Here is a 57,671-nt window from a genome sequence, read left to right as displayed (position 1 = left end):
GCCAAAACGCGAGTAGCAGTGTCAGAGGTATCGCAATCGCGAAAACCCGCCCCGCCCACTTGTAAACGAACTCCGCATCCAAATCAGCAGACGTCAAGCTGAAAGCGAACTGCACCAACGCCGCCAACAGCCATGCAGCGGCCGATCCGAGCGTGCCCGCAAGCCAGTCAGCTACAGCACCCATCACCGCCTCAATGGCCTCCGGGATACTCATCCCGATCAGATCACCGACCGTCGCCACAACATTGCCGACATCCTCGGCAAGGTTCTGCACGCCCTCGGCCACCTCAGTGGCCTTATCGCCGACCCACGTGCCAACGTCCCGGGCAGCGTCACCAATCGCGGAACCGACATCCCGAGCCGCGTCGCTAATCGCACCGCCGACCCCACCGACCAGTTCCTCGACCTCCTCACCGCTGTCAGTGGTCTTGTTCTCGAACCGGCCCGACGGCTCTTCGTCCGCCCACTTGCCCTCAAGCGGCACGCGGTCACCGCCGGTCAAGGTCTCATCCTCGCGGGCCCTCTCGACCACACGGCCCGCCTTGCCGACGACGTCACTGACCACCACATCGTCGGCGTGTGCCGGCGCCGCCAGGCCCACACCGACCACCAGCACGAGCGGCACCAGCAGCGGCAATAGCAGCCGCCACCAGCCCCGCCCGCGCGTGGTCAGCGCCACCAGCTTCACAGTCGTCACGAGTCCTCCCCGTCGTCATCCCGCGTCTGGCCGACGATGCCGATTAGCGAGCAGTAGCCGCCGTCCGGGCAGTGCACCAGGATGTGCGTGCCAGTCGTGACCGTCCTCTTCCAGCCGGCCGTGTCGCCGACCGCCTGCATCTCGGTCGTCAGATCACCCCACACGTTGTACTGGTAGATGCCCTCCGACCTGTTCTCCACAACCTTCAGGTAGGCGTTGTCGCCGATATCGGCGTGCAGGTCCTCAGGCGACAGCGTCTCCACTTTGGTCACATCGATCGTGTCGTGCTGCCTCGCAGCCACGCGGTACTCCAACTCATCCGGATCCACGGACCTGGAGACCGCGCCCCGCAGCGCATCGTGCACCTCAGCACCCAGCGGGCCGTCAGTGCCGTCCATACCGGCCAGCATCTCCGTGGTAATCCGGTCCGCCTCAGCCAAAATATCCTCAGGCTGATACTCCGCATAGTCATACCCGGAGGCCGCCCACACCGACGCCGCAAACACAACCGGGTCCTTGGTCTTCGCGTACTGCGACTCGCCCAGCCGGGGCAGGCCGGCCCCATAATCCACACCCGTGCTGGACCGCACGTCCTGACTGTCCCCCGGAGGCGCCGACGGCAGACCCGTCGGCACACCCAGCGTCGGCTCCACCGTCGCATCAGCCGCCGGCCCATCATCCCCGCCGGCAACAGTCCGCTCCGACTCGGCCCGCTGACCAATCACCACACCCACGGCCAGCACCAGCACCACCGCCAACAGCCCCATCACCGCCTTACCCTTCCAAGTAAAGCCGTCAAAGAACCTCCTGATAGCACCCATCGGGCGCCTCCCTCCAAGTAGCTGAACTGGTCCGGCCTCACCCCCTATATGCGACAGCCCCCCGCACACACGCGGGCGGCGCCAGCCGTCAGGGAACCCAGCCGGTCACTATTCGATCACGCGGATATAGCGCGGCGCGCCGTACACGGGTATGCGCACGACGCCCTGGCTATATCCCTGCGCACCCACCAGCTCACCGTTACCTAGGTATATGGCGACGTGCCCAGGCCACCACATAATGTCCCCAGGCAGCGCCTCAGACGCCGACACCTCACGCCCCGCCGTGCGCTGCGCCTCAGACCAATGCTCCAGCTCGACACCGATCTGCCGATACGCCCCCTGCACCAGGCCCGAACAATCCCAAGAGTCACTACCCTCCGCACCCCACACGTACGAATCGCCGATCTGTTGCAAGGCGAAAGTGACCACCTTAGTGCGCTTCTCGTCCAGGCCCGCCGGCACGCCACCCAGGGCAGCCATGCCCTCCCCGCCCGTGCAATGCACCGTCGACAGCACCGACAGCAGCGACCTGGCCACCGGCTCCCACCGCGCATACGCGCTGGGGAGAGCCGACACCTGCACCGCCTGAGCCGCCGCCGCGACACTCATCGACTCCCACCCGGCAACAGAACTCAACCGGTCGTAGAAGGTCGCCGCGGACGTGGCCGGGTCCATGATCTCCTCAACCGACCCCCACCCCGCAGACGGACGCTGCTGAAACAGCCCAATGGAGTCCCAGTCCGACCCCACGCCATCATGAGGCAGCCTCATCGACTCCATCACCACCGACCGGGCCGACTCCCACGCCGACAGCGACATCACCCCACCCGAATAGGCGAAGCTGCCGTCGTTGGCCAGATTCCGCAGCCCCGACTCCGTCAACGCAGTCGCCAGCGCGATCACTTGCGCCTGCTGCCCCATCGACTGGCCTGCCTGCACCACGATCGCCGCGTTACGCACCTGGGTGGCATCCAGGGTCACCTCGGTGCCTGACGCATCCCTCGCGGTCACCGACGCCCCGCCGGTGTCACAAACGATCGATGAGCCACCCGCAGCCACCGACTGCTGCTCACCCAGCAGCGCCAGGCCGAAGAATCCTGCGATCGGAACCAATGGTGCCCCCAGCACTAGACCGAGCACGAGCACCCCCACCAGCAGCCGCCGCCCAGAGGACGAAGACGAGGCCGAGGACGACGCTGACGCAGGAGTACTCACGTCCCCTATATGCGACCGCGCCCCGCACACGCGCAGCCGCGCCGGCACCTGGCACGCAGCCGGGCGCTCCGCTGGCGTCGGCGCTATGCGGCAGCCACGTCCGCGCCGGCGATCGTCGGGGCCCCCAGCAGCACCTCAACCAGCCACGCCTCTTGCGCCGCCAACAGCTCCGCGCCGTCCCGCAGTGCCAGTGTCACCGCCGACGCCGCGCCCAGGCGCCGCGAGCCCGTAACGATGCTCATCCACGCCCCCGCCGCAGCCGGCGAGATCCCGAGCTCTCGCAGCCAGCCGCCCTCGGCGTCCGTCCGCGCCCGCGTATGCCGCCGATCTCGCTCGCCATCCACGGCCAGTTCCAGGATGCGGCACGTGCCCAGCCACGCCGGCTCAGGCCGCACCCCAAGCGCAATCAGCAGAGCCACCACCGACTCCAAGGCCGGCCCGAGATCCCACGGGTGCACCTCACCAGGCCACTCCCGATCCGCCCACGCCCACGGCAGCTCCGCCTCCGCCAACACTGACGACTGATCCAACTCCGGCCACGCCAGATCCTCCCAACCCACAACCGGGCGCAAACCAACATGCTCCACCAGCCGCCACAGATTTGAGTCCCCAGTCAGACCGCCCAGTCGATCCAGCAGCCACTCTCGCTGCAACACGCCCAGAGCGTGCCTCAAGACCCAGGCCCACACATCCGCCCCCGAATGCGCGCCAGCCCAACCGACCAGGTCCTCCGACCGCGTCAGCACCACGAGCCGCACAGCATCAGTCATCTCCTCCAAGCCCCACCGCGGAGAGTGCCAGCGCTGGGCGGTCGCCTCACACAAGCCACAGGCCACACGCCACCCAAGGACCGACTCCCAGCCCGCCGGCGCATCCAGGACAGCCGATACGGCAGCCACCAGCCCCTCCGAGGTCTCAAGCCCACCAACAGCGCCAAGCTCGTCGACGTCGATCATTGCGGCCCCCCGCTCCTGCTCCGTGACCGCTTCGCGGCCCTAGCTACACGCTGTTGTGCCCTGGCGTGCACCCTATCGCGCAGCACCGACACGTCAACACCCGTCTCAAGCAGCTCCCGAGTCGCCTGCGCCTGATCCAGCCGCGACGCATCCGGCAGCTCCGCCACCACCTGCGCCCAAGCCTCCGCCCAACGCGGATCAACGTCGCGCCGCTCCGGCTCGGCGATCGCCTCCGACCGCCGCCGCGTCGCCTCCTGACGCTCAACCTCCGACGGCCGACCGTCACCGTCCGCCCGCGGCGCAAGCGCCGGATCAACGTCGTCCCGCAGCCGCCAGGCCACGAACGAACTCATCCTGCGGATCGGCTCCGACGGCGGCGGAGCATCCATCACCCGCCGGATCTCCCCAGCAGGCCAACCGGCGCGCAGGCGCTCCACCAGCAGCCCCGCCACAAGCGCGGCGCCATCAGCGTCCATCGCCCGCATCCACGACGGCAAGCACGCCGCCAACAGCCGGCTTACATCCGACCGCGCGGAGTCATCCGCGGGGCGATGGTCGGCCTCCGCCGGCGATGCCGCCGAGCCCGCAACGGGCGCCGGCTCGGCCGAGCGAGCTTCAGGCGGTGAGGCGGCCGAGCGGGTCGCCGGCGCCGGCGGGGCCGAGGGCGCAGCCCCGGCCACACCCACTGCGCCGTGGTCGCTCGGGGGAAGATCATCCCGACCGGACCCGACCCGACCCGAATCCGCGTCGGCGTCCGCTGGTGAGATCACCTCGCTGGTCAGGTCAGGTCTGGTCTGGTTAGAAGTTACTTCCGAACGTAGTGAGGAAGTATTGGTATCCCGTAGGGATAGTGCGGCGTCTGACCGTGGCACGGTGGACCGTGCCACGGTCAGACGTGCTTCGGTGGACCGTGCCACGGTAGAGCGCCGCACGGCGGACTCCGACTTATCCCCGGAATTCTGCGGATTCTGCCCCCGTGCGGCAGATGCTGCCGCACGGGCACCTATAGGTCTTTCGTCCTGTGGAAAACCGTCCGGGCTCTCAGCCTGTGGAAAACCCTCAGAACCGCCTCCACCGGACCCCTCGCGCTCATCGATCATGCGTGCGCGATCCTCGGCATCGACATCCGCCATCGCCTCCTCACGCGACACCGGCACGTCCGAGAACACGGTCACCGTCCTCAGACGCCCCGCATAGTCCCGGATACGGAACCTGTGCCGGTATCCCGCAGCCTCAAGCTCCCCAAGAGCCCGCCGCACCGCACGCTCGCCCATGCCCCGCCCGGCAAGCGCCCTGTAACCCAGAGGCGCCCCCGGGCGCGTCGCCAGCGCCCTGGCTAGGATCCCCAGTGCGGCATAACTGATCGAGTCATCCCACACCGTCTCGTTCCGCAACGCCGTAGCGCCCTTACGAACGATGAAGTACTCACTCACAGCCCATCACCCCTGACAGGAGAAAACCCATGTACACCTGGGAGATCGCACCCGGCGCCTACAACCACCTCGTCGACGTCCTCACCGACGCCCTCAACCTCGGTGAAGCCGCCAAAATCGAACGAACCCCCCAAGGTGGCACCTTCGTAACCGCCCCCAACGAAATCGCCTCCGCCTGGGGTAGCACCCACCGCCATGACGGAGTCGAACTCAACTTCATGCAGATCTACACCCCCGGCCACGACAGCCCCGACAAGCTCGGCAACATCATCGAAACCGCACTCAACTGGCGCAGCCACATCGTCATCACCGCCGACACCGACGAAGAAGGCATCACACAGTGGGTCGTCCAACACCCCGAACCCCACCCCGAAGCCTGAACCCAGACCGCCGGCAGAGCTAACCCCACGAACGGAGCAGTACCCATGGCCACTTTCACCATCCACGCCGACGGCCAGGCCTGGCGTGTCGACGAAGAATTCCTCAAAGACACCTACGACGGGCTCGACGAGATCCAACGCCGCGGCTACGGCGTCCTGTGGTTCCCCGACGCCGACGGCAACGAAACCTTCCTCTACCTTGGAAGACACACCCCCGTAGCCATCACCTTCAACAGCCGCCAGATGGCAGCCGCCGCATACGCCGACCTCATACGCAACCAAGAGGAATCCAGCAACGACTGAACCCCGGTCCGACACCGCAGCGCTCACCATGGCAACTTGTCCTGCCCCGGAAGCTCAGGCGACGACGGCGGATCAGGCGCGATCGTCGCCGGCTGCAGCAGCGCTTCAATGTCCGAACGCCGGAAACGGAATCGTCCGTTCGGCAGGATGATCGCCGGAACCTTCCCGCGCCGAGCCCACCGACGCAAGGTTTGTGGCTGGCAGTCAGGTATGAGTGCTGCGGCCTCTGTGCTCGTCAGCAACTCAGGCGCAAGATCGGCCCGATCGGGCATCTTTTGATCGCTCATGTGTGCAAATATTGCACTGACCGTTTGGCGGGTCAAGTGTTCATGCGTGCATGTTCTGAACAGTTGGTGCTACACTGTGACCATGGCAGCCAGTCCAGCAGCACCCGCCCCGGCAGGTGCCATGACCTTCAACGAGGCTCTAGGCTTCACGGTGAATCAGTACCTCTTCGCGCATCGCATTACGCGCGAAGAGCTCGGTAAGTTGCTCGGTGTCAGCCGGACCGTGGCAGGTAAGAAGATCCGCGGTCAGGTCGGATGGACCGCCGAGGATGTTGCCGTTGTCGCCGCGCGTTTTGGAATCAGCGTCGACTCGCTGCTTCCTCGCAGAAGCGAGGGCGTCGCAGCCGGATCGGTGCCAGCAGCGTTCGTGCCCCCCGTGGGGCTCGAACCCACGACCTTCGGATTAAAAGTCCGCAGCTCTGACCAACTGAGCTAGAGGGGCGTGCCCCCGGCCGGGAGTAGAACCCTGACGCGGTCGGCGCCGTCAGCATAGCCGATTCCGCAGCCACCCCCTGCCGGTGGGCCATGCGTGCGCGATCGGTTCCAGGAAGCGCCTGCGGCAGGCATGCGGGCTGCCCGTGCGTGCGTTGTTCACCACGCGCGCCGAGTGCCACTCACGCTTCCGCTCACCCATGCGGGACAATGCCACCAGCAACGCGAACCGGGTCACTCGCCGTCGACGCGCCGCCGAAACGGCCAACCCGGCAAACACCCGCGGATCACAAGGAGTTCCTATGGCTCGCCAGTTCCATCGCCCCGCCCGACTCGACCCCGAAGCGGCCGAGAACATCGAGGGCAGCGACGACCCCGCCGTCGCCTCCGAACTCGCCCACCGCGCCGCCCAGGCCCTGATCGGCGGCTTCCCCGAGGACGCACCCGAGACCGACGCCCCCGTCGAGCTGATCACCCGCGCCGGCGTGGTAGCCGCCGTCGCCGGCCACGGAGTCGACGCCGTAGCCGAGCTGTGGGCGGACTCCCCGGCAACCACCCTCCCGGGCACGCTCTGGCGGCTATTCCTCGTGCGCGAGTGGATCCGCCGCGACCCGGAGCTGGTTGAGCGGCGCTACGCCACCGTCGTGGACCTGACCACCATTACCAGCGAAGCCGCGGCCGCCGCCGCGCGCGTCCGCCTCGACGCGGCCCTGGTCGATGCCCGCCCGGCCCCCGCCCCGGAGGATGTACGTGCTGCCCTGGACGACGTCCTCGCGGGCGGCCTTGCGGGTTCCGTGCCCGCGCTCGTACCCATCCTGACCACCACGTCCGGCTTCCTGCGGGCCCTGGCCACCGGCTCTAGCCCGGTCTGGATCGACGACGACGCCGACGAGCTGGCACACCGCGTCACCCGCCGCGATTCCGCGCTGCTGGCCACCGCGGACGAACTGGCCGAGGCGGCCCGCCGTGCCGACGTCGGTCTGCTGGACTGAGATTGCCCGACATTGTGCGGGCCGGCCCGAGCTTCTCGTGCAGCCGCCTGCCGCAGATCCCGGCACCGGGCGTCGGCGCGTTCCGCACGGGGTTCATCGGCGCGGTTCACGGCCCGCTACCGGCCTAGACGTGGGACGATTTCCCCATGACGACGCCCGACCCCGAAGCGACCCCCTCCACGAACTCCGCGCCGCTGGCCTCCTTCCTGGGCGGCTGGGCGCGTGCGCAGGCCCGGCATGCCGCCGACCCGGGTTCCTCTCCGGTCAGTCCCGAGGAGGCCGATACGCTCGCCGCGGCCTCGGCGCCGTCTGCGGATGCGGGCGACGCCGAGGCATTGCCCCAGGACGACCTGGACATCATTGAGGATCACGTCATTGAGGCGGCCGATCCTCGCGACTTCGTCGACGATGACGCCGGCCCCCAGTACGAGGACGAGGACTTCGACGAGGATGCCCCCGGTAACGCGGGCGCGGACTGCGAAGACCCCAAGAGCACCCCGGTCTCGCCCCCCGACGCCAACGAGCAGACCGGCTTCTTCGACGCCGCGGATCCCACGCCGCGGCCCGAGGCCGAGCCCACCACCGCACACACCGCCGTGGATGCCGCGGTCGGACCGGATGACTCCGGTGACGCCGTCGTCGACGACCCTGAAGCCGACCTGCCGCCGCTGGACTCCTTCACCGACCGCTTCACCGACCGTGAACTCACCTGGCTGGACTTCAACCAGCGGGTCCTGGAGCAGGCTGAGGACCAAGACCTGCAGCTGCTGGAGCGCGCCTGGTTCACCGCGATCTTCTCCTCCAACCTGGACGAGTTCTACATGGTGCGTGTGGCCGGGTTGATGCGCCGCATCAAGGCCGGCATCACACCCGTGCGTGCCTCCGGCCTGGATGCCCACCAGGTCGTTGCCGCCATCACCGAGCGGACCAAGGAGCTCATGGCCAGGCAGGCGGCCCTGTTCCAGGATGACATCCGTCCCAAGCTCGCCGAGCACAACATTGAGATCCTCGACTGGGAACAGCTTGAGCCCGAGCAGGCCGAGAAGATCACTCGCTACTTCCGTCACCAGATCTTCCCCGTGCTCACTCCGCTGGCCGTGGACCCCTCTCACCCCTTCCCCTATATCTCCGGCCTGTCACTGAACCTGGCGGTGTTGCTGCGCAACCCCCGCTCCGGCAAGGAGCACTTCGCCCGCGTCAAGGTGCCGCAGTCGCTGCCGCGCCTGATCACCGTGCCCGGGCGGGAGCTAGACCCCAAGAACAAGCAGGCCGGCACCGCCTTCATCCCGATTGAGATCGTCATCGCCCGGCACCTGGACCACCTGTTCCCGGGGATGGACATCCTCGAGCACCACCTGTTCCGGGTGACCCGCAACGAGAACCTCGAGGTGGAGGAGGACGACGCCGAGAACCTCCTGACCGCCATGGAGAAGGAGCTGGAGCGCCGTCGCTTCGGCGCCAGTGTGCGCCTTGAGGTGGAGGACACCATCAGCCCCTTCGTGCGCCGCTACCTGGTGCGCGCCCTGAACCTGCACGACGACGACGTCTTCGAGCTGCCGGCGCCGCTGGACCTGACCAGCCTCAACCAGCTGCACGACCTGGACCTCCCCGAGCTGAAGTACCCGCGGTTCGTGCCGGTGACCGCCGCCGGCCTGGCCCCCCAGGAGTCCAGCACTCCGGGGGACATCTTCGCGGCCATGCGCGAGCACGACGTGCTGCTGCACCACCCCTATGACTCCTTCTCCACCTCCGTGCAGGAGTTCGTCTCGCAGGCGGCGGCCGACCCCAAGGTGCTGGCCATCAAGCAGACCCTGTACCGCACCAGCGGCGACTCCCCGATCGTCGACGCCCTGATTGAGGCCGCCGAGGCCGGCAAGCAGGTGGTGGCGATCGTGGAGATCAAGGCCCGGTTCGATGAGGAGAACAACATCTCCTGGGCCCGCAAGCTGGAGCGCGCCGGCGTGCACGTCGTCTACGGCATGGTCGGGCTCAAGACCCATTGCAAGCTGCTGCTGGTGGTGCGCCAGGAGTCCGATGGTCTGCGCCGCTACTGCCACGTCGGCACCGGGAACTACCACCCGAAGACCGCCCGCGGATACGAGGACCTGGGCCTGCTCACTTGCGACCGCGACGTCGCCCAGGACCTGACCACCCTGTTCAACCAGCTGTCCGGCTACGCTCCGCGCGCCCGCTTCCGCCGCCTGCTGGTGGCGCCCCGTACCGTGCGCGACGGGCTCATCGAACGTATCGAACGCGAGATCGCCAACAAGCGGGCCGGTAAGCCCGCCTGGATCCGCATCAAGGTCAACTCGATCATCGACGAGGCCTGCATCGACGCCCTGTACCGGGCCAGCCGGGCCGGCGTCGACGTCGACATCGTGGTGCGCGGCATCTGCGGCTTGCGTGCCGGCGTGCCCGGGCTCAGCGACAACATCCGGGTCCGCTCGATCCTGGGCCGCTACCTGGAGCACTCCCGCATTTACGCCTTCTGCAACGACGGCGAGACCGACCTGTTCATCGGCTCGGCGGACCTGATGCACCGCAATCTCGACCGCCGCGTGGAGGCGTTGGTGCGCATCACCGACCCGGTGATGATCGCCCAGCTCGAGTGGCTGGTCACCCACGCCGCCTCCGACGCGGTCTCCTCCTGGTGGCTGGAGCCCGATGGCAGCTGGACCCGGCACACCCACGACGCCGAGGGCAATCGGCTGGAGGATATCCAGACCACGCTCATGACCCGGGCGCGCTCGCGTCTGCGGAGCGGGCACTGACAGCGGGAATCACCGGAAATGGCAGATAAGTCCAAAACAGAAGCGGTGATCCGGGCGGCGGGTGCCCTGGTGTGGCGTGAGACGAACGGACACCTGGAGATTCTTCTGGTGCACCGCCCCCGCTACGACGACTGGTCCTTCCCCAAGGGCAAGGTGGAGTCGGGGGAGTCGGTGCGCACCTGCGCGGTGCGCGAGGTGGCCGAGGAGACCGGTATCCAGATCGCCCTCGGGCAGCCGCTGGACACGGTGCGCTACAAGCTGCCCGACGGCGCCCGCAAGGAGGTCCGCTACTGGGCCGGTCGCGAGCTCCCCGACGACTCTCCGGCCCTGCGCGCCCGCACACCGGTGAGCCCGGCCGATGCGGCGGAGATCGACGACGTCGAGTGGGTGCGCTCGAAGAAGGCCCGCACGTTGCTCACTCACCCGGCTGACCGGGATCTGCTCGGCTCCTTGGTGGACCTGTGGGAGGACGGCAAGCTCGACACCTGGACCTTCGTACTGGTGCGCCACGCACGCGCGGTCAAGCGCTCGGTGTGGAACCGGCCCAAGGAGCGGGACGCGGAGACCGACGAGGCGACCCGTCCGCTGACCAAGGACCAGGGGGAGGTGCGCGCCCGGGCGCTGGTGCCGGTGCTGGCCGCCTACGGCGTCGCCCAGGTGATCACCAGCCCGTGGCGGCGCTGCTTCGACACCGTTGCCCCGTACACGCAGGCGGCCGGCCTGGAGCTGGTGACCGAGCCGGCGCTGACGGAGGCGGCGCACGCCGCCAAGCCGAAGGCCGCCCGCAAGGTGGTTTCCAAGGTGTTGCGTCGGCGCGACGTGCCGGTGGCCGTGTGCACGCACCGCCCGGTGCTGCCGACCGTCATGGAGGCGATCTCGGACTATGCACCCGGCAAGCTGCTGCGCTCGGTTCCGGACCGGGACCCGTGGCTGAAGACCGGGGAGATCATGGTGGTGCACATGGCGCGCCGTCCGCGCGGCAAGATCCGCGCCGTGGCCATTGAGAAGCAGCGCCCGGTGCTTTCCGAGGGCCGCTGACGGCGTCCTGCTCTGCACGGTATCGGTGCCGTCTAAGGGACGTCGGGCCGGAGAGCGCCAGTCGGCGCGATGGCCGCTCGTGGCGGCTTATGTTGGAGCCCGGGGCCCGTCGCGGCCCGACGTCGCGACCAGGGTAGTACACGCGGCTCGGCTCCCGGCGCGTGTCCGCCCGCCGCGGACGTCGAGAAGCCCTCGCCCTTCCGGCGATGGTGGATGGGTCTCGTAGAGCATAGGAATCGGGGACCGCAGTACCTCAGCTGAGTTAGATCAGTAACGATAAAGCCAGTCAGGCAAGGCCGGCTTGGGCTCGTATCCATCCGGTGGGGTGACACTCCACCCAAGGCCACGGAGAACATCTGCGGCGGTATCTTGCGACGATGCAACGATGGACTTGGTTTGTTCCAGTCGCCAGTCAGCGCGAGCCTGCGTCAGGGCTTCCATCGCATTGGGCGTGTGATCCACACCGAGGTCCTGAATCGTCATTATCAGGAAGTCTTCCAGCGTAGGCCGCAGCCGCGGACCGCCAGCGGGAAAGTGGACGTCAGAGACGTGCGGTGTTTTGTCAGCGGCACCGCGGCGGCGGACAGCGCGTCGTTGGCTGCCCTTCCCATCCCGAGTCATCAGGAACGTCCAGGCATCCCTGTGGGCGTGTACGTGAAGGTGGGAACAAGGAAGGTTCCCTGCCGGGTGATGCTCGTAGTCAAGGCGGACAAGCCATTCCCCGCCACCGTGTGGGCGCAAGCCGAACTGTGACCGCTCGATGAGCATGTACGGATGCTTCTGAGACAACGTGCATTGGAAAGAGACCGTGAGGTCAAGCAGGCATCTACCACCTATGGTCAGGTTGATTGCGGCCTCGTCTTCAGGGCGGACGGTGGCGAACCACGGATCATCGCCAGCAACGTTGACCTGAAACTCGGGAGCTTCCACGGTCACCGCCCGTACCGTGTGAGTCAGGCCGTTGGCAAACCGTAAGGTCTGCTCGTCGACGCTATCGGTCATGCTCTAGTAAGAACAACACGTCATGGTAGGCACCGAATAGCCGCAGGTCTTCCGAGGGGTAGTCTCCGGTGTACTCCTGGGCAAGCGCCGCGTCCAGGCTGCCGAAACGGCGCTCTAATTCATTGACGATGTCTCGTTTGCGGGCCTCTAGCTCCGGGCGTGTAAAGTGTTTTACCACGCCGCGAGGCGGCGCAACTGCAGTGCTCACAGTACATCCCTCCTTTGTGCGGGATTCGCGCGGCGCGCCTTCCCCTCAAGTATCCAAGGCGTGTCAACCCCTCGCTCGCTGCTGCGAACGACGAACGGCCGCCGCCCGCCTGGGCAACGACCGTTTGTAGGGGTATTCGGCCTGGCGGCCTTGTTACCCCTTCCTCCTCGGACGCCTCACGAGCAAGCTCGCGGGCGTCCTCGTCGTCGGGGTATTCGGCCTGACGGCCTCTTACTCCCTCCTCTGCGAAGATCTCATGAGCAAGCTCATGGATCTTCTTATCGTCGGGGTGGCGGGATTTGAACCCACGACCTCTTCGTCCCGAACGAAGCGCGCTACCAAACTGCGCCACACCCCGTGTGCGGCACGACTATAGCCGCCGTCGCGCCGGTGGGGGAAATCGTGTCTCTGAGGGGTCGGTCACCTGTCGCGCTACGGGAGGGCAGGATCACAGGTTCCGCGACTGTCCTTTGAAGGCGCCGGGGCCCTAGCCGGCGGGGCGCAGCGTCAGCAGCGTTGCCTCCGGGCGACAGGCCACGCGCACCGGTGTGTATGGGCTGGTGCCCAGGCCGGCGGACACATGCAGAAACATGGCGTCGGCCTCCCGGTCCCCGGGGCGGGCGTCCGGCCAGTGGGACAGGCCCGAGGCGCGGCGGCGGTCCAGGTCGCAGTTGGTCACCAGCGCCCCGTAGCCGGGCAGGCACAACTGCCCGCCGTGGGTGTGTCCGGCGAAGGCCAGTTCCACGCCGTCTGCCACCATGGCGTCCAGAACCCGTCGGTAGGGGGCGTGCGTCAGTCCCAACCGCAGTGGTCTGCCACTGCGGTCGAGGACCGGCTCACCGTCGTCGGCGCCCGGGACCACCAGGGCGGGTGGTGGGAAGGCGTCCCGATCCACATGCGGATCATCCACCCCGACCAGCTCGATGCGGCGGCCGCCGACGTCGAGAGCGCCGCGGGCATTGCTCAGGTCGACCCAGCCGACGCCTGTCTGCAGGTCGCGAACCTCCCGCCAGGGGAGCGGCTCGACGGCGGCCTCCTGCTCAGGGTCATCGCCCGAGCGCGGATCGCGGCGCAGATAGCGAGTGGGCAGCTTGAACACCGTGGTGCGGTAGTCGTGGTCGCCCAAGACGAAGGCGCCCGGCAGGTGCGCGAAGGGCTCCAGGGCCCGGCTGAGCGGCTCCAGGCCGCTGGCGAAGGACAGGTTGTCGCCGGTGTTGACGACGACGTCGGGGCGGGCTTCCGCCAGGCCGCGCACCCAGGCCACACGTGCCTCGGTGTGATCGGTCAGGTGCAAGTCCGACAGGTGCAGGATCGTCAGCGGACGCTGGCCGGCCGCCAGCAGGGGCACGTCCACCCGGCGCAGCACCGGCAGGCGAGCCTCGATCAGGGCATAACCGAGTAAGCCGGCGCCGGCGGCCAGGCCGCCGAGTACGGCGTTACGAGCCGTGGGCATATCAGTCCTCGTCGTCGGAGTCGTCGCCGTCGTCCTGGGCCTCGGCCGAGGACTGCTGCTCCTGGTCGCCGTCGTCCGAGTTGCTGGTCGTCGGTGCCCCCGCGCCCAGGCTCACCTGGTTGAAGGCTTCCACCGGTTCGCCGGCCAGGGCGGCGTCCATGTAGGTCTTGAACATGGGTGCGGGCAGGTCGGCGCCGTACATGGTGGCGTAGTAGCGTCCGCCGATGTACTGCCGGTTCATCGCGTAGTAGCCGTCGGAGTGACCGACCCAGATAGCGGTGGCCAGCTGCGGGGTATAGCCGATGAACCAGGCGTTGTCCATCAAGTCGGTAGTGCCGGTCTTTCCGGCCGCCGGGCGCCCGCTCAGGGCGGCCCCAGGGCCGGTGCCCTTACTGGTCAGCACCGACTGGAGCGTGAGCGTCACCTGGTCCGCCGCGGTGGCGCTCATGACCTGGCTGCAACTGGCCGACGGAGTGCTCATCTCATTGCCGTCGGCGTCGATGATCGAGTCAATGGCGACGGGGGTGCAGTACACGCCGTGGGCGGCGAAGGTCGCATAGGCGTTGGCCATGGACACCGGGGTGGTCTCGGTGCCGCCGAGTACCACGGACGGGTAGGGGTCGACCGGATCCCCGTTGGCCTTGGTCACGCCCATGTCGGCCGCCAACTGGGTCACGGAGCACACGTCCATCTGCGCCAGCATCTCCGCGTAGCCGACGTTGATCGACATGGCGGTGTCCTCAATTACCGTGTGTCGGCCGTTCTCGCTGGCGTCGGCATTCTTGGGTGCCCATGCCTCCGGGTGAAGATCAGGGTCGCAGGAGATGGTCCAGTCGGAGGAGTAGAAGGTGCGCGGGGTGGTGTTCGTGACCGTGTATCCGGAGCGGCCCTCCTGGTACCACTGGGCCAAGGCGAAGGTCTTGAAGGCCGACCCCGGCTGGAAGCCGTTCGACTCCATGCCGCCGTGCAGGTAATCCGCCGAGTAGGAGATCTGGGTGGCGGTGGGGTCGGAGCCGGTGGCGTCGCCGTAGTTGGTGTTCTGCGCCATGGCGAGGATCCGGCCGGTGCCCGGCTCGATCGACACCAGGGCGGATTTGACGTTCGACGGGTCGCCGGTGGGCACGTAGGCCTGGATCGTGTCGTTGGCGTTCTTCTGCTTGGCGGGGTCCAGCGTGGTGGTGATCTCCAGGCCGCCGCGCAGCAGTAGCTGGCGGCGTTCTGCCTCGGTGTCGCCGAAAATGTCCGAGTTCTCGATCTCCCCCACCACGTACTCACAGAAGTAGGCGGCCGAGCCCGCGGCCCCACAGCCTCCCACGGAGTCTGTGACGTCGAGCATGTCGGCGATCTGGGTGTCCAGGCCCGCCTGGTACTCGTCGGCGGTGATGAACTCCTCCTCGTACATCTTCTGCAACACCCAGTCCATGCGGCTCTTGGCCTTGTCCGGGTACTGGACCGGGTCGTACATGCCGGGGGCGTTGGTCAGGCCGGCCAGCAGCGCGGCCTCGGGTACCGAAAGGTCCTTGGCCGAGTGGGAGAAGTAGTGCTGCGCGGAGGCCTCGACCCCGTAGGTGGACGGACCGAAGGAAGCGATGTTGAGGTAGCCCTCGAGGATCTGCTGCTTGGAGTACTTCTGCTCCAGGGTGAGGGCGTACTTGATCTCTCGCAGCTTGCGGGCCGCGGTCGGGGCCTTGGCGGCGGCGATGGCGGCGTCGTCGTCGTTCTGCAGCCCCGCCTCGACCAGGACGTTGCGGACGTACTGCTGGGTGAGTGTGGAGGCGCCCTGTGAGCCGCCGTTGGCGTTCGAGACTACGGCGCGGACAATGCCGGCCGGGTCGACGCCCTTGTGCTGGTAGAAGCGCTGGTCCTCAACCGCCACGATGGCGTTGCGCATATTCGGGGAGATGTCGTCCAGGGAGACGACGATGCGGTTCTCGGCGTAGAACTGGGCGATCTGACTGCCGTCGGAGGCCTTGATCACCGAGACCTGGCTGGGCTCGAGGACGTTGAAGTCGTCGGGCAGCTCGTCGAAGAGCTGGGCGGAGGCGTTGGTGATTGCGGAGGCGACGCCGACGGCGGGCATGGCGAAGCCCGCCGCCAGTACTCCGCCTGCGCCGGACAGCAGCAGGAAGACCAGCAGCATCGCCACGACCTGGGCAGGGGACGACAAGGACCTGCCGTGGGAGGAAGACTTCGACATGGTGCCCACACTACGGCGAAATGGCGTGTTTGTGCACCGGGCCACGGCGAACGGCGGCTGGAAAACGCCTTAGAGGTGCCGGTGCGTAGTGGTGGTGTGGCCGACGCCTGCATGGTGGGGAATGCCGGGGTGCGTGGCCGGTGCGCGAGCCCCCGCGCAGATGCCAATTTGGCAAATGACCATCGGTTGGCATACCGTCTACGTGTGATCCGGCCGACATTGTAGTCGACCGCGGCGGTAGGGGAGTGAGAAATGACGAGCGACCAGACTTGGGCGGCCCGTGCGGCCTGCGCAAGCGTCCAGCCCGACCGGCTGTTCGGCAAGGGGGCGGAGCAGCGCGATGCCCGTTCGCTGTGCTTCACCTGCCCGGTACGCATGGAGTGCCTGGCGGAGGCCCTGGACTCGGAGTTGAGCTTCGGCGTCTGGGGAGGGCTTACCGAGCGCGAGCGTCGAGCGCTGCTGCGGCGGTTCCCGGAGGTCACCGACTGGAGCGAGTGGCTGCGCCGCGAGGACGACGAACTGGTCGCCGAGATTCATGCGCGACGCGCTCCCCGTATCCTCGCGCGCGTGCGGTAACCGGCGTCGGCGGGCCCACATTAGGGCCCACCGACGTGCCCGCCCGTGGTCGTTGCTATGCGGGGCGGATTGCGCGGCAATGCCGCCGCCGGGCTTTCGGCTGGGCTTCTTGACCCATAGGCTTTAGCTCATGACCGACGCAACTAGCAACAGCAATACCCTGGGCGCTACCCGGTGGGAGTACGCAACCGTGCCCCTGCTCGTCCACGCCACCAAGCAGATCCTCGACCAGTGGGGCGCCGACGGCTGGGAGCTCGTGCAGGTGATCCCCGGCCCGACCGGCTCGGACAACCTAGTCGCCTATTTGAAGCGGCCACTGGCCTGAGACGTGGATGCGGTCGGCGGTCCGGGTAACCGCGGTCAGCCGGACCGCCGACCACTCCGAGCGGCCGCGCCAGCAGCAACAAACGCCGAAACCGGCACGAATGACGTGCCGGTTTCGGCGTTTATCCGCGCCGAGCTTGCGGCGAAGAAGATGCGGGCGTCAGCGGGCGCGACGACGCAGGCGATCGACGTCGAGCAGGGTGACGGCGCGCCCCTCCAGACGGATCCAGCCGCGGGAGACGAACTCCGCCAGCGACTTGTTGACCGTCTCGCGGGAGGCGCCGACCAGCTGGGCGAGCTCCTCCTGGGTGAGGTCGTGCGGCACGTGCACGCCGTCCTCCGTGGTGGACCCGAAGCGGTCGGCGAGGTCCAGCAGGGCCTTGGCGACGCGGCCGGGCACATCGGAGAAGACCAGGTCGGCCAGGGCCGTGTTGGTACGGCGCAGCCGCTGGGCCAGGGCGCGCAGCATGTCCTTGGCCAGGGTGGGATGCGTCTCGATGAAGCTCATCAGCTGGGTGTGCTCCAGCGCCAACAGGTCGGTGGGGGCGACCGCGGTGGCCGTGGTGGAGCGCGGGCCCGGATCGAACAGGGTCAGTTCGCCGACGACCTCGCCGGGGCCGAGCACCGCGAGCAGGTTCTCCCGCCCGTCGGCGGAGGCGTGGCCGAGCTTGATCTTGCCGGATAGGAGGATGTACAGGCGGTCGCCCGGGTCACCCTCGTTGAAGAGGATCTCGCCGCGGCGCAGGGTGGTCTGCGTCATCATGTTGCGCAGCTCTTCCCGCTCCTCCGGATTCATCCCCTCAAACAGTGGGATCTTGGAGATGATGCTGTCTTCCACGAGGGTCCTCCTGTGGTGTGTAGTAGGGCGGGCCCGGGAACGAGCGGGGCCTCTTACGTCATATCCTAGCCACGGCTTGTGACCTGTGGCACGCCGACGAGCATTGTAGTCTGACTGTGTGCCAGGTCAAATCATCGAGTCATCGGCCACGTCGACGGGTCCGGGCGGGTCGACCCCCAGTCCGGTCTCGCCGGTTCCCATCTCGGGTGAGCCAGGCGCCCCGAGTGATGCGGACGCCCGGCGGGCCGCCGCCGTCGACGACGTCCTGATCGGCCTGTACCCGGACGCCCGCTGCACCCTGGACCACAACAGCCCCTTCCAGCTGCTGGTGGCGACGGTCCTGTCCGCCCAGACCACCGACGCCCGCGTCAACACCATCACCCCGGAACTGTTCGCCCGCTACCCGGACGCGGCCGCGCTCGCCGGCGCGGACCGGGTCGACCTGGAGGCGCGGCTGCGGCCCTTGGGCATGCACCACACCCGTGCGGCCCGACTGATCGCGCTGGGCGCCGAGCTGGTAGCCGCTCACGGCGGCGCGGTGCCCGCGGACCGGAAGGCCTTGGTGGCCCTGCCCGGAGTGGGGCGCAAAACCGCCAACGTGGTGCTCGGCGACGCCTTCGGCGTACCCGCGATCACCGTGGACACGCATGTGGGCCGCCTATCGCGCCGCCTGGGCTGGACGACGGCGCGCGACCCGCTCGCCGTCGAACGCGATCTTGCCGCCCTGTGGGAACCGGCGCGGTGGACGGGCGGGTGCCACCGGCTCATTGAGCACGGGAGGACGGTGTGCCGCGCCCGTGCTCCCCGCTGCGAGGCGTGCGCGCTGAACGCCGCCGGGCTATGCCCCCGGGTGGGCGTATAAACGACGTCCTGCGGCGCGCGCCGCTCCGCTGCCCGCGAGCGGAGGGCCGCGGCTCGTCATGCCGGGCCGGGGTCGCCAGCTCGGTGAGGAAGGGCAGTAGCACGTCCACCAGTCGTTCCGGTGCCTCCTCCTGCGGGAAGTGCCCGACGCCGCGGATGGTCACCTGCTGCAGGACGCCGACCACATGGTGGGTGTCGCGGGCGTGGGCCCGGGCGGGCTGCACCGGGTCGAACTCGCCCTGCACGGACAGCACCGGCACCGTCGTCGGCCGGTTCAGCGCCTGCACCTCGGCGCGCGTGAGGGTGGAGCGGCGGGTGCTTTCCAGTGCGGAATGCGCCGCGCCCGGGCGCGCCAGCAGTGCGGCGTAATACTCGGCGCCCTCGGTGACCAGTGGGCGCGTGGCCGGGGCCGCCCAGGAGCGCAGCAGCCGCTCGACGCCCGCCGTCGTCCGCAGGCTGCGCTCGGGCAGCAGGGGCACGTTGAAGAACAGGTGCTGCACCGTAGAGCCCATGACGGTGCGCATGGGCAGGGAGCGCACGGCCAGAGGGTGTGGCGCCCCAATCGGCACCAGCCCCACCGTCAGCTCCGGTTCCAGGCTGGCCAGCGTCCAGCCGACCTGCCCGCCGAGCCCGGCGCCGACGATGATCGCGTGGTCGTGCCCGAGCGCGCGCACCACGGCGGCGACGTCGCGAGCGAGAGTGACCAGGTCGTATCCCGACGGCGGGCGGTCGGAGCCGCCGAAGCCTCGCAGGTCGACGGCGATCACGCGGTGGCCTGCGTCCGCCAGTGCCGGGATTACATGTCGCCACGTCCACCAGCACTCGGGGAAGCCGTGCAACAGCAGGACCGGGTGCCCGGCCGGTGCAGCCGTCTCGGGGTTGCGCGCCGCCGGTGAGGTCGGGGACGGGACGGCGGAGGCCAGCGGAGCTTCGGGGCCGGCCAGGACGACGTGGAAACGAGTACCGCCTGCGGTGACGTGGCGGTGGGCCCACGGTCCGGGACGAGTCACGGTGGCTTGCACAGCGGCAGCCTACTGGTAAGACGCCGACACCCGCTCGGTCTGTCCCCGAGCGAGGTTCATGCTGTGCTCGCGGAGCGCTCGGCGGGTGGCCGCGGAGCGAAGTGGTTCAGGCCATCAGTAGCGAGGCGGCCACGTAGACGGCGGTACCCCCGACCAGGGACAGCCCCATCGCATGGCGCCACAGGTGCAGTCCCGCAGTAGTGCCGATGCCGACGACGGCGGGCAGCCAGGTGGCCGGGGCGGTGGTCACGCCGTCGAGTGTGTAGGCCACCAGCACGATCATGACGCCCAGCGGCATGGCGTCGCCGAGGAAGGCCAGCAGCGGTACGCGGCCGCGGCCGCGCAGGAGCACGAAGGGCGCGATACGGCAGGCGAAGGTGATCGCCGCCACCACCACTACGGTCAGCGCCAGCTGGGAGTTGGTCAGCATCAGCGCGCCTCCTCGCCGGCGGTCCGGACGGCGCGTTGCCGCCAGGTGTACAGCGCGATCAGTGCGACGGCGAGAGTACCCAGGGCGCTGAGCAGGGCCGCCGATCCGCCCACCGCCAGTCCGACTGCGCCGGCCACGAACCCGATCAGCAGCACCGCCAGGTCCGGGTGGGAACGCCAGTTCTCAATTGCCAGGACCACGAACAGCGCCGTCAACACGAAGCCGAGCAGCTCCACCCGCTCCCCGACAAGGGCCGCCAGACCCGTACCCGCAAGCGCCCCCGCCGTGGTGCCGAAGATCCACGCGCAGTGGCTCATGACCTCGACGGTGACGATGTAGCGCCCGCTCATCGCCGTCCGCTCCCGCGAGGCCAACAGGGCGTACACCTCGTCGGTGATGGCATGGATCGCATACAGGCGGGTGAGCAGGCGGCCGCGCACCCGGTCCAGGGGAAAACCCAGTCCGTAGAAGACGTGCCTGCCGGATACGAACAGCGTGGAGGCGGCGATTGCGGCCAGCGGCTCCCCGGCACCGGCCAGCGGTACCAGCAGCATCTGCATGGTGCCCGAGTAGATGAGCACGCTCCATAGCGGCGCCCACCACCAGTTCAGGCCCTCGGCGACCAGCAGCAGGCCGGCCGCCAGGCCAAGCGTGATGTAGCCGATGACGACCGGTACGGCGTCGCGGGCGGCGTCGCGCCTCGTGACCATCGGCAGCGATGCCGTGCGGGATACGGACGCCGGGTGCGGGCCGGTGGGGGAGGTACGGGGATCGGGCACCGGCCCAGGCTAGGCCGCCGACGGCGACGGGAGCGCCGTTGGTTTCATGGTGAGACCGCGCCGCTGTTCGGGGCCGATCTGCCTGTGGGCGGCACCGCCGCTGGCGGCATCGGAGTCGGTGTCAGTCGTTGCGGCGGCCGCGGTCGATGATCTCCTGCTCGCGCCGACCCGCCCGGCGGGCGTTGTGCGAGACCACGCCAACCATGATCATGAACAGGCCGAAGGCAACGAACTTGCCGCTGACGGCGTCCGCCCAGAAGTAGCTGGACAGGGACGCGCCCAGGTTCGAGTGCGCCGTGAGCCGATCCAGGAACGGGCCGATCGAGTCGTTCATCGCCGCCGGCGCCACCAGGAACGGCACTCCGACCACCAGCGAGATCACGCCGACGACGAAGGAGCCCAGGCTGGAGCGGCTCGCCGTCCACAGGGCGATGGCGAGCACGACGGCGCCCGCGCCCAGCTCCAGTAGCGCGGCCACCGGCGTGCCGAAGCTCAGCGGGGTGGCGCCGTCGACCGCCGCGGCGGCCCCGTCGTGGAAGAGGTACCAGGCCAGAGGCAGGGCGACGACCCAGACCAGCACGCCGGCCCAGTGGGCGGCTGCACGGGACTTCGGGCGGCCGACGACGCTGGAGCCGTCCAGCAGGATGTCATCCTCCGTGCGTGGCTTGGCGGAGCGCGGCTTGGGCTGCTCGGCGGCGGGGGCGGCGTCTGCCTGGGGGGTGGCCGGTAGGAACGCGGTGTCCTGCGAGGCTAGCGGCGGCTGAGCCGCCGGGGCCGGGGCGGGGTCCGGTGGGAACAGGGTGGAGGTGGTCTTGTCCTCCGGTGTGCTGGAGGCGGCGGGGATGGCGTCCGCGGCGGCTTCCGCGTCGGCGGGGGTGGCCGCGAGATCGGCAGCGCTGGGCGCTGGCTCGACGGTGCTCGGTGCGTCGGTTGTAGGCCCGTCGGCCGCGGCGTCGCCCGGCGCGGATGCGCGGGCCCAGGCCGTGGATTCGAGATCGGACTCGGCGGCCTGATCCTCGGGGTTGTTCCCGGCGGTGGTGTCGGTGCTCATCGTGACCTCCTTTTCCGCCCACGGTAATGGTCGGGTACCCGCCCGCGGGGAGGCGTGCCGGGTGGGGGCCGAAAGTCGACCGAGCTGGCAGGTGAGGCGGCGTCGGCGGAGGTCGGGCCTGCTGCGGTGCCTTACGCGTGCGTCGGCGTCTCGCGGGAGTGCAGTTCGGCGAGTTCGCCCGCCCGCCCCCGGCGCCGGGCCAGGTGCGCGCCCCACCCGACCGTGACCAGTACCGTGCCCGCCAGCAGCAGGCTGATACCGGTGGGGTCGTGGGGAAGCAACCGGGCCAGCAGCCCGGCCCCCGGTAGCCGCGGCCACACCTGCGCCAGCATTGCGGGCAGAGAGAACAGTGCCAGCAGCGCCCCGGTGACGCGGGCCCCCAGGGTCGATCTCCCGGTCAAGGCTGCCCCCAGGGCCAGCAGCACCAGTGCCAGTGCGGGCTCGAGCAGGGCGCCCCCGAGCGACGCCCCCGGGGACACCAGGGGTGCATACCCGACCGCGAGCAGGGCCAGGCCGGCTCCCACCGCCACTGCCGTAAGCGGGAAGGAGACCACATGGTCGCGCCGTCGCGAAGGCGGGGCCGCCGGGGTGACCCCCAGTTTCCGATCGCTCGCACTAAGCCTTACCGATAGGCGTGCCTCTGCGCGCCCCGCGCGGCGGGCCCGGCGCATCCCCCAGGAACCCCCCAGCAGCAGTCCCGCGACGATGAGCACGGCGCCGGTGGGGATCAGGGAGCGGGCCCACTCGAAGGGCGCGGCGGTGGCGTGCTCGGGGCTGAGCAGGATGACTGCCTGCGCCACCAGCGCGACCACACCGCCGACCAGGCCACCCAAAGAGGAGCGCACCGCGAACAGCCACTGCGCCAGGGCGGACAGCAGCAGCGTGAGCAGCCCGAGCACGATCATGCGCAGCAGCTGGCCGGCGGTGGAGGCCTGGGCGGTCGCACCCGCCAGGGCGAGCGTCAGCGGCGGCAACACCACGCCGACGGCGGCGGTCAGCAGGTAGTCGCCGCGGCGCGAGCGCGGCGCCTGGCGGACGCCGTCGGGATCGGGATCAGGGGTCGACGGCGTGGGGACGGCTCGCCCCGATGACGCCGTCGCGGGGGAGGACTTGTCTTGCGCCACAACCGGATTCTAGACGATTGGCGGTTGGCCGTGCTCGGCGTCGTCCGTTGGTTGAGGTGTAGGGGTCTCCTCCCGTGGCATGACCGTGGCCGACGGGGCAATCGGTCGGCGGAGGGATTCGGACGGTGTCGGAGATGTTTACATTCCCGTTCATGAGAACGAAAATGATTCACAATAAGGTTGCTGCTCCGCTTGCGGTAGCGGCAGTCGCATGCCTGGCATTGTCTGCGTGTACCGCAGTCAGCGACAACCGCAGCGGCTCGACGGCGTCGGGCGGTACGACATCCGCCATCCCGGTGGATGCGCCGAGCATGCCGCCGGTGCCCGCAGGCTTGGAGAGTTTCTACCAGCAGAAGGTCGACTGGAAGGACTGCGCGGATGATGCCTCCTTCCAGTGCGCCACGGTCAAGGTGCCGCTGGACTATGCAAACCCTTCCGGCAAGACCATTGACCTGGCGATGAAGAGGCTGCCATCCACTTCGGGAGAGCCGATCGGCACGCTGCTGACCAATCCCGGCGGGCCTGGCGGATCCGGCCTGGAGTACGTCTCGCAGGAGGGCGTCTTCTCCGACGCACTGCGAGCGGGCTACGACATCCTCGGCTTCGACCCGCGCGGGGTGGGCGAGTCCACGCCCCTGACCTGCCTCAGCCCGCAGGAGATGAGTGAGGTGGCCGAGGCCACATTGCAGCAGAAGAGTTCCGGAGCCACCAACCAGCAGCAGGACAATGATGCCGCCGATCCGCGGCAGGGCTCAACGCCGGTGGACTTTGAGGAGGAGACCGCCGAGAGCACCGAGCAAACTGCGGCCGAACTGGCCGCCAGGTGCAAGCAGTACTCGCCTGAACCCGATCTGATCGACCACATGGACACCGCCTCGGTGGCGCGTGACATGGATGTGCTGCGGGCGCTATCGGGTGATGCGCGCCTGCACTACTTGGGAATCTCTTACGGGACCTACCTGGGAGCGCGCTACGCGGAGATGTTCCCCGCGAACGTGGGCCGGATGGTGCTGGACAGCGCGCAGGACCCCTCACAGGAGAATGCGGACAACGTGGTGCAGCAGGCGGAGGCCATTGAGAAGAGCCTGCGCGCCTACGTCGAACACTGCCAGGCGGGAGAGGACTGCCCACTGACCGGGGATGTCGACTCCGGCGTCGAGCAGATCAGGCAACTCATTGAGAAGGCCAACACCACGCCGCTGCCGTCCACTCTGGGCGACTCCGTAGACGGGGCGACGCTCACGAAGACCCTGATCGACATGATGTATGACAACAGTGCATGGGACCTTCTGACCGCGGCGCTCAGCCAGGCGATCAAGAACAATGACGGTACGGCCCTCGCCGTGCTGACCAATCCGTCACTGGTGGACGATGAGACGGACCCGCAGGAGCTGGCTGAGAAGGAGGCCCGCGAGGCGGCCAATGAGAACGCCATCAGCGCCATCGACTGCCTCGACTACCCGGTCCGTGGAGACGAGTCCGAGTGGGACGAGCAGGCGGCCAGAATCCAGGAGGTGGCGCCCACGCTCGGCACGGGGCTGACCTACCCCGACGCGTTCTGCAAGGGCTGGGGACACCACACCGATAACCAGCCGGGTGAGATCCGTGCCACGGGTGCGGCACCGATCCTCGTCGTCGGCATCACCGGAGACCCCGCCACCCCGTACCAGTGGGCCAATGATCTGGCCGCCCAGCTGGACTCTGCCCGCCTGCTGACCGTGGAGGGCAACGGTCACGGCGCCTATAAGCGCAAGGGTGACTGCGTGGACAACACCATCGACAACTACCTGCTGCGCGGCGAGCTGCCGGAGAAGGACTTGACCTGCAAGGAGGAGATTGAGCAGTACTACTGAACCCGGGCGGGGCGGGTCGGTTGAACGGACTCGCTCAACCACCGCTGTGCAATGTTCAGAAAGCCATAGAAGTTGAACCGACCGTTGAAAGTGAAGCATCTGATGACTGAGTCCAGTCCGACCTCCTTCTCACTCACGCGCCGCTCCGCCGTAGCGGCTATCGGGGCCGCGCTCCTGCTGCCATTGGCGGCCTGCGCGGGCGGCAATGACGCGCAGGGCAAGAGCCCGGCGTCCACATTGCCGACTCCAGAGCCCCCCACGGGAGCGCAGGACCCGCTCGGCAGTCTGGCAGGTGCGCCGTCGTTGTCCGATGAGCAGTACGAGACCGTGGTCGAGGGCGTGTCCGCCTGGGTGACCCGTATCTGGCCGCTTATGGGGCAGGTGTGGCCGGGGGGCGATTACACCAGGCATCGGATCGTGGCCATGCAGGTCGACGAGCAGCTCAAGGCGACACGTGCGTGGGTGATCTCAACGGAGGGCCACCGGGAACTCAAAGCCGACGAGTATGCGAGCATTGAGGTGCCCACCTCCTACGGCAAGATCGCCTTCGAGGACCAGCCGTCCATCACGCTCAACCTCGGCCAGGCAGCCTCTGCGGGCGCCGGGGGGAAGGAGGATGGAGGGGCCGCCGTGGGCATGAACTCCACACCGTCCGTGAGCGCCACCGGAGCCTCCGATCCTGCCGCAGATCGCACGGATCCAGCCACCTACGCCTTCGCGCTCATGACCCACGAGCTGGTCCACTTCTACTATCAGGGCGAGATCAATGTGACCGCCTCCAGCAGCAGGGACACCCCCTACCCGTACCAGGCGCAGCCCCGCACCCTGCGGCGCATGATGCTGCACCGCTTGCGCCAGGCGGCAACGGATGCGGACAAGCGGTCCGAGCACTTGGGGCACGCCCGCTACTGGATGGACACCTGGAAGTCGGAGTTCGCGGGCGAGGCCGAGGACATCCATCAGTACGACATCGTTGAGGGCACTGCCCGGTACGTGGAGTACATGGCGCTGTCCATCCAGGAGAATCAGTCCCCTGAGCAGCTTCAGACCCGGCAGGCGGCGCTGCTGAAGGAGGAACCGCTGGACGTATCGGTCGACGTGGAGTCCTATGCATTCGGATTCATCACCGGGGTGCTGCTGGACACGGTCAAGCCCGACTGGAAGAACGGCTTCTACACCAGTGGCAAGACGCTCACGGAGATGCTCCTGGAGGACGTGGCCCCCGTTCCGGAGGAGGTTGACCCCGAGGTCGGTGGTCAGGTTGACGAGGCGATCAAGGAGGCCGACCAGTACGTTGCACCGGACATCAAGAAGATCGACGACGCCGAGGCGGATACTTCGGTGGCCTACCTGCACCTGCCCAAGTTGGATGAGATCGGTTACGGCGGTTCCTTCGTCTACAAGGACAAGGTGGTGCTGACCACCACCATTCTGGTCCTGAATGGTGAGGGGCAGAATCTTCAGGTGCTGGGAGTGCTGACCTTCACCGGCGCTGACAAGGAATCGCTGAATATCCCCTTGATCAACGCGCCGCACAGCTACGCCGACGGCGTGCTCACGGTCACGGGTGATGAGATCACCGGAACCATCAAGGCCGAGAAGACCACCGAGAACGGCAGGGAGGTGTTTGTCGCCAAATAACTCTTGGTGGGGAGCAATACGGCCCGCGTCGCCCAGAAGCGGGGCGCGTATAGGGGGCGGCCGACGGTAAACAGCGGATGAGCATGGGACACGGTGACGGGTAAGTCCGCACCAGAACACCTCGCACCGACCGCCGCCGCGGCGGTCGGCCAGCAGGACCGAGTGTGGCGACCGGAGCGACATAGCTCCTCCAGGGTCCATTCGAGGTTCATTCAGCCCGTGCCCGCAGCCGTTCGGCTTTGTGCTCCCGCTCCCAGCGGGGAATGGGTCTGGCCGTCATCGCCAGCAGCGCCAGCACTCCCAGCGCCGCCGCGACGATCGGCCCCCAACTCGCCTGGCGAATCCCGACCCCGGAGATCTCGGTCATGAGCGAACCGAGGCTCAGACCCAGCACCACCATCAGGGCGATGCGGGCACGGGGATGCCCGAGCCAGACCGCCACCGCCAGCCCCAGGATCAGGGCCGTCATCACCGCGGTGGTTACCGTCGCCGTCGCCACGACCAGTCGATGGGTGTCGGCGACGCCACTCCCATCCAGTTCACGAGCAATGTCGTCGATGGCCACACCGCCGAACAGCCTCAGCGCATTGGCACAAAGAAGCGACACCACCAGCACCATGGCCACAATCAGCTCCGGCGGCCGCCGACGGCGCACCTCGGCCTCAGTCCTGCGTGCCCGTTGCAATTCGCCACCGGAGTCGGGTACCAGGCGATCCAGGTTCAGCACGTACAGATCGCCGTCGGTGACGATCCGGTCGCCACCGCCGTTGCGGTGGTGGTAGGCGGTGAAGAAGTCCGGCCATATCTTCAGCGAGGCGGCATCATTGGCCCAGCGGACGTCGTCGACCACATAGTCGCGCTCGACGTCGATGTCGGCGTCGATCTTGTGCGTCACCTGGAAGGTGAGGGTGGACAGCCCCACGGAGCGGTCGTAGGTCGCACCGGCCAGCCAGTCCACGCGGCGGCCGCCGGGCATGACCCAGCCCTCGGGCACACGCCAGAACCGGATGTGATGCCGCTGGGCCGGGTTGCCCTCCACCTCCTTCTGGTAGGCGAAGTCCTGCTTGCGCCCGAACAGCAGTAGGTCGGAGACCGGTGCGGCCGGGTAGGAGCGGCGCAGCAGCGAGGAGACGACGATCCCCCATGCCGAGCGCAGCGTGATGGGGTCGGCGCGCACCCAGCCGGCCTTCGTCATTGCGGCATGGATGTCCTCCTCGTCGCCTAGCACGGCGAGGTTGACCGGATCGCCCAGCAGACCGTCGGCGGTACGGGTGCGGCCGATGAAGTAGTCGGGCACGTACAACCAGGTGAGTATCTGATGCAGGCGGGGCAGCGCCAGATAGGACAGCACCGCCCAGAACAGCACGATGTTGACTATCGCCCCCGGGCTCAGGTGGGTGCCCGAACCGAGCAGCAGCCATGCCAGCCAGAGCGTGGCCAGCGCGGCGACGGCGAAGAAGACGGCGTCCAGGACGTCGTCGAGGCCCCAGTCACGGGCGCCGGCGGCCAGCACCTTGTCCGATCCCGCCGAGTAGACGGGCGGGGAATCAGGACGGGGCGAGTGCGCACCATCGGTGCGGCGGCGCCGCTGCGGTCGGCCTGGGCCGGTAACGCGCGAGCATTTCGTTCACCGGTCATGTCCCGCACAGTACCGGACCTATGACATCAGACAGCACCGGTCGCTTCCTTGACAAGCTGCGCAGGCCTTGCGGGGCCGAGGCCCGAACTTGGACGGCGGTGCTGGGTGCCTGTCCACTTGACCGCCTACTGCGCCGGTTTGTGCTCTGCTACGCCACTTAGCGGTCTGTTGAAGGCCTCCGAGGTATACAGCGGACCTCTAACCGGCGTACCAAACGGCGAAGTGGCGTAGCAGACGAGTTCTGCGGCGGGCACGACGGATCCGTCGCGCGTCGTCCTCGTAGTAGGTCGCCAGCCAGGAGACACGACGTGCCCGTAAACGCCTACGAAGCCGTCTTCTATCGAAGCGAGTAACCACCCGTACGCAGCTACACCGGGTCTCCGGCGAGTAGGACTGTTAGCACTCGGGGTGCGGTGAAGCGGCGCGGCTGTGCGTCGGGATTGAGTGTCCGCAGGACTCCCAAGTCGACCAACTGCCCCACCAGACCATTGGCTCGCCCGTAGGACAGTCCAAGTCGCTGTGCCACCGTGCGCACCGTGAAAGACGGCGTCGACACCGCCAGGTCCACCAGGTCGGCAGCGCGTGCGGAACGCAGAGACGAGGAATGGATGACTTGTTTGAGTTCATCTTGCACCTGCGTGAGTGTCTCCATCTGCTTCTGGGTGCTGGTTGCGGCAGCGGCAAGGCCGGAGGCGAAGAAACTGAGGAAGGTGTCCCAGTCGCCGTTCGTGCTCACCCCGAGGAGGGCGTCGTAGTAGTGGCTGCGGCGAGCCTCAAACCAGGGTGAGACTGTGAGCGTCGGCTCACTCAGTACGCCGAGGGACAGCAGCGTCAGGACGATCAGGTAGCGTCCGAGTCGTCCGTTGCCGTCGCGGAAAGGGTGCAGAGTTTCGAACTGGTAGTGCGCCATGCCTGCTACGACGACAGGATCAATGGCACCGGCATGATCTTGGCGGAGCCAGTCCACCAGCGCGGTGACTCCGTCACGCAGCTGATCGCCGGGCGGCACGGGTACGAAGCGACTGGCGTGAATCGGCACCATGCCCTCAGCGGCCTCATCGCGACGGCCGATTACCACCTGGGTGGTGCGCAGGTGGCCCGATTCGGGCTCCAAAGGAGTCCCCCGCATCAGACGTCCCTGAAGGTCCTCGATGAGACCGACGGTGAGAGGTCGTCCCTCCTGAACCCAGGCGAAGCCCTGATCCGCCATGGCCACGTAGTTGAGGATCTCAGTCATCTGGGGCGTGGACGGAGCGTCTTCATCGGCTGTGAGGACATCGTCAAGCGGAGCGTAGGTGCCTTCCAACGCTGAGGTTGACTGAGCCTCGCGGCGCAGTACGGGGGTACGCAGGAGGTAAGGATTCGGCAGGCGACGAGCGGTGGCGTCCAAAGCCGCCAGAGCGGCGCGGGCCTGGGCGATGGAGCGGTATGTGGCTCCGGTCAACTCAGGTTCGTGCGCGCCCAAGGACGCCGGGATGAAGGCCTTGTGTCTCCAGTCTCCAAGGAGCGCGTCAGAGCCTGCGATGTCGACGAGTTCTCCCATCGAGCTGTGTTTGAACATCTCAAGGTCCACCATGTCAGCCTAACGGCACTTGTGTGACATGTTCCAGAGGAACTTTGCATACAACGGGCACTTGTGTGACATCTGCTCTTGGTGCGTTGCACATAACGGGTGTTTGCGACGCAGTCGCATGCGCACCGGCTTGTGGCGGGCTCCGCCCTCACGCATACAGTGAGCTCGTGATCAGCATGGGGGTGTCGATCGGACCGCCGCCTGGCGAGCAGCCGGCGCGCGGGGTGCCGTCCGTGCGCGCGGCCGAGTCCGCAGGCGCGCCACGCGCGCGGCACCAGCAGCCAGAGCGCACCAGTGATCCCACCGTCCGGGCACTGAAAGCACTTGCCGCCCACCCGCGGGTCAAGCGCGCCGAGGACGCCGTGCGCGACGCCTCCACGCAGTTGCGCTGGCACCAGGCCCTACGTCGCCGCTGGCGCGAGGCCCGCGCCGAGACCGCAATACGTGGCGCCATCGCCTCCGCCGCCGTTGAGGGCGTCGTCCTGCCCGCCGCGGTGCTGCGCGACGCCGTCGCCGCCCGCGGCCTGGCCGAGGCCGCCACCGGCGATCCCTCCCTCGATGCCGCCGCCGGCCTGTGGCGCGCCGGCGTGCGCCTGGGCGAGTGGATGCCCGACCTGGGCGGCCCCGCCCGACCCGCCCAACCGAGCCCCCGCACCTTGCTGACCGCCTTGCACCGCGACGTCGCCGGCCCCCTAGCCGCTACCGGACAAATCCCCTTGGACGCGGTCGCCATCCCGCGCGCCCCGGGGGTGTCCCCGCGCGAGGGCGGCCCCGGAGCGGCTCCCGACGCCGCCGCACTGCGGGACCGCATCGCCGCCCTGCTCAGCCTCCTCGACCTCCCCGGCGTCCCCGCGCTCGTGCGCGCCGCCGTGGTACACGGCGAGATGATTACCGCCCGCCCCTTCATCGCCGCCAACGCCGCCGTCGGCCGGCTGCTGGTGCGCTACCTGATCACCCGCGACGGGCTGGAACCCACTGGCGTGGCCGTCACCGACCAGTACGCCGGCCGCGCGCCCGGCGCCTACGCCGATGCGGCCGCCGCCTACGCCTCCGGGCAGCCCGACGGCGTGATCGACTGGATCGTGTGGCAGGCGGAGGCGATCCTCGTCGGCATCCAGGAGGCGCAGGCCATCTGTCGCTCCGTCCAGGCCGGAACCACCGCCGTTCGCTGAGCCGCTACCGGAGCCCACAGGCGCGGTTCAAGACAACCTGCGCGGACGCTATCCACAGGCCGTCGGCACCATTGGCGGCTCCCGGCGCACTCTGTTGGCGGTCGGCACAAGCCACGACCGCCCGGCATCGTTGCGCAGGAGGCCCCATGGAAACCGCCCCACTCGTCCCCAACGTGCGGGTACTCGTCGCCGGCGCCACCGATGGCGCGCACCCTGCCGCCCAACCGCCCGCAGTCCCGGAGGGCTTCCCGGCGGACATCGTGCGCGCCTGCACCGGCGCCGAACCCGTCGTCACCGCGCCCGGAGAGGATCCGCTCGGCTCCGCCCGGGCCCTGCTCGCCGAACCGGATACCTCCGCCGTCCTGCTGCTGACGCGGCAGGGGAGCCCCGAGGTGCCCACCCAACCGGGGATCGTGGTGGGCGGCCTCGAGCGCTGCTGTGCCCCCGACGGCGCCGATCACCTCATCGTCCTGCTGCTGTCCGCGCAGCACCCACCGCGGGCCCGGCTCCTGGTTGTTGTCGGCGCGCGGGGCGGACTCGGCGCCAGTACCTTCCTGCTGCACCTGGCGCGCGCCTGCCACGCGCGCGGCAGCGGCGTCGCCATGGTCGACGCCGACCCCGCCGGTGGCCTGGGCCTGCTCATGGGGGACGGCGTACTGCCCGGGCTGCGCTGGGCGGACCTGCCCGACGACGAGCCCGCCTTCCGCCCGGAGAAACTCACCACCGCCCTGCCCACCTGGCTGGGCATGCCCGTGCTGACCGGGGACGGGCGCGGCGGCCCCTATGAGCCGCAGCAGCTGCGCCCCGTCCTGGACGCCCTGCGCGCCGAGCATGACCTGGTGCTGCTCGACCTGCCCCGCGGGTGGCCGGTGCCGCAGGGCGCCACGGTCCTGCTGGTGTCCGGGCTCGACCTGCGCTCGGCCGTCGCCGCGGAGGCCCTGGCCGCGCGGTTCCAGGCGGCGATGAGCCGGGAGGCCGCCCCGGCGGGCACGGGGGCGCGGCCCGGGCTGTACACGGTGGTGCGCAAGCTCGGCGAAGACGTCAGCCCCGACGAGTTGGCGCTGATGACCCGCACCGAGATCCTCGCCGTCCTCCCGCACGAGCGCACCGTCGCCCAGCGCATTGCCCGCGGTGACGACCCCACCCGCGGCCGCGGCACCCTGCGCGCCCAGGCGCGCGCCGTCGCCGAACGACTGCTGGGCGACGTCGAAGCACCCGAGGGCGCGTCATGGTAGCCGCATCCTCACCGGTCGGCCCGGGCGTCACCCCGGCAGGAGCTCCGGGAACGGGTGCCGGGGACGCCGGCCGCGACGAGCTGACCCGGGTGCGCAGCGCCCTGGCTCACGGCGCCAGCCTCGACGCCGCCCTCGGCTCCGGGGCCGCGCCCACCACCGGCGCGGGCGGCCTGGCCCGCCTCACCCGGCACGTGCGCGCCGACGTCGCGGGCGCCGGCCCCGTCCTGCAACCGCTGCTGGAGCTGGACGGCGTCACCGACGTGCTCGTAGGCGCCGGCCGCACCTGGATCGACCGCGGCCGCGGGCTCGAACCGGTCCCCGACGCCGGCCTGCCGGAGACGCAGGCGCGGGCGCTGGCCGTGCGCATGGCGGCCGCCTGCGGGCGCCGCCTGGACGACGCCAGCCCCATCGTCGACGTCACCCTGCCCGACGGCACCCGCCTGAACGCCGTCCTGCCACCGCTGAGCGCCGACGGCACCCTCATCTGCCTGCGCACCAAACGGCGCCGCGCCTTCACCCTGCCCGAGCTGGTCGCCGCCGGCACCATCGTCCCCGGCATGGACGCCGTCCTGACCGCGCTCGTGGAATGCCGCGCCAACTGCCTGGTCACCGGCGCCACCGGCACCGGCAAGACCACCCTGCTGGCGGCCCTGCTGGGGCGAGTGCCCGGCGATGAGCGGATCGTGTGCATTGAGGAGGCCAGCGAGCTGCGCCCCGACCACCCGCACGTCATCCACCTGCAGGAGCGCGGGGAGAACGTTCAGGGTGTCGGCGCCGTCCCCATGACCACCCTGGTGCGCACCGCCCTGCGCATGCGGCCGGACCGGATCGTGCTCGGCGAGTGCCGCGGCCCCGAGGTCCGCGACGTACTGACCGCGCTCAACACCGGCCACGAGGGCGGCTGGGCCACCCTCCACGCCAACTCGCCCGCCGACGTCCCCGCCCGCCTGACCGCGCTGGGCGCCCTGGCTGGCATGGGTGAGACCGCCGTGTCCGCCCAGGCCGTCAGCGCCCTCGACGCCGTCGTCCACCTGCGCCGCCAGGCCAGACCCGGCACCACCACGCTGCGCCGGGTAGTCGCCGTCGGGGTGCTGGAGCGGGACGGGGAGCGGATGCGCTGTCGGGACGCCCTGGTGGTCGGCGCCGACGGCGCGGTGACGGCCGGGCCCGGCGTGGACCGCCTGGCCGCACGGATCGGGGATGCACCCGTCGCCGCCGCCCTGGGTGTCGACGCCGCCCGGAGCCCCGGCCAGGCCGCAATGGCGCCGGCGACCAACGCCGAGCTCCCGAGGCGCACCCGCGCGGGTAGACACAGGAGCCGAACATGAGCGGCGCGCAGGTACTGGCCGGGCTGCTGGTGGCCCTGGCCGCCGCGGTGATCCTGCTGCCCGCCCGGCGTGAGCCCCCGGCCGCGCTCGGCACCCACCACGCCGGACGCCTGGCCCGACCACCCCGGCCCGGCGCAGAGGACCTCGACCTCGGACTGGTGCTGACCGAGGTCGCCACCCTGCTGCGCGCCGGCGCGACCCCGCAGCGCGCCTGGGAGCGCACCTTCCAGCGCGCCGGCATCAGTGAGGGCACCCGCCCCGACGACGACGGCGTCCCACCCGCCCTGCGCGCCCTCGCCCGGGAGCCGCCCACGGGCTGGCTGCCCCGCCGCCGGGCGGGACGCTGGCAGTGGGAACCGCCGCTGCCGGGGCACCGCGCCCGCAACGCCCGTCGGCGTCTGACCGCCGCGGCAGTGCCCGGGGCCGTGGCCGCCTGTCGGCTGACAACGGCGCTCGGCGCCCCGCTCGCGGGTGTGCTGGAGGCCGTCGCCGGGGGAGTGGCCGACTCCGGGCACGCCGACGCCTCCCGCCGCACCGCCCTGTCCGGGCCGCGCTCCACCGCACGCCTGCTGGCCCTGTTGCCGCCGGTCGGGCTGCTGCTCGGCTCCGCGATCGGCGCCCACCCCGGGCAGATGCTCCTCGACGGCGGCTGGGGCAGTGCCCTGGGGGTGGCCGGCGTGGTCCTCATGGGCGTCGGCCACTGGCTGACCGGAAGGCTGGTCGCGGCCGCGGCTGCCGCCCCGGAGGAGGTTGACGAGGCTCTCGTCCTGGACCTGGCCGGGGCAGCGCTCGCGGCCGGCGCGTCGGTGCCGGGGACGCTGCAGGCGTTGGGGCGGGCCTTGGACGACGAGATGCTGGGCGTGGTCGGTCGGGCCCTGCTGCTGGGGGCCGACTGGGACGAGGCGTGGCGGGCCGGACACGGGGGAGTGGGCGCTGCCGCGGCCGGTTCGCAGGATGACGCCGAGGAGGGCGGCGCCGCGAACGGGCCGCACCGACGCCGGTGGTGGGGCTGGGCGGAGTCGCGGGGGCCGCGTCGCTACGGCCGGCTCGAGGCGTGCCTACGAACGGGCTGGGAGGACGGGGCCTCGCCCGCGCCGCTGCTCGCCGGCACCGCCGCCTCCCTGCGGGCCGGCCGGCAGGCCGCAGACGCGGAGGCCGCCGAGCGCCTGGCGGTCCGACTGGTGCTGCCGTTGGGCACCTGCTTCCTGCCGGCTTTCATCATCCTGGGCATCGTCCCGGTGGTGCTCAGCGTAGGCGTGGACATGCTGGCCGGATGAACCCGGGAGACGGCGGGCGGCAAGCTGCGGTGGGCACGACCGGATACGCGTGCGGCCCGCGGTGGCCGGCGCGCGGCAAAGCGGTACGGTCGCCCCTATGACCGACGCCCCCAGCCCTCCGCCTCCGCCCGTGGCCACTCCGGCCCAGGCCGCCGCCCTGCGCGCCGACCTGGAGGCGTCCGGCTGGGGCGTGGACGCCGTCGCCGAACTGCTCGGTCCCGCCGCCGACGCCGCCCTGCGTCGCGAGCAGCGCTACCCCGCCCTGCGGCGGGTGCGGGAGGTGCTGAGCGCAGGGCGCGCCGCCCGCACCGATGCCGAGCCGGGCGGTGCGGCCGACCCCGTGGCCGTGCTGACCGCCCTGTTCATGCTCGGGGAGCCGGTGTCCGCAGCGGAACTGGACGCGGCCCTGCCGCGCACCGGTGCCGCGGGCGCCCGGGCCATGGGGCTGGTCGTCGCGGTCGCGGACCGGGTGCGGGCCGCCGTCGACCTGCGCCCCCACGAGGCGCGCGACGACGCCGGCGAGGTGCGCTGGTGGGTGGCCTCCGACCTGGGGGAGCTGGTATCGCAGGGGCAGTTGGCCCCCGACCACGTCCTGGGCATTGGCGGAGCCGGCCTGACCCTGGCCGGCCTGACCCCGCGCACCCCGGTGGACACCGCCCTGGACCTCGGCTGCGGCTGCGGCATCCAGACCCTGTACCTGCTGCGACACGCAGAACACGTCGTCGCCACCGACATCTCCGCGCGGGCACTGGCCTTCACCGCCTTCAACGCGGCCCTGGCCGGCACCGACCCCGCGCGGTTGGAACTGCTGTGCGGCTCCTTCCTGGAACCGGTGGCCGGGCGCCGCTTCGACCTGGTCGCCACCAACCCGCCCTTCGTCATCACGCCGCCGGCGGTCCGCGCGGCCGGCCTGCCGCTCATGGAGTACCGCGACGCCGGCGGCCCCGTCCTGCCGATGCTCCTGCCCGCCCTCGGAGCGCACCTGACGGGCGGCGGCTTCGCCGTCATGCTCGGCAACTGGGAGCACCACGCCGGCCAGGACTGGCGGGAGCGCGTGAGCGGCTGGCTGCCGGACGGCGTCGATGCCTGGGTCATTCAACGGGAGGTGCAGGACCCGGTCGAGTACGCCACCATGTGGCTGCGCGACGGCGGCACCATTCCCGAGCGCGACCGCGCCGGCTTCGAGGCCGCCCTGGGGGCGTGGATCGACGACTTCGCCGCCCGGAAGGTGGAGGCCGTCGGCTTCGGCTACGTGGTGCTGCACCGGCCGGATGATGCAGATGCCGGGGGCCGTGCGCTCTGGCAGGTGCTGGAGGAGGTCGGCACCCGGCCGACGGGACCGCTCGGACCGCATGTGGCGGCGTCGGTGGCATCGCGCAGCCGCCTGGCCGCCATGAGCGACGCAGAGGTGGCGGCGCTGCACCCCGTCGTCGCGCCCGACGTCACCGAGGAACGCCACCTGCGTCCGGGCGACAGCGAACCCAGCGTGATCCTGCTGCGCCAGGGCGGCGGCTTCGCCCGCACCGTGCGGGCGGACACGGCGCTGGCGGCGCTGGTGGAGGTGGCCGACGGTGAGCTGAGCGTCGGACAGATCGCCACCGCCGTGGCGGCACTGACCGGCGCCGACGCCGAGGCGCTTACCGCGCGCATGGTCGCCGACGCGCGCGACCTGCTGGCCGACGGGCTGCTGCTGTGGGAGTAGGGCGGGTGCTCCGCAGATCGGGCTTGCCGACCGCGCGCCTGCGTCCTCATAATCGTGGGGAGTTGAGCGGGTGGGACCGCCCGACTCCCCGGGAAACCGGGTGTCTCTCAGTGCCTTAAGACACTGAGGAGAGCTGTCAGGGCCCAGATAAATGGCGGAGTTGTTTGGACTACGGTCCGCCAGATCTGGGCCTTTGGGCTATCGGCGCGGATGTGTGTGGTTGGGGCGTGTTGTGGTCTGCCGGCTGGTTCGTTCGGCCCGGCATTTGTGTGGGTGGTGGTGTCCGGCGTCGGGGGTCGGGGTGGCTTTGTACGACCCTGGGCGTTACTGCACGACCCTGGTGCGCTTTCCACGACCCCGGGGTGGTCGTGCAACAGGCACCAAAGTCGTGGAACGCGGCCCGAGGTCGTGCAAGGCACGAGCGGGTGAGTGATTCGGGGGCTGGCCACCGCGCTCTCGGGTGCGGCCCACAGCGCGAGCCGGTCACGTGGGGCTGCGGGCCACCAAGAGAGTCCAGCCTCCAGGGAGGCGGTGGGCCGGTACGTATCATCCCGGAGCCGCATACCGCACAACGCGGCCTGTTAGTGCGAAGCATGCTGAATCACGCCCCACCGCCAATTGAACCCGACTTTCCCGCCCACCACGTCAACGAAAAGCCCTGATCCTACACGCACGTTCACGCCGATAACTCCGGCTTGCCATCGGTGCGCATGCTGTTGTGGTCGGCGGCCCGGAGTATAGCCAGCCGGGACAAACGGGCCCGGCAGTGTTGGCGGCCGCGAGCGAAACGTTGGAATCACGCGGATGCAGGATCGCCTCTGGGGGTGTTGAGGCGCGTTTGTCCCGGATCATGACAATCACTGCCAGGGCTCCGACTGCGCGGGCCGCCCTGAAGGGGGCGGAGGGATCGCATGCTTCTCGCGTGTGACGGTTCGTCAGGTAGCAGCAACGATTCGCCATGAACCGCGACGGTTTGTGCACCTACCCCGCGAACCGTTGCGGGAAGGGATGAATCGTTGACCGTAACGCACGAACCGTCGGGCCAACGCACGAACCGTCACACACCCCACCGCGCACACCCCCGCACCAGGACGCACCCCCCGCAGTCGGGTGACCTCCACCAGGCTTACCACATCTTCAAACCGGAAGAGCCGGTTGAATCGCCTTCAGGATCGCCGACGAGTGCATGCGTGAGGAGGCGGTCCCGGAGGAAGGCGCCGTCGGCGGCCGAGCAGGCCGACGAGCGCGTGCTTCGGCAGGTGGTCCTGCCACAGGCGGACGGGGCCCGTGGTCGGCTGGGGGCCGCACCGGGTGAAGTGACTCAAGCGGCCAGAGGGCAATTGGTGCGAAGATTTCCGAACGAGGCTTCGTTTATGCCTGTTTGGGTGGCAATCGTAGTCATATCGTTGTGTATGTATGGCGGTTATGTAGATCGTGCTTGAAATGTTGCAGCAAAGACGGTCAAACGTGCGTCAGACCTCAAGGTAACGCGGTACTGTTAAAGACCCGTGAGTGGTCAATGCTGCTCGCGAGGCCGCTTTCTCTGGGAGCGGTTTCCTGGTTCCGATACGTGTGGGGAAGTCGTCAATGCATCACGCCGATTCATCGCGCCGGAAGCGCTTGCCTTCTCGGTCCAGACTGACGGCGGTCGTCACCGTGCTTGCGCTGTTCGCCAGCGCCTTCATCGGCGGCGCGGTACTGCCGATTCAGCCGACCGCTCAGGCGGCTGAAGTGGTAGTTGACCTGGGTGAGGCGACGGCAATTCAACACGACGTGACGACGAACTCCTATACCACCCCTGCGTCGGCGTATGACTCCGCGTGTGTGCGTTACTCCCCTCGGGGGGCCGGTTACAGCACTTCGGAGGTCAGTTCCTCACAGAACATCTTTGCGTCCTTCGGCTACAGCCGCGCGCAGGGAATGGTCAACTGTCCAACTGTCTACAACGACGAGGTTCAGAGTACCGTCGGACTGAAGCCTGCGGCGACGGACAGCGTCACTGCTGGCAGTCCCTTCCTGGTGGCCACCATGCGCCACAGTAACCGCCCGGTGGTGCAACTCGGTCAACTCACCCCGACGGTCGTCAATGGCACCATGGACCTCACGCTCGGCAAGGCCATCAGCTCCTCCTTCCCCTGGACGCTGACCGAGACCGCCAACACCTGCCGCTCCACCTTCGACGCCGAGGGACACTACGTCTCCGACGGCAGCGGCCAGTACGCCTATGACGCGAATGGCAACATAGGGCTCCGTTCCACGGGGACGTGGTACTGGAACGGATGGCAGTACGTTGGGAACTGGAACGGCAACTACCACTACGCCTACGACCGCAACGGTAGACTTGTCTCCCTCCCCAACGGCGACGTCGCCGTGGCCGGTGACCAAGGCGGCGCCATCTACGACAACTTCGGCCGTTCCTGCGAGGACGACATCCTCGAGGTGGCCTCCGCGACCGAATCGACCGCCTGGACCGACACCACCACCGGCATCCAGTACAAGCTGAAGCTGTGGGGCTTCGTCAACAACGGCACCAGCGGCACCTGCTCGGCGGACCTGTCCGACCAGGACAACCTGGAGGACACCTTCATCACCAAGGAGAACGCCGAGACCTACGGTTGCCTGTACGGCTCCCTGGAGCAGGTCCGCGCCGTCACCTTCGCCAAGGACGTCACCACCGACCCCTCGCTCGAAGACTCGACCACCATCCCCACCTTCGACTACGAGAACGTCTCCGCCGAAGGGTCCACGGCGCTTGCCGACTGGGGCAGCATCAGCTCCCTGACCCCCACCGACTGGGGCGAGGCCGGCACCGCGCACGACTCCAGGCGCTACGAACTGCTGGCCCCGGACGACGAGGCCGTCGTCAAGGAGAGCAACGCCAACACGGCGACCGACACCACCTCCGGCTGGCGCCTGACCGGGGTCACCTGTGTCACCGACGGCAACGGCGAGGAGCTCCTGAACCGCAGGGGTGAGGTGCTCACCGACTCCGCTGTCAACCTCTCCGAGGGCACGCTCGACCTGTCCAGCTCGGACCTGGCGGACACGGCCGAGAACACTGCTATCACCTGCACCTGGCACAACGAGTACGTCGGCCGCTCCCAGCTCACCCTCGTCAAGGAAATCGACGGGATGACCTTCCCCGCCGTCAGCGAGAAGAACTGGACCCTGACGGCCACCCCCACCCAGACCTCCGCCGAGGGCGCCGCCTTCCCCTACCGGACCATCTCCGGCCTGTCCGGCGAGGAGTCCGTCACCGGCCAGTGGACCCGCTCGGGCACCTACACCCTGTCGGAGGCCACCACCGGCAACGTTGAGGGCTTCTCCCAGCAGGGCGACTGGAGCTGCGTGAACCAGGACGGCGATGCCGTCGCCGTCACCGACTCCCAGGTCACCCTTGGTGTCGACGAGCAGGTCACCTGCACCGTCACCAACACCTTCAAGACCGGCTCCATCCAGATCAACAAGACCGTCTCGGATCCCGACGGCGGCCTGACCGATCAGAACAAGACCTACACGGGTACCTACGACTGCGGCAGCGCCAACGGCCGCGACTTCGCCGGCACCTGGTCCGCCACCACCGCCACGCCCGCCGTCATCTCCGGCCTGCCCGTGGGCGCCGAGTGCACCGTCACCGAGGACGCCCCCAGCGGCGACCTCAAGGACGACTCCTACGAGTGGACCACCCCCAGCATCGACAACCCGACGGTCCAGGTGCCCACCGCCCCGGCCGCCGGCCAGGTGAACGTCACCAACACCATCGTCCGCAACACCGGCACCATCGACGTCAACAAGGTCGTCGAGCCGGCCGACGAGACCGCCGCGGGCGGCTGGACCGGCGGAGCGGACCGCACCTTCGAGGTCTCCTACACCTGCGACGGCGACGGCGGCTCCGGCACGCTGGACGTCTCCACCGGAACCCCCGCGACGCTCACCGTCCCCGCGGGCACCACCTGCTCCTTCACCGAGACCGCCCCCGAGACCGCGGACGGCGACTTCAAGGACTCCTCCTACGAGTGGACCGGCGCGGGCAGCTTCGATAAGCCCAGCGTCACCGTCGGCAAGGACACCTCCGAGACCATCACCGTCACCAACACCTACAAGCGCGTGCTGGTGGACCTGAACGTCGCCAAGCAGGTCGACGGCGAGGGCTACAACGGCGGCGACGCCACCTTCGCCATCGACTACGACTGCGGAGCTGACTACGCCGGCACCGTCAACGTCGCCAATGGCGCCTCCACGACCGTGCAGGTACCCCGCGGCGCCCTGTGCACCGTCTCCGAGCCCGCCTCCTCCCTGAACGAGGACCTGCTCGCCGACGCCTACGACTGGGGCACCCCCAGCTACGAGGGCCTCGACGCCGCCGAGGGCACCATGGTCAGCGCGGCCGACGGCGGCAAGACCGTCACCGTCGTCAACCCCACCGAGGCCGCCTGGGGCAAGGTGGCTGTCACCAAGAACGTCAGCCCCGACGCCGGCCCCGTGACCGCCGGCACCACCTTCCCCGTCACCGTCACCTGTGACGCGCCCGCCCAGGGCGAGACGGAGAACTACACCGGCGCCTTCGACCTGGCGGCCACCGGCTCGGAAGCCACCGCCACCACCCCGTACATCGCCGCCGGCGCCAACTGCACCGTCAGCGAGACCGCGCCCACCGGCTCCACAGGCCTGACCGACGCCTCCTACAAGTGGACCGCCGGCCCCGAAGACCAGAGCGTCACCGTCCAGGGCGACCACACCGAGCAGGTCACCGTCACCAACACCTGGCAGCGCGACTACGGCGACTTCACCATCACCAAGCAGCTGACCGACCTGGACGGGCAGGGCGCCGACAACACCTACACCGGTACCTGGACCTGCAGCCACCCCGGCGACGACGACGCCACCGGCACCTGGTCGGTGACCGGCTCCGGCGCCGCCACGCTGAGCGTCACCTCCGGTCCCGCCACCGCGGGCGGCACCAGCGCCGCCGTGCTGCTCGGCTCCACCTGCACGGTCACCGAGGAAGACCCCGGCGCGCCCAACGCCGCCGACTCCTCCTACGTGTTCTCCACCGCCGGCACCACCTCCGGCCCGGTCACCATCGACCCGGACACCCGCACCGGCAACGTGGACGTCACCAACGTCGTCGCCCGCACCACCGGCGGGCTGACCATCACCAAGAGCGTGGAGGGCGCCGAGGCCGGCACCGGCTTCGCCGACACCGACTTCACCTTCACCTACACCTGCACCCCGCTCAGCGGCGAGGCCATCACCGGCACCGCCACCGTGCGCGCCGGCCAGGTCACGGAGCCCATCACCGGCATCCCGGAGGGCTCATCCTGCACGGTCACCGAGAGCACGGACGCCCTGCCCGCCGCCATCGACCCCTACCGCTGGGACGCCGACGGCACCTCCATGACAGCCACCCCGTCGACCGGGGCGAGCGTGTCCGCGGACGGCGGGAGCATCTCCTTCACCATGCCCGGCGGGGACGAGCCGGGTGTGGCCGTGGCCGCCACCAACACCATGAGTGAGCGTTACGGCTCCATTCAGGTCACCAAGACCGTGGCTGACAACAACAAGGCGAACGGCTTCACCGGCGCCGGGGAGAAGCTCTTCCCCATCACCGTCACCTGCGACGGCGCCCAGGCCTACTCCGGGACCCTCGCCGACGGCGAGACCGTCACGGTCGGCGACATCCCGCTCGGCCAGACCTGCACGGTCACCGAGGGCACCATCAGCGGCGGCCTGGCCGACGGCTCCTACGCCTGGGGCGAGCCCACCATCACCGACCCGGTTCGGATCACCAGCGAGGACGCCTCCTCCGGCACCGTCACCGTCACCAACACCATTGAGCGCGTGCGCGCCGACGTGAACCTGAACAAGGTGCTCTCCGGCGAACTGGCCACCCAGTTCGGCGCCGACAACACCTACTCCGGCGCCTTCACCTGCACCCACGACGGCGACGCCGACGTGACCGGCACCTGGAGCGTGGACGGCGCCGGCAACGCCGCCATCACCTACGACGACGGCGAGGCCCCCTACGTCGACTCCACCTGCACGCCCACCGAGGACCTGGACGCCTCCGGCGCCCCGGACACCGACCCCTCCTTCTCCTGGGGCGAGCCCAGCTACGACGCCGCCACCGTGACGGCGGACGGCACCGCCGCGATGACCGTCACCAACACCGTGAACCGGGACATGGGCTCCCTGACCGCCGCGAAGACGGTCATCGGGGAGACGGACGGCCTCAAGGACGGCCAGACCTTCACCTTGAACGCCACCTGCACCGCCCCCGGTGTGGACGGCGAGCTCACCGCCACCGCCACCGTCGCGGACGGCGAGAGCGGCGTCGCCTTCGACCGGGAGATCCCGGCCGGCTGGACCTGCGCCATCAGCGAGACCAGCCCCACCCAGGACCAGCTCAAGGACTCCTCCTACGCCTGGGAGATGGCCACCGTCTTCCCCGACGAGGTCACCATCACCAAGGATGAGACCGTGGCGGTGTCCGCCACCAACACGATCCGCCGTGTCACCTCCGACCTGAGCCTGACCAAGGCCTACGGGGACGGGCTGTCCGAGGGCGTCGTCGTCGACGAGTCCTTCTCCGGCGACATCGCCTGCCACTACGACGACGGCCAGGGCATCACCCAGGACTGGAGCCTGACCTGGACGGCCGACGGCGCCGGCGCGGCCACCATCGACGGCCTGCCCACCGGCGGCCTGCCGCTGGGCACCGTCTGCACCGCCGCCGAGGACGCCCCCACTCAGGACCAGTTGAAGGACATCTCCTACCGCTGGGCCGAGCCGACCGTCTCCGACCCGGTCACCATCGGCGCGGACGCCGCCGCCAACACGCTCACCGTCACCAACGACGCCGAGCGCGCCGCCCAGCCGCTCACCATCACCAAGGCCTACACCGGCATCGACGGCGCCCTGAACGACGGCGCCACCGTGCGCGGCGGCTGGTCCTGCACCCAGGCGGACGGCAGCGAGGTCGGCGGACGCTGGGAGCTGCCCGCCTCCGGCGGCTCCACCACCGTCAGTGAGGGCGCCGCCGGCGCCACCATCTACGCCGGCGCCGACTGCACCCTCACCGAGGACACGCCCATCGACACCTCCGGGCTGACGGACGTCTCCTACACGTGGAACAACCCCGCCTACGACGTCGCCGCCGACGGGCAGACCTTCACCGACGGCAACACGCTGACGGGTATCGCCCAGGACTCCGACCCGGTGCTGCGGGTCACCAACTCCACCCAGCGCATCTACGGCGCCCTGGCCATCAACAAGCTCGTGAACGGGCTCGACGGCGTCACCGCCGCCGAATCCAACACCTACGCCGGCACCTGGGCCTGCACCGCCCCTGACGGCACCGGCAACGAGGGCACCTGGCGAGTCACCGGCGCCGGCGCCGCCACCCTGACCGGCGACTACACGCAGATCCTGGTCGGCTCCGACTGCACGGTCACCGAGACCGGCCGTCCGACCGCCCCGGTCAGTGGCGACCCGTCCTACCAGTGGACGGACCCGGAGCTCGACGGCGACTACGGCACCGTCACCCAGGCGCAGACCATCGCCCGGGACGCCACCTCCACCGCCGAAGTCACCAACGCCGCCGACGAGCGCACCCTGGCCACCGGCTTCACCGTCAACAAGGCCATCTCCGGGGCCACCGACGGCGCCACCGGCGAGAGCTACACGGTGGACTACACCTGCACCGCCGGGCAGGACACCTTCACCGGCACGCTCACCCTGCCCGCCGACGGCACCGCCGTCGCCGTGGCGGACGTGCCCGTGGGCGCCACCTGCACCCTGACCGAGGCGGCGCCCGGGGACGACGCCCTCGCCGCGCCCGCGGACGGTTCCTTCACATGGACCGACCCCATGACCTACGAGGTCGAGGGCGCCGACGCCGACACCTCCACCCCCGGAGCGGTCACCTTCACCCTGCCCGCACAGGCCGACGCCGCCGTGACCGCCACGGTCACCAACGACGTCGCCCCGCACGCCGGCGTGAACAAGACCTTCACGGGCACCAGCAAGCACCTGGACGCCGACGGCAACTGGACCGGCGAGACCTGGGACGTCACCTACGAGGTGACCGTCACCAACCCCTCGCAGGTGCAGGACCTCACCTACGACCTGGTGGACACCCCGACCGTGCCCGAGGGCACCACGCTGAACTCCATCACCGTCACCGGCGGCGCCCTGGCAGACGCGCTCACGCAGGCCTCCGGGCCCGTGACCGTGGTCGACGGCGCAACCCTGCCGGCCGGCGCCACCCACACCTACACCGTGGTGCTGAACGTGACCGCGCCCGACACCGGAATCCCCGGCGTCGGCGACGGCGAGTGCAGCGCGCAGGCCGCCACCGACGGCACCGCCATCCACAACACCGCCGCCGTCACCTCCGGCGAGGTCACGGACACCGCCGAGGACTGCGGCGACGTCCCGACCAACCCGAAGTTCTCGGTGCGCAAGGACGGCGTCGACGTGGTCCGCAACGGGGACACCTACACCGCGACCTACACGGTGACCGTGGAGAACACCTCCCGCGCCGCCAGCCAGATCATCGCCGACGTCACCGACACCCCCGCCCTGCCGGAGACCGCCAAGATCACCGGCGTCGCCGTCCTCGAGAACGGTGAGGCGGCTACGGATGCCGAGATTCCCGGCATCACCGACGGCGTGCTGGACGGGCCCATCACCCTGGCCCGGGCCGACTCCGGTCCCGTGCTGGCCGGCGGCACCGCCGGGGAGGACGGCACCGTCACCGGCGGCGGCACGCGCGTGATCACCGTCCAGGTGAGCTTCACCGTCGACTCCGCCGCGGACTTCGAGGACACCGACTACCAGTGCGGGCACGAGCGCGCCGACGGCGCCCCCTCCGGTCTGGTCAACACCACCGCCATGGTGGGCGATACCGACGGCGATGAGAACAACACCGCCTGCCTGGACCTCACGCCCCGGCTTACCGTGTCCAAGTCCGTCGCCACCACCGGCGTGGGAACCAGCTCCAGCTTCGACGTCGCCTACACCATCACGGTGACCAACGAGGGCGAGCTGGCCCAGTCCACCGGGCTGCTGCGCGACAAGCCCGACTTCGCTCCCGGCCTGGACATCGACCAGGTGACCGTCACCGCCCCCGGCGGGGACCCGGTGGCCGCCGCGGCCGACGCCGAGGGCTACTACACCCTCACCGCCGGCGACGTGATCGCCCCCGGACAGAGCGCCCAGTACACGATCACCTTCACGGTGACCGTCGACCCGGGCAACACCGACTACTCGGAGGAGCTGCTGGAGTGCTCCGTCGAGGCGGACGGCACCCGCACCCCCGGCCACGGCCTGTTCAACGAGGTCTACCCGACCGACGGGCGCGACGCCTCCGGCCGCAGCGACAACACCGCCTGCGAGCCGGTCACCCCGGACGCCGGCAAGCGCATCATCACGCTGCGCAAGACCGGCACCCAGGTGCAGGCGGACGGCACCACCAACCTGCCCGGCGCCGAGTTCGACATCTACGACGTCGACCCGGCCACGGACGGCGCCGCCCCGATTGAGAACGGCGTGAGCGTGGATCCGGTGGACGGCTCCCTGTTCACCTCCGCGGGCCTGCCCATCAACCACGACTACTGGGTGGTTGAGACCAAGGCGCCCGCCGGGCACAGCCTGCTGCCGCGGCCCATCCAGTTCCACCTGGGTGTGGACGCCGACGGCAACACCACCATCACGCTCGCCGAAACCAACCTGACGGCGGACACCATCGCGGTGATCCCCGCCGTCACCGACGCCGACGGCAACGTCGTCACCGCCATCGGCATCAACATCCACGACGTCGAAACCGGCACGCTGCCCCTCTCGGGCGGACGCGGCATCGGCGTGTACGTGGCCTGGGCCGGGCTGCTGCTCACCGCGGCACTGGTCCTGACCATCACCCAGACTTCCCGCCGCCGGGGCCGTAGGGCCTGAGCGACCGGGAACAGCCAGGGGCCAACCGGGCAGCCGGGTAACCCACAACCCCATCAACGAGGAGAACAGATGTCATCCCTCACCAGGCGCCGTTGCGCCGGCCTCGCCGCGGCGGTGGCCCTTGCAATCGGTGGTGCGGTCGCGGCGCCCGTCGCCACGGCTGCCCCAGTCCCCGCGATCCTTGCGGCCGCGGAGGCCACCGACGCGGACGTCGCTCTGATCGACGCCGCCGCCACGCCGGACCTGACCATCCACAAGCTCGCCCAGACCGACTCCAACGGCACCACCGCCGGCGACGGTCTGGTAGACCCGAGCGCCACCGGCGACCCGGTCTCCGACGTCACCTTCACCATCACCAAGCTGGACTTCGACCTGACCACCCAGGCCGGCTGGCAGGCGCTGGCGGACCTGGACGGTGACGTTTCCGCGGCCCGCAGCCACACCACCGGCACCACCTACACCGCGGTGACCGGCGAGAATGGCCTGGCCGTATTCAACGACGTGGAGCTGGGCGCCTACATCGTCTCCGAGACGAAGACCCCCGCCAACGTCACCCCGGCCGAGGACTTCATCGTCACCCTGCCGATGACCAACGCGGACACCCAGGCCTCCTGGAACTACGACGTTCACGTCTACCCGAAGAACGCGATCGTGGACGCCAGCAAGGAGGTCAGCGACTCCTCCGCCCCGTCGGTCGGCGACACGCTGACCTACACGATCAAGGCGGACGTGCCCAAGCTTGACGTCGAAGGCGGCGCCACGATCAAGAACTACCAGATCGTCGACCCGCTCGACTCCCGCCTGTCCTACTCCAACGCCACCGTGTCCATGATCGGCACCGGCGCCGTGTCCCTCACCGAGGGCACCGACTACAACGTCGTGACCGCCACCGGTGAGGACGGCAAGACCTACGTCACCGTCACCTTCACCGAGGCCGGCCGTGACAAGATCGCGCGGGCCCGCGTCGCCGGCGACTCCACCACCCAGGTGCAGGTGGTCATCAACGCCGTCGTCGAGGAGATCGGCACCGGCGAGGGCGCCATCAGCAACGAGGCCTCCCTCATCCCCAACGACTCCCAGACCACCTGGGACCCCGAGAACCCGACCCCGGACGTTCCCGGAACGCCCACCGAGGAGGTCAAGTCCTACTACGGCAAGGTGACCATCACCAAGACCGGTACCGACGGCAAGGACGCCTCCACCTATGCGGGCGCCGAGTTCCAGGTCTACCAGTGCAACCCGACCGGTGCCTCCCAGGGGCAGACCGTTGACCGCGACGCCGCCAACATCACCGGCGACGCCCTGACCGCCAACCAGGTCACGAACGGCACCACCACCGCCGACACCGCGAAGTTCACCACCGGCGACGACGGCACCGTCACCATCGACGCCCTCCAGACGAACGACTTCATCAACAACGCCGACGTCACCAACCCCGGCTGGTACTGCCTGGTGGAGACCAAGGCCCCCGAGGGCTACGAGCTCCAGAGCGACCCCATCGCCTTCCAAGTGCTCAAGTCCCAGGTTGAGGCCTCCCCCTACACCATCGGCTTCACGGTCACCGACGTGCCCTCCAATGCCGGCTTCCGCCTGCCGCTGACCGGTGCCAACGGCATCCTGTTCCTCACCATCGCCGGCATCCTGCTGGTCGGCGGTGCGGTCCTCCTCGCGGTGCACAACAAGCGCCGCAGCGCCGAGGACTGACAACCACAGGGCTGGGGCGGCATGATGGCCGCCCCACCCGGTGACACGACGGCGTGCGCCGGCCGGATACTCCGGACGCGCACGCCGTCGTCGTCACCGGTACCGCCCCAGGCGCTCTACCGTGGTGCCACCGGCACCGTCCGCGCGCAGCCACACTCATATCCGCCACGAGCCACACAGAAGGAAGCCAATGGGCCAGACTCCGTCAATCGCCGACGTCCTGGATGAACCCGGTCGCGACCTGGGTGACGCTTCCGCGGACAGGCCCGCGCAGCCCGATGATGCGCACGGCGGCGCCGAGCCCCCCAAGCCACCGAGTGAGAAGTCCGGCGGAAGACCCAGCCGGAGCAGCCGCCTGCTGGGCGTGCTGCCCTTCATCCTCGCCCTGGCCGGAGCGCTCGTACTGGCCTACCCGGTGCTGGCCACCCAGCACAACAACGCCCGCCAGCAGGAGATCGCCGACCAGTACCAGGCGCAGATGGACGCCGTCAGCCCCGACGTGCTCGCCGCCGAGCTCGCCAGTGCCGACGAGTACAACCAGGAGCTCGCCTCCTCCCCGATCCTCGACCCCTGGCTGGACCAGCAGCGCCCCGACACCCCCCAGTACCAGGCCTACCTGGCCGAGCTGGATCTGGACGAGGTCATGGCTCGGATCGTCATCCCCAAGATCCATGTGGACCTGCCGGTCTACCACGGCACCGAGGCCGAGACTCTCTCCCGGGGCGTCGGCCACCTGTTCGGCACCGCCCTGCCCGTGGGCGGGACCTCCACCCACTCCGTTCTGACGGGCCACACCGGCCTGGGGTCGGCCACGCTCTTCGACGACCTGACCGAGCTGGAGGAGGGCGACGTCTTCTACATCACCGCCGCCGGTCGCACCCTCAAATACGAGGTCAACGACATCCGCGTGGTCCTGCCCACCGAGACGGAGTCGCTGAACAAGGTGCCGGGAGAGGACCTGGTCACCCTGATCACCTGCACCCCCTACGGCGTCAACACCCACCGCCTGCTGGTGACCGGGACGCGCGTGGCCATGGACCCGGTGCAGGCCCAGGCGGAGCAGGCGGCGGCCACTCCTGCGCCCATGCGTCCGTGGATGCTGTGGCTGATCGGCGCCGTGGTCGTGATCCTGAGCGTGCTCACCGTCGCAGCCGGACGGCGGGTGGCGCGTCGGGTGCGCCGCTCCTGACCGGCACATTTCCCCGGGGAAATAGGCCTTATCGCGGCTTAAGCGGACTCGATAAGGTCACCGTGGTAACCGACTTGCTACGACACTGGCACGGGTGTGCCACAGGTTTAGCACAGCTCGGTTCGGCGGGTAGAAGGGCGGGAATCCGTCGGTATCTTCGTCTCGGGCATCCCCCAGATGGCTAGTGGCTATCCCCCACATGGCTAGTGACCATCCTCCGGATGACCTAGGTGAAGCCTTTAAGTACCGAGAGCGGCGCCCCGGCCGCGCATACCCATGGAGTCGTGTAGTGCTTGTCCAGTCCGCCGCCACCCGCTTGCGCAAGGTGTCGCGTCGAGCTGCCGCAATCCTCGCCTGTACCGCGCTGGCCGTGGCGGGCGCGCTCGTCGTCTCGCCCATCCCCGCTGAGGCGGCAGGAACCGTCGCGGAGGGCTTCGCCACCGGCGGCGCGGGCCGCTTCAAGAACGACATCCAGTGGATCCAGTGGGGTACCAAGAACCAATTCCTGCTCACTGCCGGCGTTGCCGGGTCTCAGACGGTAACCAACACCCGCGACCTCGGCGAGGGCGGCACCCTCGTCACCACTTGCACCATCTCCAACCTGCAGAAGCAGCGCAGTGAGGGCGGGAACTACGCCGATTACGGCTACGACGAGAACAATGCCTACGTGCGCTCCGGGCTCAAGGCCTACGCGCCCGGTGACTGGGCGGGAGACGTTCTCGATGACCTGTACAACGTGGGCGGCACCGGCTACTGGACGACCGGGCGGGTAGGTACCTTCCCGCGCGATTACGCCAACAACAACCAGATGGTCATTGGTCTGCGCAACACCATGGACCACGCCCGGCTGTCCTTCAACTTCTCCTGCACCGCCACGCTGAACGGCGCGGAGGTCCCGCTTCAGGGGCTCGTATTCGCCGACGCCGAGGCATCATCCACTTCATCGGGGGTTGGAGAGGCCAACCAGGCCGAGTGGATTCAGGCGGCCCCCAGTTCCAATGCCTCCAATGTCACCTGGTACGCCCTGGACCGCTCCCGCAGCGGCTGCACCACCGACGTGCTCATTTCGGCTCAGAGTCAGACGAACTGGTGGAACGGGCAGACCAGCAACTTCATGCGCATGAGCCCCAACGGGCAGGAGTGCGCGTACAACAACGGTGGGACTCACAACAACCCGAGTAGCGGCAATGGCCCCGGGACGGTCATGTTCATGAAGGGCGCCACCTCCGCGGGCGTGGAGATCCAGGGCCGCGGTTACACCGCCGTCGCCCTGGGTGTGGTCGTCGAGACCGACTTCGGCGACGCGCCGGAGTCCTACGGCACCGCCGGCGCCCTCTTCCAGCCCAGCTGGACCACCGGCACCGCTCTCAGCAACACCGGCTGGCAGGGACAGAGCGTGTGGGGCATGACCCTGGCCGACATCACCAACGAGCCGCCCTCCACCGTGCACCTGGGGACCCGCATCGACTCCGAGACCTACCAGCAGCACTCCGCCGGCGCGGACGGCGATGACAGCAACGGTGTCAATGACGATGAGGACGCTCTGGACGGCAACTCCTCCATACAGCAGGGCGCCATGCTGCCGATAGACGTCCTCAATGGGGACACGAGCACCTACACCATCACCGGCGTCGGCTGCGGCGGCGACGGCAAGATCCATGGCTGGATCGACTGGAACGGTGACGGCAGGTTCCAAGACAACGAGGGCTCCAATACCCAGGCCTGCCCCGCCTCCGGCCGCGTCAACCTGACCTTCAACGTGCCCCAGGCGCCCGTCGACACCAACCTCGTCAACCAGACCGTCACCTACCTGCGGCTGCGCGCCTCCACGGCCACCGCCGAGAGCAAGCCCACCGGCGTCACCGTCGGCGGCGAGGTCGAGGACTACCTGCTGAACCTGCCCGCCCAGCTGCGGCTGGTCAAGGAGGTCAACAACAACTACGGGGGCACCGCCGCCGCCGCCGACTGGGACCTGACGGCCACCTCGGGCCAGACCACGCTGACCTACGCCACCGGCCAGACCCGCTACGTCGGCGCCGGCAGCTACGCGCTCGCCGAGGCCGGCAAGACCGACGCCGCCAACGCCGGCTATGAGCTGGAGTCGTTGGCCTGCACGCAGGGCGCTGTCGGAACCAACCCCACCACCGTCGTCGCCGGAGTCAGCAAGAACAACCCGAACGTCACCACCGCCAACGCCACCCTGACGGTGTGCACCTTCACCAACGCCGACCAACCCGGTTCCATCACCTGGCACAAGGTCGACGACACCGGCCAGGACCTCGCGGGCACCGAGTGGACCCTGACCGGCCCGGGCGTCCCCGACGGGACCACCGTCACCGACTGCACCGGCGGCTGCTCCAGCCGGCCCTTCACGGACCAGGACGCGGCTGCGGCACACTTCCAGCTGACCGACCTGGCCTGGGGCACCTACACCCTCACCGAGTCCAAGGTGCCCACCGGTTACCAGCTCGATGAACAGGCTCACGAGTTCACCATCGGCCCCGACGCCGAGGGCGGCCTCGACGCCGACTACGGCGACGTGGTCAACGAGCGCCTGACCGGATCGGTCACCTGGCAGAAGACCGACGCCGACAACGGCAAGGCCCTGTCCGGCTCCGAGTGGCAGCTCACCCTGCCCGGCGTCGGTGAGCCCGTCACGATCACCGACTGCGTCGCCGACAGCGCCGAGGCCTGCGCCGAGCAGGCCGGGGACGCCGATTACTACGACTCCGACCCCGCCGCGGGCACCCTGAAGGTCACCGGCCTGGCCTGGAACGAGGACGCCGACTACACCCTGGTCGAGTCCAAGCCGCCCGCCGGCTACGTGCTCGACACCACCAGCCACACCTTCCGGATCCTGCCCGACCAGCTCGAATACAGCTTCGCGGCGGCATTCACCAACGAGAAGACCGAGGTTCCCACCCTGCCGCTCACCGGTGGTATTGGGGCCGACACCTTCCTCATCGGCGGGGGCGCCCTGGCAGCCCTGGCCTTCGCCACTGGACTCGTGAGGAGGCGCCGCGCGCACCACGTCCAGAGCTGAGCCCCGTGCCGGCGCAGCAACCGCACGGGCGGTGGCCGGCCTCAACCCCAGAGATTTGTTTCAACCCCTCATACGCGTCGCCGTCGGCGGCGCACATGAAAGGAATCCCAACCCATGAGCACCAGCACGCGCACGCTGGCGAGCCGGGTCGCCGCCGGAGCCGGGGCCCTCGCCCTGACCCTGGCCGGGCTGGGCGGCATCGCCGCCACGGCTGCTGCCGACATCTCCGTCGGCAACATCGACCCCGACGCCACGGGAACGCTGAACATTCACAAGCTCGAGAGCGGCTCGATGGAGGACGGCCCCGGCACGCCCAACGACGCCACTGACAAGACCGGTAAGGGCGTGGCCGACGTCGTCTTCACCGCCTACGAGATCACCAACCTGGACCTGACCACCCAGGCGGCCTGGAACGGTCTGGGCGACCTGGTGATCCCGGGCAATGCCTGTGGTAGCGACTACGCCACCCCGGCGCTGACGCTGCCCAGCGGCGACGCCGCCACCTTCGGCACCGGCACCGCCTCCGCCCCGACGACTGAGAACGGCAACACCACCATCTCCGGCCTGTCCGTGGCCGCCTACCTGGTCTGCGAGACCAGCGCCCCTGCGACCGTCGCTACCAAGGCCGCGCCCTTCCTGGTGACGATCCCCTTCCCGAACAACGAGGCCAACAACGCCTCCACGCAGGACGGCTCGTGGCTGTACACCGTTGACGTGTACCCCAAGAACACCGTCGTGCTGGCCCCCACCAAGGGGATTGAGGTCACGGCCAACGGTCTGCAGACCGCCGCGCAGCTCGAGTTCCCGGTCACCGTGACCGTGCCGAGCATCGCCGAGGACGACGAGTTCACCTACTTCTACGTCACCGACCCGCTCAACGCCGCTCTGACCGACGGCAAGGTGGCCTCCGTGATGCTGGACGACGAGACCGTGGACTCCAGCTACTACACGGTCACCGAGGGGCAGGACCTCAAGGTTGAGTTCAACGCCGATGGCTTTGCCTTCCTCAAGGGCAAGGCCGACTCCAAGCTGGTGATCACCTTCACCGCGACCGCCAACTCGGTGACCGAGTCCGGCAACATCCCCAACACCGCGCACCTGTTCGTGGACACCAAGAACAGCGACAACCCGCCGGACAACCCGCCGGACAACCCGACCAACCCGGTCGTCTCCAACTGGGGCAACGCCGTGATCACCAAGGCCGACGCCGACAACGGCAAGACCCTGGCCGGCGCCTCGTTCCAGGTCTACAACTCCTCCGACCCCTTCGCCGCCAGCTGCGACAAGGGCACCGCTACCGGCAACCCGGTCGCGATCGGTGGCGTGGACACCTTCACCTCCGACGCCAACGGTCAGATCAACCTGGCCGGCCTGTTCGTGGACTCCCTCGTCGGCGAGGCCGGCCAGACCGAGGACCAGATCTCCCCGGAGCACAGCACCCGCTGCTACGTGCTGGTTGAGACCGCCGCCCCCGCCGGCTACACGCTGCCCACCGGTGACGCCGCCAACACGGCCCTGAAGATCACCGCCGGCACCACCACGGCCGACAACATCACCATCGACAACACCAAGCAGAACGTGCCGAACCTGCCGCTCACCGGTGCCAACGGCCAGCTGCTGATGATGCTGATCGGTGCCGCGCTCGTCCTGCTCGCCGCCGGTTCGGTCCTCGTGGCCCGCAACCGTCAGCGCGCCCAGGGCTGACGCGGACAGGAACCAGCACTAGCCGGTTCCGCTCCTAGCAACCCTCCACGGTTGTAAACGTGTGGCGGGCAGGCCCACCCGGGTCTGCCCGCCACACGCATGCCGACCTCCGGCCGGAGCGCCAAGGCGCCCCCGAGCCCTGGTACACAGGACCCCTACCCCAATCAGCCACCGAGCCACTCGAGGAGACCCCATGAGTCGACGCGCACGACGCCGCCCGCCCGCCGCGCCCGACGAGCATGCTGGGCCCGACGCCCGGCGCTGGCGGCTGCAGCCCCTGACCCTGCTGCCCGCCGTCCTGGCGATCGCCGGCATGCTGCTGTTCGCTTACCCGACCGTCGCCGCCTGGGTCACCCAGTACAACCAGTCCAAGATCATCACCACCTACGCCTCCGACGTCGACTCCGCCGACCCGGACGCCGCCACCCAGCTCGCCCAGGCGCATGCTTACAACGACGCCCTTTCCGTCGGCGCGGTGCTGGAGGCCAACACCAACGTCCCCACCGGCGTCGGCGAGGGCGGGGACGACACCCTCGACTACGACTCGATCCTGGACGCCAACGGTGCCGGGCTCATGGCCCGGCTGCGCATCCCCGCCATCAACCTGGACCTGCCCGTCTATCACGGCACCAGCGATGAGACCCTGCTGGCCGGGCTGGGGCACCTCGAGGGCACCTCCCTGCCCGTGGGCGGAGAGGGCACCCGCGCGGTGATCACCGGTCACCGCGGTCTGGCGGATGCCCGCATGTTCACCGACCTGAACCAGGTGGAGGTCGGTGACACCTTCGTCATCGAGGTGTTCGGGGAAGTACTCACCTATCGGGTGTTCGACACCAAGGTCGTCGAGCCCGACGAAACCGAGGCGCTGCGCGCCGAGCAGGGGCGCGACCTGGTCACCCTGGTCACCTGCACACCACTGGGCATCAACACCCACCGCATCCTGGTCACCGGGGAACGGGTCTACCCCACCCCGCAGGCGGACCTGGACGCCGCCGGCAATCCCCCCACGGTGCCATCGTTCCCCTGGTGGGCGGTGGGCCTGGCGGCCGGCTTCATCCTGGTGGGTCTGTACGTGTGGCGCTCCGGCTACCCGCCCCGCAAGCGCGGCACGCACACCCGCACCGCCACGCCGGCCGCGACGCCGGACTCCGACTCCACCCAGCCGCAGGTCGTATCATCCGGGCCCAATGACGTCTCGCAACAATTCCCTGACGCAACCTCCTGACCCCGGGTGGCGCGCACAGCGGCGCTCGCGCCTGCTGGCGGGCGTGCTCGCCGTCGTCTGTATGGTCGGCGTGGCGCTCACCTGGTGGCTGCTGGTGGTGCACCTGACCGGGCAGGCCATGGAGCAGGCGGCTCTGGACGGCTCCCGCATCGGCGCCCACTTCGTGTCCGACCACGCACGCAACCTGCTGCACGTGGTGTCCCTGCCGGCCGCAATCGGCCTGGTACTCGTGGTGCTGGTCGGCGCCCGGTGGCGCGGCAGCCGCCGGCGGGCCCTGTGGGCTGCGGGCGCAGTCGTCGCCATCAACATCTCCACCCAGGTGCTGAAGTACCTGATCCTGTGGCGTCCGGACTACGGGCTGTTCCGGAAATTCGGCGGCATGAATACCCTGCCCTCGGGGCATACCGCGGTGGCCGCATCCGCTGCCGTCGCCCTCATCCTGGTCACCGGACCGCGGTGGCGCGGGGTCGCTGCCTGGGCGGGAGCGGCGCTGGCCGCCGCCATGGGCTACTCCACGCTGGTGTGCCAGTGGCATCGTCCCGGCGACGTTATCGCCGCCCTGCTGCTGGCCACCTCCTGGGGCGCAGTGGCGATCGCCTGCGGCGCCTGGGCGGATGAGGCAGGGCCCGCCGACTCCGAGCCCACCGGTGCAGCGCCTGCGACGCCGTCGACTCCCGCCGCGGCGGGGGGCGGTGTCGCAGCGGGCGAGCTGCCGCCGGCGCGCTTGTCGTCCGCCGCCGTGCTGGGCGGGCTCGGGATTCTCGCGGGCGCGGCGGCCCTGATGCTGGAGGTGCTCACCTGGCGGGGCGTCGTCGACGCCGGTGGAGCCGGTGCGGTCGCCGCCGCGCAGCTCAGCCGCACCGCCGTCTTCATCGCCTATGCGGCCGGCGCCGTCGGCACGGTTGCGGTGGCCGGCATGGGCATGGCGGCGCTGGCCCTGCTCACACCGCGCGGCGTCGGCCAGGCGGGGCGAGCTGCCCGCTAATGAGCCGGCGATGCCGGCAATGCGGCGCGAGCTCCGGCCGGGTGGCACACTGGGGGTATGGCTCTACCCCAGAAGCTGCTCAGCAAGGACGAGATCGTCGTGCGCCATATGCGCACCCACCCCAAGATCCTGCTGTGGCGCTCCCTCGTGGTGATCGCGCTACTGGCCGTAGGCGTGGTCGCCTCCATTCTGTTCCCGGATGCCAACTGGCGCACCGGCGCCGTCATCGCCGTGTGGGTGTTGGTCGTCATTGCGGCCATGCCGGCCTTCGTGGTGCCCTGGCTGCGCTGGATGACCACGACGTACACGGTCACCTCCAAGCGCGTGATCACCCGCTCCGGCATCATCAACAAGACCGGCCACGACCTGCCGCTGTCACGCATTTCCGACGTCCAGCAGGAGCGGACCATCACCGACCGTATGTTCGGCTGCGGCAGCCTCTCCCTGCAGACCAGCGCGGATGAGCCCCTGGTGCTGGTCGATGTGCCCGACGTGGAGATGGTGCAGGTGGAGATCTCCAACCTGCTCTTACACGACGTCGAGGGCGCCGTCAACGCCGACCCCGACGACTGAGCGGTCGCCGACCTTTCGACGCGCAGCGCCGGTGGGGCGGCTGAGCTGCGCCGAGTTCTGCCGCGGCGGTACAGGTCTTGCTTTTGCGAGCGTGACCCGGGCCCCGTCCGGCGCACCGCAGCTCGTACACGAGTTCCCCGCAAGGACATGAGTTTTGGAGGTTTGCGGGTGCGGGGCACGTGCAAAGCTCTAAAACTCGTGTTCCTGACGCGAACGCGTGTTCGTGGCTAATCGTCGCCCAGAACGCATGAACCGTTAGCGCACCTGACGAATCGTTGTTCTGCCTGATGAGCCGTCGGCGCGCAGGTCGCCACGAGCGTGGACCACGCGGGAAACGCGCCTCATCGCGAGGAGGGTCTCTGGGACTGCAAGGGCTGGGCCGGACGATCCAGCTAGAGAACCGAGGCGCGCCGGTCTAAAGCACCTCATCCACGCCGATAGCCCCGGGGTGGCAGTGGCGCTCACCCCGCCCCTATGTACTGCACGACCTCGGGCCGCGTTCCACGACCTTGGTGTGTGTTGTACGACCACCCCGGGGTCGTGCAATGCGCACGAGGGTCGTGCAGTGTCACCCAGGGTCGTGCAAAACACCGGCCCGAACGTCGCCGGGCTAAACACGAGCTCTCGGCGTGAACGCGGTGTGTGATGTCTCAGGACATCGGTGACAGTTCTGCCTCAGGACAT

At 69.3% G+C, this 57,671-nt stretch carries 41 protein-coding genes, 2 tRNA genes and 1 pseudogene (1 of these 44 running past the window's edge); 24 read left to right on the top strand and 20 right to left on the bottom strand.

Annotation, left to right across the window (positions count from 1 at the left end; all coding sequences use genetic code 11):
- The 5 genes from BN1056_RS10730 to BN1056_RS10710 all read right to left on the bottom strand — a co-directional run.
- The coding region annotated (locus BN1056_RS10730) for a hypothetical protein (RefSeq protein ID WP_210581092.1) crosses the window boundary (this coding region is incomplete at its 3' end): on the bottom strand, positions 1-697 show 697 of its 1,246 nt. 549 nt of the annotated region lie to the left of the window's left edge.
- Entirely contained in the window at positions 694-1,518 is an 825-nt protein-coding gene (locus BN1056_RS10725) for a hypothetical protein (protein ID WP_210581090.1), read from the bottom strand. The genes BN1056_RS10725 and BN1056_RS10730, both read right to left, overlap by 4 nt.
- Positions 1,519-1,626: 108 nt before the next feature.
- Positions 1,627-2,658, bottom strand: coding sequence for a C40 family peptidase (locus BN1056_RS10720; protein ID WP_210581088.1), 1,032 nt, complete (start codon positions 2,656-2,658; stop codon positions 1,627-1,629).
- Positions 2,659-2,816: 158 nt separating this feature from the next.
- A complete protein-coding gene (locus BN1056_RS10715; protein ID WP_210581086.1) occupies positions 2,817-3,389 on the bottom strand; it encodes a hypothetical protein in 573 nt (190 codons plus the stop codon).
- A 296-nt stretch (positions 3,390-3,685) separates the two neighbouring features.
- A complete protein-coding gene (locus BN1056_RS10710) occupies positions 3,686-4,165 on the bottom strand; it encodes a hypothetical protein (RefSeq protein ID WP_210581084.1) in 480 nt (159 codons plus the stop codon).
- 986 nt (positions 4,166-5,151) lie between these two features.
- On the opposite strand from BN1056_RS10710, the gene BN1056_RS10705 reads away from it, so the two are divergent.
- Both BN1056_RS10705 and BN1056_RS10700 read left to right on the top strand, forming a co-directional pair.
- Positions 5,152-5,502 carry a hypothetical protein gene (locus BN1056_RS10705; RefSeq protein WP_136192950.1) on the top strand — a complete coding sequence of 117 codons (351 nt, stop codon included), beginning with the start codon at positions 5,152-5,154 and terminating at the stop codon, positions 5,500-5,502.
- Positions 5,503-5,547: 45 nt separating this feature from the next.
- Complete coding sequence (locus BN1056_RS10700) at positions 5,548-5,805, top strand: hypothetical protein (RefSeq protein WP_136192949.1); 258 nt, start codon at positions 5,548-5,550, stop codon at positions 5,803-5,805.
- A 23-nt stretch (positions 5,806-5,828) separates the two neighbouring features.
- On the opposite strand, the gene BN1056_RS10695 is transcribed toward BN1056_RS10700, so the two are convergent.
- On the bottom strand, positions 5,829-6,092 hold the full coding sequence (locus BN1056_RS10695) for a helix-turn-helix domain-containing protein (protein ID WP_210581082.1): 264 nt from the start codon (positions 6,090-6,092) through the stop codon (positions 5,829-5,831).
- On the opposite strand from BN1056_RS10695, the pseudogene BN1056_RS15100 reads away from it, so the two are divergent.
- Positions 6,091-6,435, top strand: a pseudogene (locus BN1056_RS15100) (helix-turn-helix domain-containing protein); the annotation flags it as partial. The gene BN1056_RS10695 and the pseudogene BN1056_RS15100 overlap by 2 nt on opposite strands.
- Positions 6,436-6,460: 25 nt before the next feature.
- Here BN1056_RS15100 and BN1056_RS10685 read toward each other — a convergent pair.
- Positions 6,461-6,534: transfer RNA gene (locus BN1056_RS10685), tRNA-Lys, on the bottom strand.
- A 292-nt stretch (positions 6,535-6,826) separates the two neighbouring features.
- On the opposite strand from BN1056_RS10685, the gene BN1056_RS10680 reads away from it, so the two are divergent.
- The 3 genes from BN1056_RS10680 (at position 6,827) to BN1056_RS10670 (ending at position 11,325) form a co-directional block, all read left to right on the top strand.
- Positions 6,827-7,516 (top strand): hypothetical protein, encoded by a 690-nt coding sequence (locus tag BN1056_RS10680; RefSeq protein WP_210581080.1) that lies wholly within the window; start codon positions 6,827-6,829, stop codon positions 7,514-7,516.
- Between the two features lie 146 nt (positions 7,517-7,662).
- Positions 7,663-10,287 (top strand): RNA degradosome polyphosphate kinase, encoded by a 2,625-nt coding sequence (locus BN1056_RS10675; protein WP_210581077.1) that lies wholly within the window; start codon positions 7,663-7,665, stop codon positions 10,285-10,287.
- Between the two features lie 18 nt (positions 10,288-10,305).
- The gene (locus tag BN1056_RS10670) at positions 10,306-11,325 is read left to right on the top strand and encodes an NUDIX hydrolase (protein WP_210581076.1); all 1,020 of its coding nucleotides are present in this window, start codon (positions 10,306-10,308) and stop codon (positions 11,323-11,325) included.
- Positions 11,326-11,592: 267 nt separating this feature from the next.
- Here the strand turns inward: BN1056_RS10670 and BN1056_RS10665 are convergent, their stop codons facing one another.
- The 5 genes from BN1056_RS10665 to BN1056_RS10645 form a co-directional block, all read right to left on the bottom strand.
- A complete protein-coding gene (locus BN1056_RS10665; protein WP_210581074.1) occupies positions 11,593-12,327 on the bottom strand; it encodes a hypothetical protein in 735 nt (244 codons plus the stop codon).
- Entirely contained in the window at positions 12,317-12,535 is a 219-nt protein-coding gene (locus tag BN1056_RS10660) for a hypothetical protein (RefSeq protein WP_073331036.1), read from the bottom strand. The genes BN1056_RS10665 and BN1056_RS10660 overlap by 11 nt, the downstream gene beginning before the upstream one ends.
- Positions 12,536-12,819: 284 nt before the next feature.
- Positions 12,820-12,893, bottom strand: a tRNA-Pro gene (locus BN1056_RS10655).
- A gap of 129 nt (positions 12,894-13,022) precedes the next feature.
- Entirely contained in the window at positions 13,023-13,988 is a 966-nt protein-coding gene (locus BN1056_RS10650; protein WP_210581072.1) for a metallophosphoesterase, read from the bottom strand.
- A gap of 1 nt (position 13,989) precedes the next feature.
- A complete protein-coding gene (locus BN1056_RS10645) occupies positions 13,990-16,185 on the bottom strand; it encodes a transglycosylase domain-containing protein (RefSeq protein ID WP_210581069.1) in 2,196 nt (731 codons plus the stop codon).
- Between the two features lie 252 nt (positions 16,186-16,437).
- On the opposite strand from BN1056_RS10645, the gene BN1056_RS10640 reads away from it, so the two are divergent.
- Both BN1056_RS10640 and sp36 read left to right on the top strand, forming a co-directional pair.
- A complete protein-coding gene (locus BN1056_RS10640; RefSeq protein ID WP_073331031.1) occupies positions 16,438-16,761 on the top strand; it encodes a WhiB family transcriptional regulator in 324 nt (107 codons plus the stop codon).
- A 130-nt stretch (positions 16,762-16,891) separates the two neighbouring features.
- Entirely contained in the window at positions 16,892-17,086 is a 195-nt protein-coding gene (gene sp36 / locus BN1056_RS10635; RefSeq protein ID WP_210581068.1) for a Sp36 family protein, read from the top strand.
- 159 nt (positions 17,087-17,245) lie between these two features.
- Here sp36 and BN1056_RS10630 read toward each other — a convergent pair whose 3' ends face one another.
- On the bottom strand, positions 17,246-17,923 hold the full coding sequence (locus tag BN1056_RS10630; protein WP_073331028.1) for a Crp/Fnr family transcriptional regulator: 678 nt from the start codon (positions 17,921-17,923) through the stop codon (positions 17,246-17,248).
- 199 nt (positions 17,924-18,122) lie between these two features.
- On the opposite strand from BN1056_RS10630, the gene nth reads away from it, so the two are divergent.
- Positions 18,123-18,785: an endonuclease III gene (gene nth, locus BN1056_RS10625; protein WP_244671662.1), complete on the top strand. Its 663-nt coding sequence runs from the start codon at positions 18,123-18,125 to the stop codon at positions 18,783-18,785.
- Here the strand turns inward: nth and BN1056_RS10620 are convergent.
- The 5 genes from BN1056_RS10620 to BN1056_RS10600 form a co-directional block, all read right to left on the bottom strand.
- Positions 18,688-19,806, bottom strand: coding sequence for an alpha/beta fold hydrolase (locus tag BN1056_RS10620; RefSeq protein ID WP_210581065.1), 1,119 nt, complete (start codon positions 19,804-19,806; stop codon positions 18,688-18,690). The genes nth and BN1056_RS10620 overlap by 98 nt on opposite strands.
- A gap of 106 nt (positions 19,807-19,912) precedes the next feature.
- Positions 19,913-20,236 (bottom strand): branched-chain amino acid transporter permease, encoded by a 324-nt coding sequence (locus tag BN1056_RS10615; RefSeq protein ID WP_210581063.1) that lies wholly within the window; start codon positions 20,234-20,236, stop codon positions 19,913-19,915.
- Positions 20,236-20,946 (bottom strand): AzlC family ABC transporter permease, encoded by a 711-nt coding sequence (locus tag BN1056_RS10610; protein ID WP_210581103.1) that lies wholly within the window; start codon positions 20,944-20,946, stop codon positions 20,236-20,238. The genes BN1056_RS10615 and BN1056_RS10610 overlap by 1 nt, the downstream gene beginning before the upstream one ends.
- A gap of 190 nt (positions 20,947-21,136) precedes the next feature.
- Positions 21,137-22,066, bottom strand: a complete 930-nt coding sequence (locus BN1056_RS14795) for a hypothetical protein (RefSeq protein ID WP_244671660.1) — start codon at positions 22,064-22,066, stop codon at positions 21,137-21,139.
- A 131-nt stretch (positions 22,067-22,197) separates the two neighbouring features.
- The gene (locus BN1056_RS10600) at positions 22,198-23,190 is read right to left on the bottom strand and encodes a hypothetical protein (protein WP_244671659.1); all 993 of its coding nucleotides are present in this window, start codon (positions 23,188-23,190) and stop codon (positions 22,198-22,200) included.
- Positions 23,191-23,342: 152 nt separating this feature from the next.
- Here BN1056_RS10600 and BN1056_RS10595 point away from each other — a divergent pair, with 152 nt between their 5' ends.
- On the top strand, positions 23,343-25,043 hold the full coding sequence (locus tag BN1056_RS10595; protein WP_244671658.1) for an alpha/beta hydrolase: 1,701 nt from the start codon (positions 23,343-23,345) through the stop codon (positions 25,041-25,043).
- 102 nt (positions 25,044-25,145) lie between these two features.
- Complete coding sequence (locus BN1056_RS10590; RefSeq protein ID WP_210581061.1) at positions 25,146-26,684, top strand: hypothetical protein; 1,539 nt, start codon at positions 25,146-25,148, stop codon at positions 26,682-26,684.
- A 208-nt stretch (positions 26,685-26,892) separates the two neighbouring features.
- Here the strand turns inward: BN1056_RS10590 and BN1056_RS10585 are convergent, their stop codons facing one another.
- Both BN1056_RS10585 and BN1056_RS10580 read right to left on the bottom strand, forming a co-directional pair.
- On the bottom strand, positions 26,893-28,197 hold the full coding sequence (locus BN1056_RS10585; RefSeq protein WP_210581059.1) for an LssY C-terminal domain-containing protein: 1,305 nt from the start codon (positions 28,195-28,197) through the stop codon (positions 26,893-26,895).
- Positions 28,198-28,690: 493 nt separating this feature from the next.
- Complete coding sequence (locus BN1056_RS10580) at positions 28,691-29,767, bottom strand: Fic family protein (RefSeq protein ID WP_244671657.1); 1,077 nt, start codon at positions 29,765-29,767, stop codon at positions 28,691-28,693.
- Between the two features lie 305 nt (positions 29,768-30,072).
- On the opposite strand from BN1056_RS10580, the gene BN1056_RS10575 reads away from it, so the two are divergent.
- The 13 genes from BN1056_RS10575 (at position 30,073) to BN1056_RS10515 (ending at position 56,987) form a co-directional block, all read left to right on the top strand.
- Entirely contained in the window at positions 30,073-31,068 is a 996-nt protein-coding gene (locus BN1056_RS10575) for a Fic family protein (protein ID WP_342343948.1), read from the top strand.
- Positions 31,069-31,214: 146 nt separating this feature from the next.
- Positions 31,215-32,303, top strand: a complete 1,089-nt coding sequence (locus tag BN1056_RS10570) for a CpaE-like family protein (RefSeq protein WP_210581055.1) — start codon at positions 31,215-31,217, stop codon at positions 32,301-32,303.
- On the top strand, positions 32,297-33,631 hold the full coding sequence (locus tag BN1056_RS10565; protein ID WP_210581053.1) for a TadA family conjugal transfer-associated ATPase: 1,335 nt from the start codon (positions 32,297-32,299) through the stop codon (positions 33,629-33,631). The genes BN1056_RS10570 and BN1056_RS10565 overlap by 7 nt, the downstream gene beginning before the upstream one ends.
- Positions 33,628-34,908: a hypothetical protein gene (locus BN1056_RS10560; protein WP_210581051.1), complete on the top strand. Its 1,281-nt coding sequence runs from the start codon at positions 33,628-33,630 to the stop codon at positions 34,906-34,908. Before BN1056_RS10565 ends, BN1056_RS10560 begins: the two co-directional genes overlap by 4 nt.
- A gap of 97 nt (positions 34,909-35,005) precedes the next feature.
- Positions 35,006-36,610: a DUF7059 domain-containing protein gene (locus BN1056_RS10555; protein WP_210581049.1), complete on the top strand. Its 1,605-nt coding sequence runs from the start codon at positions 35,006-35,008 to the stop codon at positions 36,608-36,610.
- A 1,656-nt stretch (positions 36,611-38,266) separates the two neighbouring features.
- Positions 38,267-46,564, top strand: coding sequence for a DUF5979 domain-containing protein (locus BN1056_RS10550; RefSeq protein ID WP_210581047.1), 8,298 nt, complete (start codon positions 38,267-38,269; stop codon positions 46,562-46,564).
- A gap of 69 nt (positions 46,565-46,633) precedes the next feature.
- Entirely contained in the window at positions 46,634-48,268 is a 1,635-nt protein-coding gene (locus tag BN1056_RS10545; protein WP_210581045.1) for a SpaH/EbpB family LPXTG-anchored major pilin, read from the top strand.
- A gap of 190 nt (positions 48,269-48,458) precedes the next feature.
- Entirely contained in the window at positions 48,459-49,457 is a 999-nt protein-coding gene (locus BN1056_RS10540) for a class C sortase (protein WP_210581043.1), read from the top strand.
- Between the two features lie 289 nt (positions 49,458-49,746).
- A complete protein-coding gene (locus BN1056_RS10535) occupies positions 49,747-52,500 on the top strand; it encodes a CshA/CshB family fibrillar adhesin-related protein (RefSeq protein ID WP_210581040.1) in 2,754 nt (917 codons plus the stop codon).
- Positions 52,501-52,614: 114 nt separating this feature from the next.
- Positions 52,615-54,204, top strand: coding sequence for a SpaH/EbpB family LPXTG-anchored major pilin (locus BN1056_RS10530; protein WP_210581037.1), 1,590 nt, complete (start codon positions 52,615-52,617; stop codon positions 54,202-54,204).
- 193 nt (positions 54,205-54,397) lie between these two features.
- Positions 54,398-55,429, top strand: a complete 1,032-nt coding sequence (locus BN1056_RS10525; RefSeq protein ID WP_210581035.1) for a class C sortase — start codon at positions 54,398-54,400, stop codon at positions 55,427-55,429.
- Positions 55,392-56,414, top strand: coding sequence for a phosphatase PAP2 family protein (locus BN1056_RS10520; RefSeq protein WP_210581032.1), 1,023 nt, complete (start codon positions 55,392-55,394; stop codon positions 56,412-56,414). Before BN1056_RS10525 ends, BN1056_RS10520 begins: the two co-directional genes overlap by 38 nt.
- A 57-nt stretch (positions 56,415-56,471) precedes the next feature.
- Positions 56,472-56,987 (top strand): PH domain-containing protein, encoded by a 516-nt coding sequence (locus BN1056_RS10515; protein WP_210581031.1) that lies wholly within the window; start codon positions 56,472-56,474, stop codon positions 56,985-56,987.
- Positions 56,988-57,671 lie beyond the last annotated feature (684 nt).

This window comes from Actinomyces succiniciruminis, from assembly GCF_900002405.1.
GTDB classification, from domain to species: Bacteria; Actinomycetota; Actinomycetes; order Actinomycetales; family Actinomycetaceae; genus Actinomyces; species Actinomyces succiniciruminis.
This window is presented reverse-complemented; position numbering and strand designations above follow the sequence as displayed.

Excerpts from the sequence above, each read along its gene's own strand:
- BN1056_RS10520 (WP_210581032.1), top strand. The coding sequence starts at position 55,392 with ATGACGTCTCGCAACAATTCCCTGACGCAACCTCCTGACCCCGGGTGG.
- BN1056_RS10650 (WP_210581072.1), bottom strand. The coding sequence starts at position 13,988 with ATGCCCACGGCTCGTAACGCCGTACTCGGCGGCCTGGCCGCCGGCGCC.
- BN1056_RS10575 (WP_342343948.1), top strand. The coding sequence starts at position 30,073 with ATGGGGGTGTCGATCGGACCGCCGCCTGGCGAGCAGCCGGCGCGCGGG.
- BN1056_RS10610 (WP_210581103.1), bottom strand. The coding sequence starts at position 20,946 with ATGGTCACGAGGCGCGACGCCGCCCGCGACGCCGTACCGGTCGTCATC.
- BN1056_RS10680 (WP_210581080.1), top strand. The coding sequence starts at position 6,827 with ATGGCTCGCCAGTTCCATCGCCCCGCCCGACTCGACCCCGAAGCGGCC.
- BN1056_RS14795 (WP_244671660.1), bottom strand. The coding sequence starts at position 22,066 with ATGAGCACCGACACCACCGCCGGGAACAACCCCGAGGATCAGGCCGCC.
- BN1056_RS10710 (WP_210581084.1), bottom strand. The coding sequence starts at position 4,165 with ATGGACGCTGATGGCGCCGCGCTTGTGGCGGGGCTGCTGGTGGAGCGC.
- BN1056_RS10515 (WP_210581031.1), top strand. The coding sequence starts at position 56,472 with ATGGCTCTACCCCAGAAGCTGCTCAGCAAGGACGAGATCGTCGTGCGC.
- BN1056_RS10570 (WP_210581055.1), top strand. The coding sequence starts at position 31,215 with ATGGAAACCGCCCCACTCGTCCCCAACGTGCGGGTACTCGTCGCCGGC.
- BN1056_RS10595 (WP_244671658.1), top strand. The coding sequence starts at position 23,343 with ATGAGAACGAAAATGATTCACAATAAGGTTGCTGCTCCGCTTGCGGTA.
- BN1056_RS10615 (WP_210581063.1), bottom strand. The coding sequence starts at position 20,236 with ATGCTGACCAACTCCCAGCTGGCGCTGACCGTAGTGGTGGTGGCGGCG.
- BN1056_RS10695 (WP_210581082.1), bottom strand. The coding sequence starts at position 6,092 with ATGAGCGATCAAAAGATGCCCGATCGGGCCGATCTTGCGCCTGAGTTG.
- BN1056_RS10530 (WP_210581037.1), top strand. The coding sequence starts at position 52,615 with ATGAGCACCAGCACGCGCACGCTGGCGAGCCGGGTCGCCGCCGGAGCC.
- BN1056_RS10640 (WP_073331031.1), top strand. The coding sequence starts at position 16,438 with ATGACGAGCGACCAGACTTGGGCGGCCCGTGCGGCCTGCGCAAGCGTC.
- BN1056_RS10700 (WP_136192949.1), top strand. The coding sequence starts at position 5,548 with ATGGCCACTTTCACCATCCACGCCGACGGCCAGGCCTGGCGTGTCGAC.
- BN1056_RS10555 (WP_210581049.1), top strand. The coding sequence starts at position 35,006 with ATGACCGACGCCCCCAGCCCTCCGCCTCCGCCCGTGGCCACTCCGGCC.
- BN1056_RS10560 (WP_210581051.1), top strand. The coding sequence starts at position 33,628 with ATGAGCGGCGCGCAGGTACTGGCCGGGCTGCTGGTGGCCCTGGCCGCC.
- BN1056_RS10725 (WP_210581090.1), bottom strand. The coding sequence starts at position 1,518 with ATGGGTGCTATCAGGAGGTTCTTTGACGGCTTTACTTGGAAGGGTAAG.
- BN1056_RS10670 (WP_210581076.1), top strand. The coding sequence starts at position 10,306 with ATGGCAGATAAGTCCAAAACAGAAGCGGTGATCCGGGCGGCGGGTGCC.
- BN1056_RS10645 (WP_210581069.1), bottom strand. The coding sequence starts at position 16,185 with ATGTCGAAGTCTTCCTCCCACGGCAGGTCCTTGTCGTCCCCTGCCCAG.
- BN1056_RS10565 (WP_210581053.1), top strand. The coding sequence starts at position 32,297 with ATGGTAGCCGCATCCTCACCGGTCGGCCCGGGCGTCACCCCGGCAGGA.
- BN1056_RS10665 (WP_210581074.1), bottom strand. The coding sequence starts at position 12,327 with ATGACCGATAGCGTCGACGAGCAGACCTTACGGTTTGCCAACGGCCTG.
- BN1056_RS10675 (WP_210581077.1), top strand. The coding sequence starts at position 7,663 with ATGACGACGCCCGACCCCGAAGCGACCCCCTCCACGAACTCCGCGCCG.
- BN1056_RS10705 (WP_136192950.1), top strand. The coding sequence starts at position 5,152 with ATGTACACCTGGGAGATCGCACCCGGCGCCTACAACCACCTCGTCGAC.
- BN1056_RS10545 (WP_210581045.1), top strand. The coding sequence starts at position 46,634 with ATGTCATCCCTCACCAGGCGCCGTTGCGCCGGCCTCGCCGCGGCGGTG.
- BN1056_RS10525 (WP_210581035.1), top strand. The coding sequence starts at position 54,398 with ATGAGTCGACGCGCACGACGCCGCCCGCCCGCCGCGCCCGACGAGCAT.
- BN1056_RS10590 (WP_210581061.1), top strand. The coding sequence starts at position 25,146 with ATGACTGAGTCCAGTCCGACCTCCTTCTCACTCACGCGCCGCTCCGCC.
- BN1056_RS10540 (WP_210581043.1), top strand. The coding sequence starts at position 48,459 with ATGGGCCAGACTCCGTCAATCGCCGACGTCCTGGATGAACCCGGTCGC.
- sp36 (WP_210581068.1), top strand. The coding sequence starts at position 16,892 with ATGACCGACGCAACTAGCAACAGCAATACCCTGGGCGCTACCCGGTGG.